The organism is Actinomyces oris (assembly GCF_001937445.1).
GTDB lineage: Bacteria > Actinomycetota > Actinomycetes > Actinomycetales > Actinomycetaceae > Actinomyces > Actinomyces acetigenes.
This window is the reverse complement of record NZ_MSKS01000038.1, coordinates 1-56,437: the sequence shown is the minus strand read 5'-3', so window position 1 is coordinate 56,437 and position 56,437 is coordinate 1. Positions and strand designations below refer to the sequence as shown.

The 56,437-nt window shown below is 68.0% G+C and carries 38 protein-coding genes, 2 tRNA genes, 1 other RNA gene and 2 pseudogenes; 15 read left to right on the top strand and 28 right to left on the bottom strand.

Annotated features, from left to right (window positions below):
* Positions 1–194: 194 nt before the first annotated feature.
* From ssrA to ftsE, 5 genes are all read right to left on the bottom strand, one after another.
* Positions 195–565, bottom strand: a transfer-messenger RNA (tmRNA) gene (gene ssrA, locus BKH20_RS10585).
* Between the two features lie 149 nt (positions 566–714).
* Entirely contained in the window at positions 715–1,266 is a 552-nt protein-coding gene (gene smpB, locus BKH20_RS10580; protein WP_075391029.1) for an SsrA-binding protein SmpB, read from the bottom strand.
* A 155-nt stretch (positions 1,267–1,421) separates the two neighbouring features.
* A complete protein-coding gene (locus BKH20_RS10575) occupies positions 1,422–2,738 on the bottom strand; it encodes a peptidoglycan DD-metalloendopeptidase family protein (protein WP_075391028.1) in 1,317 nt (438 codons plus the stop codon).
* Positions 2,739–2,744: 6 nt separating this feature from the next.
* On the bottom strand, positions 2,745–3,662 hold the full coding sequence (ftsX, locus tag BKH20_RS10570; protein ID WP_075391027.1) for a permease-like cell division protein FtsX: 918 nt from the start codon (positions 3,660–3,662) through the stop codon (positions 2,745–2,747).
* A 12-nt stretch (positions 3,663–3,674) separates the two neighbouring features.
* Positions 3,675–4,364: a cell division ATP-binding protein FtsE gene (gene ftsE, locus BKH20_RS10565; protein WP_004565300.1), complete on the bottom strand. Its 690-nt coding sequence runs from the start codon at positions 4,362–4,364 to the stop codon at positions 3,675–3,677.
* A gap of 215 nt (positions 4,365–4,579) precedes the next feature.
* Here ftsE and BKH20_RS10560 point away from each other — a divergent pair, with 215 nt between their 5' ends.
* A complete protein-coding gene (locus BKH20_RS10560; RefSeq protein ID WP_070661712.1) occupies positions 4,580–5,140 on the top strand; it encodes a TY-Chap domain-containing protein in 561 nt (186 codons plus the stop codon).
* On the opposite strand, the gene BKH20_RS10555 is transcribed toward BKH20_RS10560, so the two are convergent.
* The 4 genes from BKH20_RS10555 to BKH20_RS10540 form a co-directional block, all read right to left on the bottom strand.
* On the bottom strand, positions 5,133–5,828 hold the full coding sequence (locus BKH20_RS10555; protein ID WP_075391026.1) for a single-stranded DNA-binding protein: 696 nt from the start codon (positions 5,826–5,828) through the stop codon (positions 5,133–5,135). The two genes, BKH20_RS10560 and BKH20_RS10555, sit on opposite strands and share 8 nt — an antisense overlap.
* 168 nt (positions 5,829–5,996) lie before the next feature.
* A complete protein-coding gene (locus BKH20_RS10550) occupies positions 5,997–7,496 on the bottom strand; it encodes a GTPase (protein WP_070661718.1) in 1,500 nt (499 codons plus the stop codon).
* Positions 7,493–9,094, bottom strand: a complete 1,602-nt coding sequence (locus BKH20_RS10545; RefSeq protein ID WP_075391025.1) for a GTPase domain-containing protein — start codon at positions 9,092–9,094, stop codon at positions 7,493–7,495. Before BKH20_RS10545 ends, BKH20_RS10550 begins: the two co-directional genes overlap by 4 nt.
* A gap of 307 nt (positions 9,095–9,401) precedes the next feature.
* A tRNA-Arg gene (locus BKH20_RS10540) sits at positions 9,402–9,474 on the bottom strand.
* Positions 9,475–9,871: 397 nt separating this feature from the next.
* Here BKH20_RS10540 and BKH20_RS10535 point away from each other — a divergent pair.
* A complete protein-coding gene (locus tag BKH20_RS10535; protein WP_075391024.1) occupies positions 9,872–12,562 on the top strand; it encodes an ATP-binding cassette domain-containing protein in 2,691 nt (896 codons plus the stop codon).
* Between the two features lie 98 nt (positions 12,563–12,660).
* On the opposite strand, the gene BKH20_RS10530 is transcribed toward BKH20_RS10535, so the two are convergent.
* Positions 12,661–15,168: a serine/threonine-protein kinase gene (locus tag BKH20_RS10530; RefSeq protein WP_075391023.1), complete on the bottom strand. Its 2,508-nt coding sequence runs from the start codon at positions 15,166–15,168 to the stop codon at positions 12,661–12,663.
* A 183-nt stretch (positions 15,169–15,351) separates the two neighbouring features.
* Here BKH20_RS10530 and orn point away from each other — a divergent pair, with 183 nt between their 5' ends.
* From orn to BKH20_RS10515, 3 genes are all read left to right on the top strand, one after another.
* Entirely contained in the window at positions 15,352–15,963 is a 612-nt protein-coding gene (gene orn, locus BKH20_RS10525) for an oligoribonuclease (RefSeq protein WP_075391033.1), read from the top strand.
* Positions 15,964–16,081: 118 nt separating this feature from the next.
* A tRNA-His gene (locus BKH20_RS10520) sits at positions 16,082–16,157 on the top strand.
* Between the two features lie 209 nt (positions 16,158–16,366).
* Positions 16,367–17,227, top strand: a complete 861-nt coding sequence (locus tag BKH20_RS10515) for a polysaccharide deacetylase family protein (protein ID WP_075391022.1) — start codon at positions 16,367–16,369, stop codon at positions 17,225–17,227.
* Between the two features lie 7 nt (positions 17,228–17,234).
* Here BKH20_RS10515 and tagD (BKH20_RS10510) read toward each other — a convergent pair whose 3' ends face one another.
* Positions 17,235–17,654, bottom strand: coding sequence for a glycerol-3-phosphate cytidylyltransferase (tagD, locus tag BKH20_RS10510; RefSeq protein ID WP_070661734.1), 420 nt, complete (start codon positions 17,652–17,654; stop codon positions 17,235–17,237).
* 951 nt (positions 17,655–18,605) lie between these two features.
* Here tagD (BKH20_RS10510) and BKH20_RS10500 point away from each other — a divergent pair.
* Genes BKH20_RS10500 through BKH20_RS10475 form a run of 6 tightly spaced genes read left to right on the top strand, consistent with a single transcriptional unit; the run spans position 18,606 to position 25,350 of the window.
* On the top strand, positions 18,606–19,646 hold the full coding sequence (locus BKH20_RS10500; protein ID WP_075391020.1) for a glycosyl transferase family 4: 1,041 nt from the start codon (positions 18,606–18,608) through the stop codon (positions 19,644–19,646).
* 4 nt (positions 19,647–19,650) lie between these two features.
* Positions 19,651–20,925 carry a glycosyltransferase family 4 protein gene (locus tag BKH20_RS10495; RefSeq protein WP_075391019.1) on the top strand — a complete coding sequence of 425 codons (1,275 nt, stop codon included), beginning with the start codon at positions 19,651–19,653 and terminating at the stop codon, positions 20,923–20,925.
* Positions 20,918–22,636, top strand: a complete 1,719-nt coding sequence (locus BKH20_RS10490) for a glycosyltransferase family 4 protein (protein WP_075391018.1) — start codon at positions 20,918–20,920, stop codon at positions 22,634–22,636. Before BKH20_RS10495 ends, BKH20_RS10490 begins: the two co-directional genes overlap by 8 nt.
* Entirely contained in the window at positions 22,633–23,547 is a 915-nt protein-coding gene (locus BKH20_RS10485) for an ABC transporter permease (RefSeq protein WP_075391017.1), read from the top strand. The genes BKH20_RS10490 and BKH20_RS10485 overlap by 4 nt, the downstream gene beginning before the upstream one ends.
* A complete protein-coding gene (locus BKH20_RS10480; RefSeq protein ID WP_075391016.1) occupies positions 23,534–24,571 on the top strand; it encodes an ABC transporter ATP-binding protein in 1,038 nt (345 codons plus the stop codon). The genes BKH20_RS10485 and BKH20_RS10480 overlap by 14 nt, the downstream gene beginning before the upstream one ends.
* Positions 24,572–24,573: 2 nt before the next feature.
* Entirely contained in the window at positions 24,574–25,350 is a 777-nt protein-coding gene (locus BKH20_RS10475) for a DUF6270 domain-containing protein (RefSeq protein WP_075391015.1), read from the top strand.
* Positions 25,351–25,400: 50 nt separating this feature from the next.
* Here BKH20_RS10475 and BKH20_RS10470 read toward each other — a convergent pair whose 3' ends face one another.
* From BKH20_RS10470 to BKH20_RS10425, 11 genes and pseudogenes are all read right to left on the bottom strand, one after another.
* Positions 25,401–26,615, bottom strand: coding sequence for a glycosyltransferase family 2 protein (locus BKH20_RS10470; RefSeq protein ID WP_256693142.1), 1,215 nt, complete (start codon positions 26,613–26,615; stop codon positions 25,401–25,403).
* 29 nt (positions 26,616–26,644) lie between these two features.
* Positions 26,645–29,041, bottom strand: a complete 2,397-nt coding sequence (locus BKH20_RS10465; protein WP_075391013.1) for a hypothetical protein — start codon at positions 29,039–29,041, stop codon at positions 26,645–26,647.
* A complete protein-coding gene (locus BKH20_RS10460; RefSeq protein ID WP_075391032.1) occupies positions 29,038–30,963 on the bottom strand; it encodes a glycosyltransferase in 1,926 nt (641 codons plus the stop codon). Before BKH20_RS10460 ends, BKH20_RS10465 begins: the two co-directional genes overlap by 4 nt.
* Positions 30,960–32,804 (bottom strand): glycosyltransferase family 61 protein, encoded by a 1,845-nt coding sequence (locus BKH20_RS10455; protein ID WP_081381691.1) that lies wholly within the window; start codon positions 32,802–32,804, stop codon positions 30,960–30,962. Before BKH20_RS10455 ends, BKH20_RS10460 begins: the two co-directional genes overlap by 4 nt.
* Positions 32,804–36,082 (bottom strand): annotated as a pseudogene (locus tag BKH20_RS14965) (CDP-glycerol glycerophosphotransferase family protein); the annotation flags it as partial. The gene BKH20_RS10455 and the pseudogene BKH20_RS14965, both read right to left, overlap by 1 nt.
* A gap of 416 nt (positions 36,083–36,498) precedes the next feature.
* Positions 36,499–36,762, bottom strand: a pseudogene (locus BKH20_RS14960) (tetratricopeptide repeat protein); the annotation flags it as partial.
* A 167-nt stretch (positions 36,763–36,929) separates the two neighbouring features.
* Positions 36,930–37,322, bottom strand: coding sequence for a glycerol-3-phosphate cytidylyltransferase (tagD, locus tag BKH20_RS10445; protein WP_065363115.1), 393 nt, complete (start codon positions 37,320–37,322; stop codon positions 36,930–36,932).
* Positions 37,323–37,586: 264 nt separating this feature from the next.
* The gene (locus BKH20_RS10440) at positions 37,587–40,796 is read right to left on the bottom strand and encodes a CDP-glycerol glycerophosphotransferase family protein (protein WP_075391011.1); all 3,210 of its coding nucleotides are present in this window, start codon (positions 40,794–40,796) and stop codon (positions 37,587–37,589) included.
* The gene (gene wecC, locus BKH20_RS10435; RefSeq protein WP_075391010.1) at positions 40,778–42,085 is read right to left on the bottom strand and encodes a UDP-N-acetyl-D-mannosamine dehydrogenase; all 1,308 of its coding nucleotides are present in this window, start codon (positions 42,083–42,085) and stop codon (positions 40,778–40,780) included. The genes BKH20_RS10440 and wecC overlap by 19 nt, the downstream gene beginning before the upstream one ends.
* A 75-nt stretch (positions 42,086–42,160) precedes the next feature.
* Positions 42,161–43,297 carry an LCP family protein gene (locus BKH20_RS10430; RefSeq protein ID WP_075391009.1) on the bottom strand — a complete coding sequence of 379 codons (1,137 nt, stop codon included), beginning with the start codon at positions 43,295–43,297 and terminating at the stop codon, positions 42,161–42,163.
* Positions 43,298–43,476: 179 nt separating this feature from the next.
* Entirely contained in the window at positions 43,477–44,652 is a 1,176-nt protein-coding gene (locus BKH20_RS10425) for a branched-chain amino acid aminotransferase (protein ID WP_075391008.1), read from the bottom strand.
* Positions 44,653–44,777: 125 nt separating this feature from the next.
* Between BKH20_RS10425 and BKH20_RS10420 the strand changes: the two genes are divergently transcribed.
* Complete coding sequence (locus tag BKH20_RS10420; protein WP_256693141.1) at positions 44,778–45,566, top strand: gametogenetin; 789 nt, start codon at positions 44,778–44,780, stop codon at positions 45,564–45,566.
* Between the two features lie 34 nt (positions 45,567–45,600).
* Here BKH20_RS10420 and BKH20_RS10415 read toward each other — a convergent pair whose 3' ends face one another.
* Positions 45,601–46,260 carry a hypothetical protein gene (locus BKH20_RS10415; RefSeq protein ID WP_075391006.1) on the bottom strand — a complete coding sequence of 220 codons (660 nt, stop codon included), beginning with the start codon at positions 46,258–46,260 and terminating at the stop codon, positions 45,601–45,603.
* 67 nt (positions 46,261–46,327) lie between these two features.
* Positions 46,328–47,395, bottom strand: coding sequence for a 3-isopropylmalate dehydrogenase (locus BKH20_RS10410; protein WP_075391005.1), 1,068 nt, complete (start codon positions 47,393–47,395; stop codon positions 46,328–46,330).
* 116 nt (positions 47,396–47,511) lie between these two features.
* Between BKH20_RS10410 and BKH20_RS10405 the strand changes: the two genes are divergently transcribed.
* Complete coding sequence (locus tag BKH20_RS10405; protein ID WP_075391004.1) at positions 47,512–48,132, top strand: TetR/AcrR family transcriptional regulator; 621 nt, start codon at positions 47,512–47,514, stop codon at positions 48,130–48,132.
* On the top strand, positions 48,129–49,388 hold the full coding sequence (locus BKH20_RS10400; RefSeq protein ID WP_075391003.1) for an MFS transporter: 1,260 nt from the start codon (positions 48,129–48,131) through the stop codon (positions 49,386–49,388). The genes BKH20_RS10405 and BKH20_RS10400 overlap by 4 nt, the downstream gene beginning before the upstream one ends.
* A 79-nt stretch (positions 49,389–49,467) precedes the next feature.
* Here the strand turns inward: BKH20_RS10400 and ilvC are convergent, their stop codons facing one another.
* Genes ilvC through BKH20_RS10385 form a run of 3 tightly spaced genes read right to left on the bottom strand, consistent with a single transcriptional unit; the run spans position 49,468 to position 52,811 of the window.
* On the bottom strand, positions 49,468–50,499 hold the full coding sequence (gene ilvC / locus BKH20_RS10395) for a ketol-acid reductoisomerase (protein WP_004565332.1): 1,032 nt from the start codon (positions 50,497–50,499) through the stop codon (positions 49,468–49,470).
* Positions 50,500–50,508: 9 nt separating this feature from the next.
* The gene (gene ilvN / locus BKH20_RS10390) at positions 50,509–51,021 is read right to left on the bottom strand and encodes an acetolactate synthase small subunit (RefSeq protein WP_075391031.1); all 513 of its coding nucleotides are present in this window, start codon (positions 51,019–51,021) and stop codon (positions 50,509–50,511) included.
* A 5-nt stretch (positions 51,022–51,026) separates the two neighbouring features.
* Complete coding sequence (locus BKH20_RS10385; RefSeq protein ID WP_075391002.1) at positions 51,027–52,811, bottom strand: acetolactate synthase large subunit; 1,785 nt, start codon at positions 52,809–52,811, stop codon at positions 51,027–51,029.
* A gap of 292 nt (positions 52,812–53,103) precedes the next feature.
* Here BKH20_RS10385 and BKH20_RS10380 point away from each other — a divergent pair, with 292 nt between their 5' ends.
* The gene (locus tag BKH20_RS10380) at positions 53,104–54,876 is read left to right on the top strand and encodes an aspartate:alanine exchanger family transporter (RefSeq protein WP_256693140.1); all 1,773 of its coding nucleotides are present in this window, start codon (positions 53,104–53,106) and stop codon (positions 54,874–54,876) included.
* 104 nt (positions 54,877–54,980) lie between these two features.
* Here the strand turns inward: BKH20_RS10380 and BKH20_RS10375 are convergent, their stop codons facing one another.
* On the bottom strand, positions 54,981–56,294 hold the full coding sequence (locus BKH20_RS10375; protein WP_178388592.1) for a threonine/serine ThrE exporter family protein: 1,314 nt from the start codon (positions 56,292–56,294) through the stop codon (positions 54,981–54,983).
* Positions 56,295–56,437: the final 143 nt, after the last annotated feature.

Genomic DNA, 56,437 nt, shown 5'->3' with positions numbered 1-56,437 from the left:
CCCACTCCTCGCAGTCCTCACCTGAGACAAACAACGGAGGGCCCAGCGCCCGAAGCGCCGTCACAACCGGACAAAGCGTAGCCCCCACCACCCTTGATGGGTGGTGGGGGCTCCGTACTGCGTTCCCAAACGCGATACCCGTCCCGTACCCTCACCGGGCAACCACAGGCACTTTTCGTTGGAAACTCGGGAATTTGTGGAGATGGGGGGAATCGAACCCCCGTCCGACGGCCGCACAACAGGACTTCTCCGGGTGCAGCTCGCTAGCGTTTTTCTCAGCCCCGGCGTCTCACGCGAGCAAGGACGCCGACGGGCTCAGTCGATGAAAAGTCCCAAGAGCCCTACCGACACGGGCTCTCAGCAGTGGCTTCCTGGATGACGCCAGGAACCGGGGCGGAAGCGCTCCCCGGGCTGACGGACTTCGAGGCTCGCTCAGGCGGCGAGGGCGAAGTCGGTGCGAGTGTTATCGGCACCTATTGGTTCGCGCAGAGCGTTGACGAGATGACTGCGCATCCTCGACCCGCTTCTCCTGAACCTACGACCGTCGTCGAAACCGATCATCCCCTATGGAGGTGTCACCGGACTCCCGCAGGAGACCTGGAACGCGCTCTCAGCAGAGCCAGGCCACTTTAGCAGAATCAGGGACAAGAACACAGAAGGCCGCTGACCCGTGCCTCACACGGCCGGTCAGCAGGTAGAAACACTCAAGGAGCCTCACTCCCGCTTGTCTCGGCCCCGACGCCGGTTGGCGGCTGCCATGGCCCGGGCCGCCTCCCGCTTGTCCTGCGCCTCACGCAGCGCCTGGCGCTTGTCCCAGTCCTGCTTACCCCGAGCCAGGGCGATCTCCAGCTTGGCGCGCCCCCCGATGAAGTACAGCTCCAGCGGGACCACCGTGTAGCCCTTGGCCTGCACCCTGGTCTCGAGGCGCTCCAGCTCGCTGCGGTGCAGGAGCAGCTTGCGCTTGCGACGCGGGGAGTGGTTGTTCCACGTCCCCTGCAGGTACTCGGGTATGTGAGCCCCTTGGAGCCAGGCCTCGCCATGGCGGTCGATCTCGATCCAGGCCTCGGTCAGCGAGGCCCGCCCCATGCGCAGCGCCTTGACCTCGGTGCCGGTGAGGACCAGTCCCGCCTCGTAGCGGTCCTCGATGAAGTAGTCGTGAGTCGCCTTGCGGTTACGGGCCACCGTCTTGTGGGCGTCGGAGGCGGCCTTCGCCTTCTGTCCGGCCGTCGGCTTGGACGCCCGAGCAGACTTGGAGGCAGGGGTCATCGGCCTGTCCTTTCACGAGTACGGGATGGCTGGCGCTCCCCTGTCAGAACGACCCGGAGCTTCCTCCGAGCGGGCCGAGCCCGACCGGGGCATCGTGGCGTGACACGACGACGCGCAGGGACAGGAGTCTACGGGTCCAGTCAAGAAGGACTCGCCTAGAAGCCGGGCAGGGACATCGGGTCGATGTACACCCCGTCCTGTGCCACCTGGAAGTGGACGTGCGCCCCGGTCGCGTAGCCGGTTGAGCCCGTCGCGCCGACGACGTCGCCGCGCTTGACCTGCTGACCATCGGCAATGCTGCGCGAGGAGAGGTGGCACAGGGTGATGACGTAGGAGTGCCCTTCGATGATGCCACCGTTGATGTCGATGCCGATGCCGCAGGACTCGGAGTTCCAGTAGGTGGCCACTCCGGAGACCGCCGCGTACTGGGGCGTTCCCTCACTCGCGGCAAAGTCGACCCCTTGGTGCCCTGTTGCGACACCGGTGACCGGATGGACGCGGTACCCGAAGGGCGAGGTCACCTCGAGCGGGCCGGTGATCGGGTGACCGATGTACCCGCTTCCCAGGGAGTCGGCACCGATCGAGCTCGCGGGGACCGAGGGCATCGTTCCGGCACTGGCCGCAGCCTGGTTGGCGGCGTCGATCTGGGCGACTCGCGATGCCGCGGCCGCGGCATCGGCGTTGGCCTGGTCGAGCTGGGACTGCAGATCGCTCTTACGGCTCTCCAACGCCTCGGCGGCCGACTTCTTCTGCGCGGCCAGCCTGGCGACCTCGTCCCGCTTGGTCTTGGCCGCGTCCCGGGCCGCCTTGGCGTTCGCCTCGGCGGTGTCGGCCTCGGTCTTGAGCGTGCTGACTCGCGTGGTGGCAGCATTCTGCCTGGCCTCACGGTTGGCGTTCTGAGCGCGCTCGACCTCGGCGGCGGACAGTACCGCCTCCTGGACCCCTGAGCCGATCTCAACCGCTGAGGCTCGCTGGCTGAGCTCCTCGACGTCCTGGGAGGCGAGGACATAGCTCCAGGAGGTCACCGAGTTGTCCCCCTGATAGGTGGACACGACGATCTCAGCCACGGAGCCGGAGGTCTCCTCGGCCGTCTTCTTGGATGCCTCGGACTCCTTCTTGACCGTCTCAAGGCTGTTCTGCGCCGTGGTCAGGCGGTCACTGGCGATCTGCTGCTCCCTCTCCTTGGCGGCCAGAGTCGTCTCAGCGGTGGTCAGCTGTGTCTCCGCGGTACTCAAGGAGGCCTGGGCGTTCTGAAGCGAGATGTAGGCCTGCCCCAGATCGGCGCTGACCCCCTCCAGCGAGGAGATCACCTGCTGCTGCTTGCGCTGCGCCTCATCCTGCTTGGCGACGGCGTCGTCCCGCTCATCGGCCAGGGAGATGTCCCCGGAGTAGAAGAAGACGAGGCTGGCGGCGGCCAGGGCGCAGACTGCGGCACGCCGGCGTGAGCGGCGCAGGAACAGACGAGACAGCATGTGAGATCAGATCCTCGTGTACTTGGACAGGGACAAGGCGGAGGAGACCGCGGCCAGGGCGACGGCCGCCAGAATCAGCCAGGGCGACAGGAGGAGGACATCCCTGGTGCTGATGAAGGCGCTCGTGAAGGAGATGGATGAGGCGAGCCACCCCTCCACGACGTAGCGCACTCCCAGCCACAGCGTGGCCACGGCGAGAATCGCCCCGGTGAGGGCGGCGATGACTCCTTCGAGGATGAAGGGCAGCTGGATGAAGAGGTTCGAGGCCCCCACCAGGCGCATGATCCCGGTCTGTCGGGAACGGGACATGGCCGACAGCCTGATGGTCGTCGAGATGAGCAGCACCGCGGCCACCGCCATGATGGTCGCCAGCCCTCCCGTGATCCAGGAGGCCCGGTTCATCACGAGGAAGAGGGGCTCCAAGGTGGAGCGCTGGTCGACCACCCGCTCCACGCCGCTGTGCCCCTCGAACTGCTCGGCCACCAGCTTGTAGTTCTCGGCGTCCTTGAGCTTGATGCGGAAGGACACGGGCATCATGTCCTCCGTCGCGTTCCTCCCGACGGCGGACTTGGCGTAGGCCTTCATGAAGTTCTGGTAGGCCTGGGCCTTGGTCTCCATCTGGTAGGACTTGACGTAGCCGGAGGGGGCGCCGCTGGTGATGAGGTTCTCGACCTCGCTGATCTGGGCGGCGGTGGCCTCGCCGTTGGCGCAGTTGGAGGAGGCCGACGACTTGGGGCACATGTAGACCGAGACCTCGACCTTGTCGTACCAGTCGCCCTTCATGGTCGAGATCTGGCTCTGCAGCAGCGACGAGGCCCCGACGAAGAGCAGCGACACGAAGGCGACGAGAATCACCGACACCGTCATCGCCAGGTTCCGGTACATGCCCTTGGCGGTCTCCGACAGGACGAAACGCAGTCTCACAGTTCTTCTCCTTCAGCGGTCCGAGCCGTAGACGCCGCGGTCCTGGTCGCGCACGACCTCGCCGCCCTTGAGCTCGATGACGCGTTTACGCATCTGGTCGACGATCTCGTCGTCGTGAGTCGCCATGACGACCGTGGTCCCCTGCCGGTTGATGCGGTCGAGCAGACGCATGATGCCGACCGACGTCGAGGGGTCCAGGTTCCCGGTGGGCTCATCGGCCAGGAGGAGCTTGGGCCGGTTGACCATGGCGCGGGCGATCGCCACGCGCTGCTGCTCACCCCCGGAGAGCTCGTGCGGCAGACGCCTCTCCTTGCCCGCCAGCCCCACCAGGTCAAGGGCCTCGGGCACAGCGGAGAGAATGTAGTGGCGCGGCTTACCGATCACCTGGGAGGCCAGCGCCACGTTCTCCAGGACGGTCTTGTTCTCCAGGAGCCGGAAGTCCTGGAAGACGAAGCCGATCTCCTGCCGCAGCTGAGGCACCTTCCACGAGGAGATCTTTGACAGGTCACGACCCAGCACGTGGATGCGTCCCTTGGTGGGACGTTCCTCCCGGATGACCAGCCGCAGGAAGGTCGACTTGCCCGATCCCGAGGCGCCGACAAGGAACACGAACTCGTCACGATTGATCTTGATGTCGACGTCGTCGAGCGCCGGACGCATCCCCCGGTCATAGACCTTCGAGACGTGGTTGAAGCGGATCATCTGCTCGTTGCTCCCCTGCTGCGCCCCGAGCACGGCACTCGGGTTCATGGCGTTGTGGCCACCGTATGCGTCGACACGCCATTTTTCCGCCGTGACACGCCCAGCGTCGATGTGGCTTGTGATGGCCGGGACGCGGTGTGATCCTCCTGTGATCACAGAACTCGAGAGCACCAAGCTCCATCCACTGACCGGCAACGCGCCCTAGGCTTGGGAGCATGAGTGAGACCCCCCTATCGCCCGCGCTGTCACGTGCCTTCGAGGATCGCGTCGACCTGGGTTCCTGGGCGGGCTTCACCTCGTCGCTGGCCCGGTTCCTCGACGAGGTGTGCAGGCCGTCCGCGCAGCGGGGAGAATCCGTCGAGGCCACCATTGACCCGTCCGGCGGGACCCTGCTGCTGACTGCCCCGGTCCCCATGGTCAAGCCCGAGGAGCTGGCTCCCCAGGGGCGCTGGTCGCAGCTGCTGGCAAGACTGTCCCTGATCACTCCCCCCGTTCCCTCCCCGGACCTGCCGGGTGTGGTCCTCGTCGGACGCTCCGACGGCATCGAGGTCTCGCTGCCTGAGCTCGATGCGCAGGGACGGGTGCTGCTCGGCCCCACCGAGCGCAGGATCCTGGGGGCGATCGGCTGGCAGGAGAGCCATCATGTCTTCGCCAGGCTGCTGTCCGACGCGGACGAGACCGCCGACCTGGTGACCCGCATCCTCATCGAGGTGCTCGAGGTCGCCCATCCCGCAGACCTCGACTACCTCCTGCGCGCGCACTCCGACATCAGCTGACCCCTACGGCCTGCTCGACGAGATCATCGGTGAGCTCGTAGGCGGGCCACGGCTCCCCGGTCTGGCCCTCGGTGCGCACGCTGGCCGGATCGACGACGAAGGACTCGGAGCTCTCTGCGTGCGTCGCGCCGGACCCGCCGAACCCGGTGGGCTCAGTGGACTCTGAGGACTCCTGGGGGGCTGCGGGCCCCGGGACCGGTGAAGCCGGGGCACCTGAGGCCGCCGCCTCAACCTCCCAGTGATCCGATGAGACGTGCTCGTCGCCACCGGGCTCGGGCTCGACATCACCGGTTCCACCGCCCGAGGAGGCCGAAGGCGCCGACTCCACGGCTTTCACGCGCGCGAAGCGGGACTCCCCTCTGGTCAGGTCGTGACCGGCGGCCTGAAGCGTGATGACGTTGGTCTCGTGCTTCCTGCCGTTGCTCTCCCAGGACTCCTGGGAGAAACGTCCGGTGAGCAGGACCGCGTCCCCTTTACGCAGGGAGTGACTCAGATTGGCGGCGAGCTGCCCCCATGCCTTGGCGGTGAACCAGATCGTCTCGGCATTGTTCCAGCCCTGCTCAGTGCGGTAGGTCGGGGTGACGGCGACGCGGAAACGACAGTAGGGACGGGCACTGTCCCCGACACGGGACAGGACCGGACTGGTTCCGACGACGCCCTGAACGGTGAGGTCGAGCTGACGAGTCATGAGGGGGCTCCTTGGTTGTGGGCGGGCGGCCCTCTGCCGCCCCTGCACCACAACGGTGCTCGGCCCGCCCCTCAGGTGCCCAGCCGGACCCAGGCTCACTCCCCACATGACTCTGCCCGGAGGGCAGGCTGAGGGCTGTGGCCACGCGGTGGCCTTGCACAGACGGGGTTAGAGCCCCAGAGCCGATTGCAGCACCCGGTGCTTGTCCAGAACCTTGGCGGCCGGCCGGCTCAGTCCCCGCTCAACCACGGACTCCAGGCGGGCACGCACCCGTTGCCCATAGCGCTGCGCCTCGCGGCGCGCTCTGCTACGCCGGCGCACCGTGGCGATCAGGACCGCTATGAGTCCGACGGCGATGAAGCAGACCGGGACGATCTCGATACTGCGGTGCAGGACCTCGAGCCCCTCTCGCACCACGGAGGCGGACAGCCACGACACCCCACCGAGCACCATGAGCAGGCCTCCCCACCACAGCAGGTCGATCAGCGGCTGGCGGTGCCCCGGCAGCGCCACGGAACCGACCGCCTCGGCGGTCTGCCCCGCCAAGGTCTCCGGGGAGACGACGGCGGCCTCCAGACTCCGGGCCCACGTGGGCGGCAGCCCCTGTGAAGTGCGGTGGACCCATGTGGAGTGGGCCGAGGACACTGCGGTGCGCGAGGGCGGTTCGGGACGGGCCAGGGCCCTGGGCAGCACCCTGGACAGCCCGGCTCTCACCGAGTCCTCCACTGCCTGGGCGCCAGAAGCCTGCAGCAGCACCTTGGTGGTCTCCTCGGTGAGCTCGGCATTGAGCTCCACCTTGTTGCGGGCCACCGTGGGACGCAGACGACGCGTGATCGCGTCAAGCTCGGCCGAGGCCGTGCGTGCCGCGTTGGACTCCCGTGCGACGCGCTGGCGCAACATGCTGCGCACGACGTCGAGGTTGTCTCCGCGCACGGCCGAGACCGGGAGCACCTGAACCCGACTGAGCCCGTCGTCCTTGAGAAGAGACCCGACGTCGTCCAGCAGACTCGCCAAGCCGCTCTCCGGAAGGGTGTCCACCTGGTTGACCAGGACGAGCATGTCCTCCTGACGGGCACCCAGTCCGCGCAGGTAACCGTCGTGCAGGGCCGCGTCGGCGTACTTCTGAGGATCAACCACCCACACGAGGATGTCGGCCAACGGGACGAGGCGATCCACTTGCAGGGAATGCTCGGTCGTCACTGAGTCGTAGTCGGGAACGTCGAGCAGGACCAGGCCGGACATGGAGCCCTGGTCCTCGGCGTCGAGAATCGAGTCCCTCCGGATGCGCCGTTCCGAGGAGACCCCGAGGAAGTCCAGGAGCGGGCCGGCGTCGTCACCCCAGGAGCAGGCGGCGGCCCGCGACGTCGTGGGACGACGCGCGCCGACATCTGCGAAGTTCAGCTGGGTCAAGGCGTTGAACAGCGACGACTTGCCCGAACCGGTGCCCCCGAAGAGCGCCACGACGGTGTGATCCACTCCCAGCGCCAGACGCTGGGCCACGGCATCGAGCGCCTTGTGGGCAGGGATCGACAGGGAGGCCGGAACCTCCGTGGGGCACAGGCGCAGGGCTTCTCGAACCGCATTCAGACGGGCATCGAGGTGCTCGGCGTCGAGCACCTCGAAACCTCTGTGCGCCGAGGTGGAGGGGACGGATTCGGAATGGCTCATGCTGTGGCTCCGGGACGGGTGAAGGGCTTGAGCTCGCCCGAGCGCAGACGCAGCGCAGCGGCGAACCCGGGGGCGGGGGCGAGCGAGGTGGCCGCCCCCTTGGGGACTGTGGCAGTCAGCGCCTCCGTGACCGCTTCCACCAGGAGGGCGCTGGCCTGAGCGGTCTGCTCCTCCAGTCCCAGGCGTCTGGCGGCTGAAACAGCCCCGTCAACGCCGGCTGCGGCGGAGATGAGGAGGTCGATGACACTGCCGGGGCTCAGTCTACGGATGTCCTGCGGGCTCTCGATATTGGCCTCCAGGTAGCCGACCCAGGCCTCAATGGTCGCGGCCGCGTCATCACCCTGCCCCAGGATCCTGTGCGCACGTTCCTCTGCCCCCGCCTCGGCCCAGGCCCTTCGAGCCTCGGCGTTCAAGGCGACGATAGCGGCCTGAAGCTGGTTGGCCAGGGCCTGGCGGGCGTCGTTGGCCAGCTGGGAGAGCCCCTCGGCGCGGGCCTTGTCCGCCCGTCCCAGGAACCCTCTGCGCAACTTGCCCCCCTGGGCCAGCGAGGCCAGCGGACCTCCGGAGGAGGCCAGGGTGATCCACCGGGTGGCGGTGGCGCCCTGGCCTGCAACGCCGGCCCTGATGTCGGCGCTCATGGTCTCGATGGCGGTCTCCCTCAGCTCCTGGCACGTCCTCTCCAGCTCCTGGGCCACCGCGTCCTGGGCGTCGACGTCGTCGGCCAGGCGCTCCAGGTCGGCGCGCAGTGTGCTCCACACCCCTCTGCCGGTACGACGCACGAGACCGGCTGCGCGGTGACGCCCGGCAAGGAGCTGCAGCCAGTCGCGCAGCTCGCTGACGCCGTCACCCGACAGGAGCCCCTCGTGCGGCCCGGCGTCCGGGACGACGAAGAAGGGCGCCTCCGACAGTCCCAGCCCCTGCAGGCGGGTGATGAGATCCCGACGCACCTCGGGCAGAATCCTCGCCGGCACCCGGTTGAGAACCACGCCGATGGGGGTCTCACGGCGTGCGGCCTCCTCCAGCGTCGTCCACGGTGTCTGATCGCCGTAACGCGCCGCGGTGGTGACGAAGAGCCACAGATCGGCCGCCTCCAGCAGCCTGCCGGCCAGGGCGCGGTTGGCCTCGTGCACGGAGTCCAGGTCCGAGGCATCGATCAGGGCCAGGCCGGCCGGAATGGCAGCGGAGACCTCCTGCCGGCACACCTGGGTCAGAGGGTGCTCGGACAGTGAGCCCATATCCTCAGGATTGGCCACCAGCACCGGAGTTCGAGTGGTGGGCCTGAGCACGCCGGCAACTGAGACCTCCTGACCGAGCACGGAGTTGACGAGCGTGGACTTCCCGGCACCCGTCGATCCGCCGATCACCACGATGGATGGGATGTCGGCATCCTGGAGGCGAGGAATGACCTGGTCACGGACCTGCCCGATGAGACCGTCGCGCAACGTGCGGGCAGCCTCGATGCCGTCGGCACTCAGAGCCAGGTCGAGGCGCTCGAGATCCCGGACCAGGTCGGACAGGACATCGAGGAGCTGAGCGCGACTCAGGGCGGAGACGGGGGCGTCGTCCTGGGAGTGGCGCGAGGGGACAGGAGCGGGCATGTGCCAACACTATGAGCACAGCGCAGCGGAGTCGACGATTGATCTCGACAGTTCACACCACATGTGTCGCAAGCCCAGTGAGAGTCTCCTGTCACCCCGCTGTGACCGCTGAGAGCGCGCACCGAATCTCGCACGAGAAGAGAATCCGCCCCTCAGGCGTGCCCGGAACTCAGCCTCCGACTGCGGCGTCCAAGCCGGATAAAGCCGGTGGCGATGAGTGCGACATCGTCGCCTCAGTCCCTGCGATCCGGCGACCCGAACGGTCGATAGTCCGCGGAATATCAACCTTCTCGGTCTCGACAGCCAGTGCCCCCGGCCGGACTCGAACCGGCAACCTGCGGATTAGAAGGCCGATGCTCTATCCATTGAGCTACGGAGGCGTGCGCGAAGCGCCTCACCAGCCTACGCCATCAACCCGGCGGCCCCGCCCCCGATGAGAGGGGCGCCCCAGCGCTGCTGTCAGCACCAGAAGACGATCTCGAGAAGATCACGCCGCCATGACGAGCGTGCATCGATCCGAACGGCCGATCGGTTCTGCAAAGCCACAACGGTCATCCCTCACGCCACTCAGCGCCCGCGCCGCAATACGACCGTGATCGCACTGCAACGACCCTGTGACCGGTTCGATCGACACCTCGGAGGTCCCCGTACCCGCCCCGACGACGCCATCGGCATGTATCCAACCTCACGCCGGGGAGTCCTCACTCTTAGCGACGACGCCGAAACACCAGTATCGTGGCCGGAAGCCCCATCCCACTCCTCCGGAAGGACCGCCCCTTGCCCACTCCCGCACTCATCGTGCGCTCCCTCTCTGCCCAGGCATCACTGGAGCCCCACACCTTCACCGCGCCTTTCACCGTGGGACGCTCACCGGACAGCGATGTTCAGATCGTCCACCCCCTGGTCTCCCGCACCCACCTCCAGGTGACCCCCACCCCGGCCGGGTGGGCGGTGAGGTGCCAGGGACGTAACGGCATGCTCGTCAACGGGGCCGTGACGCGCGAGGCACTCGTGACTCAAGGCACTCGTATCCAGCTGGGCGACGCCTCCGGGCCTGCGCTGGGGCTCACTCCGGTCGTCTCCGGCAGCGTGCCTCAGACCGGCGCCCCCATCCAGTCCCAGCCGATGGGCCGGCCCGTGCCATCCGCGCCGAGCGCCCCCTTCATCCCATCGCAGCCGAGTGCGGCCTCCGCCCCGCAAGCCGCTCCCCTCCTCCAGCGCCCTGCCGGCCAGTCCTCGGCCGCAGCCCTCTCGGCGCAGGCCGCGCCCGTTCCCCAGGCCATGGCATCAGCGTCCTCAGCAGCCACCTACGTGGCACCCCCGGGCCGCCCGGCGCCGCCCTCATCGAGCTCAGCGAGCTCGGGCGCCTTCCCCACCTCGCGGCACACGCTCAAGTCCTTCCGCGTCACCTCCTCGGGCACCATCGGGCGCGCGCCCGACAACACCCTGGTTCTGGATGACCCGCTCATCTCCAAGCACCATGCCCGTATCGACGTCTCCCCCAACGGAATGGTCGTCACCGATCTGGGCTCCACCAACGGCCTGTATGTCGCTGGGCAGCGCGTGTCACAGGTCCAGGTCACCCAGCCCGTGCTTCTGGGGCTGGGCTCCACATTCATCGCCCTGAGCCCGGACGGTCTGTGCGAGGTCCAGGTTGCGGGCGGAGCCGGCGGCGAGCTGGTGGGTAAGGACCTGACCTTCCGCGTCAACAACGGCAGCATGACGCTGCTTGACGGCATCTCCTTCTCCCTGCCGGGCAATGAGCTGCTGGCCGTCGTCGGCCCGTCGGGAGCCGGGAAGTCGACACTGCTCAAGGCCCTCACCGGTGAGCAGAAGGCCCAGGAGGGCCAGGTGCTCTTCAACGGGCTGGACGTGTACGAGCACTACCCGGTCATGCGCAACAAGATCGGCGTGGTCCCCCAGAGCGACGTCATTCACTCAGCCCTCACTGTCCGCAAGACCCTCGAGTACGCCGCTGAGCTGCGCTTCGCCAAGGACGTGTCCAAGGCCGAGCGGCGCCAGCGCATCGCCGAGGTCCTGGAGGATCTCGACCTGACCGCGCATGTGGACAAGCGGGTCAAGAAGCTCTCCGGAGGACAGCGCAAGCGGGTCTCCACCGCCATCGAGCTGCTGACACGCCCCAGCCTCCTGTTCCTCGACGAGCCCACCTCCGGTCTGGACCCCCAGCTGGACCGTGACGTCATGGACCTGCTGGCATCCCTGGCTCACGGGACACGTCCTGGTGACAGCGGCCGCACGGTCGTCGTCGTCACCCACAATGAGAACCACATCGACCGCGCGGACAAGGTCCTCATCCTGGCTGCGGGCGGCAAGCCCGTCTACTACGGCGCCCCCCGCGAGGTGCTCCCCTACTTCCGCCAGAGGCTCAACGAGATCGCCTCCCAGGGCCGTCTGCTGCTCAACACGCCGAAGGGCACTCTGCCCGACCCGCCCGCCGTGGACGGCTACGCCGACGTCTACGCCCTCATCCGCAACCACACCGCGGAGCTGCGTCAGTACATGGAGGCCACGGTGCCCTCGACGCGGCGCGGAGGGGCTCCCGCAGCGGCCGCCGGGCCGGCGACGCAGGAGAAGCCGCCCAAGCAGCAGTCCGTGCTCAGGCAGGTCTCGACCCTCGTGCGGCGCCAGCTGCGGATCGTGGCGGCCGACCCGTCCTACCTCGCCTTCATGCTGTTACTGCCCATCATCATGGGACTGCTGACCAAGGCGATCGAGGGCAGCGACGGTTTCGCGGTCCCCCACTACCCGGAGCCCACTCCCCCGACGCCGGAGAACCCCACTCCCCCGATCATCAAGTACTCCAGCCAGGCCCTGCAGCTGTTGGTCATTCTCATCACCGGGGCGGCGTTCTCCGGGATGTCGGCGACCATCCGTGACCTCATTGGGGAGCGGGACGTCTTCCTGCGGGAGAAGGCCGTCGGTCTGAGATCCGGCGCCTACCTGTTCTCCAAGGCGACCATCCTGGCGCTCATCACCACCATTCAGACCGCACTGATGGTGGGCATCGCCCTGGCCCTCAACAAGGGCCCCTCAGATGCCGTCATCCTGGAGGGGTGGCCGGGGCTGGAGCTGGCCTTCTGCTGCTGGGCCGTCGCCTTCGTCTCCGGGCTCCTGGGGCTGGCCGTCTCCGCGATGGTCTCCTCCTCCGAGCAGGTCATGCCGGTCCTGGTGGTCTCCATCATGGCCCAGCTGGTCCTGTCCGGCGGCATCATCCCGATCGCGGGACGGGCGGTCTTCGAGCAGCTCGCCTGGTTCATGCCATCGCGATGGGGTTACGCCATGGCCTCCTCCACGTTGGAGATGCTCGCCATCCTGCCCAACCGTGACGACGCGCTGTGGAAGCACGAGACCGCGCAGTGGCTGACGGACTACGGCATGCTCTCAGCCATCGGCCTGGCCTGCATGGTGGTGTGCTACGTCGCCCTGGCCCGCCGCGGGCGTCGCTGATCCCCTTCTCAAGCCCTCCCGACATGAGCGCCGGGGTGCCGACCACAGAGCTGGTCGGCACCCCGGCGCCACGTATCGGCCGTGTATCGCAGGTGCTCCTACTTGCTGGTGATGCGGGAGACCACCAGGTCAAAGTTGAAAGAGGAGCCCTGTACGACCAGGAGGCGGGCGTCGCTCTGGCCCTTGGCGGGAACAACGGTGCCACCGTAGGCGCCGGGGGTCTTCCAGCCGACCTTGCCCGTATCCGGGGACACGGCGACGACCAGGTTCCCCGGATCACTACCCAAGAAGCTGTACTTCCCGACCTCCATCAGCACCTGTCCGTCACGGAGCAGCCCAATGGATCTGATGTGACAACCATCGGAACGCGAGAACTCGGGCAGCGCGAGCTGCTTGTTGCCGACCTTGGCCGTGCAGGCACTGGCGTCGACGACGACGTTGACCGTGCCGTCGGAACCGATGACCGGGGTGGTCGAGGACGATGCCTTCGCCAAGGAGGAGTAGGCGTCTTTCAGTGACGAGGCATCCAGTGGTGCTGACGCGGCCCACCAGTGCTTCTCCGAGAACTTCCCCGAGACGGTTGCCGCCTCGCTGCCGTTGGCCTTGTAGATGGTGGCACCCGAGGACGTCACTCTCGAGAAGGCCTCCGGCCCGGACTCGATGTTGAATCCACCGGGGAACCGAGTGTCCTCATCGAAGTCCGAGCCCTGCTGCTTGCCGGGCTCGGAGACGAGCACCTCGCCGTTCTTGGCGGACAGCACCTGGAACTGCCGCGACTTGTTCTCGTAGGCGAGGATGAAACCGTGAGCGACCCGGCCTGCCTCGTACTGACCTGAAGCGGTCCACTTCTCCTTGCCGGATGCGTCGTAGGCCTTCATGGAGCCTCCGTCGGAGGACTCCCCCTTGTCGGACACGATGCCGAGGTCGGGTGTCGCACCGATGTAGAAGGAGCCCTTGGAGAAAGGCGCCTTGGAGGTCTTGCCCGCAGCCCCGATCACCGTGGACTCGTCACTGTTCTGGGTGCAGAGCATCGAGCCACCGACCCAGGGGCGGGTCTTGTCGCACTCACCGCTCCACACCGGTGTCGTCGTGCTCTTCGTGAGATCCACCAGGTGCGTCTTGCTGTCGTGCCTGAAGGCCATCGTGGTCCCGTCTGCGGACATGACGGGGTCGGAGACATCCGAGTAGCGCAGCTCCTCCCGGACACCATTGCCGGCAGGCAGGTCCACCGCCCACCTTTTGCCGGTCTCCGCTCCGGAGAAGAAGTACCACCAGGTCGCGCTCGCCCCCACTACTGCCAGGACGGTGATCACGGCAGCCGCAGCCACCCACCGGCGCCGCCACCACCGCCGACGCGCGTCGGTCTGCGGTCCGCCCGTCGCAGCCTCCGGGTACTGCGGGCCCTGTTGCCTGTAGAAGGCGGGCGCGGAGGGGCTGGAGACACCGGGGTTGGTCGACATCTCAGGAACCGCGAAGCCGGCGGTCCCCACCGTTCCCGGGCTGAGGGGAGCCTGTCCGGGGCCGGGGACGTACTGCTGCCCGCCCACCAGGGTCGGCGCATCCGGGGCGAAGGGCATCGTGGCCGAGATCGCCGAGGGACTCGGCAGCGTCGCCGGCGGAGCCGCGGGAGCCGCAGGAGGCAGGGCATCCCAGTCATAGGGAACGAGCGAGGCCGTTGACTGCGGGGGCGAGGCGAGTCGCGGTGCGGCCGGCAGACCGGCCAGAGCGGACTGCATGACGTCCAGACGCTGGGCGACGTCCTCAATGGAAGGACGCGTGCCGGGCTGCTTGGAGATCATCGAGGCGATGAGCTCCCACAACGGGTCGGGCACTCCCTGGGGCCGGCCCGCATCACGTCGGGCGTGCTGGCTGAGCAGCTGAGCGGGTTCCCCCACGAACGGCGTCGTCCCGCACACCATCTCGTAGAGCATGATGCCCAGTGAGTAGATGTCGGCGGCGGAGGTCGGGGCCTGCAGCGACAGGATCTCCGGCGCCATGTACAGCGGTGTACCGATGGCCCCCGTGATGTGGGAGGCGGAGAAGGTGTCGCAGATGCGCGCCACCCCGAAGTCCGCCAGTCGGGGCACAACAGTCTCGGGCACCTCCCCTCCCGGCGCGACACCAACGACGACCGTCTCAGCCGGGTCGCCGCCCCGGCTGGGACGGGAGCTGAGCAGGACGTTGGCGGGTTTGATGTCCCGGTGGATCACACCGACCTGATGGACCGAGGACAGTCCCTGAGCGATACGCGTCCCCAGGGACGCCACCTGCGCAGGCGGCAGGCAGCCGTGTACCCTCAGCAGATCTCGCAGGTCACCGCCGTTGACATAGTCCATGACGATCGCGAAGGTGGACCCCTCGATGACGACGTCACGAATGGCAACGACATAGGGGCTGCGCACCCGCAGCAGAGTGGAGCGCTCCTTGATGAAGCGCTCCACGACGTCGGGATTCTCCACCAGGTCCGCACGCAGAACCTTGAAGGCCAGGGTCTCACGGGAGTCGGTACGCCGACCGCGCCAGACCTCTCCCTGGGCACCCGCACCGATCCGGGTCTCCATGATGTAGGAGCTTCCGAGGTGACGGGGATCGGGGCTGTGGGACATGAGTGCTCCGTGTTGCTCAAGGGCGGCCAGACTTCATGGAGACCTTATCGCGATCTTCGCACCACCGGACCGCTCCGCCAGGACATGGGCGCCCATCGCGCCTCGAATCTCACCACTCCCATGGGAGGGTCCAGGGGCCTGAAGCTCGCCGAGATGACTACAGTGGCTCCCGTGAGCAAGCAGATGACAACCTCTGACCCGCTGGTGTGGATCGACTGTGAGATGACGGGCCTGGACCTGAGCGCCGACGCGCTCATCGAGGTCGCCGTCGTCGTCACCGACTATGAGCTCAAGCCCCTGGCGGAGGGAATCGATGTGCTCATCAAGCCTCCTGCCGCCGCGTTGGAGCAGATGGATGACTACGTGCGCACCATGCACACCTCCTCGGGCCTCCTTACCGCCCTGGAGGACGCAGTGACCATGGAGACCGCCCGCGCCACGGTCCTGGACTATGTGACCTCCCTGGTGCCCGAGCCGCGTACCGCCCAGCTCGCGGGCAACTCCGTGGGCACGGACAAGGCGTTCCTGGCCCGCGACATGCCCGAGCTCATCGAGCACCTCCACTACCGGATCGTGGACGTCTCCTCCCTCAAGGAGCTGGCCAAGCGCTGGTACCCCAGGACCTTCTTCCACGCGCCGAAGAAGGTCGGTGGGCACCGTGCGCTGGCAGACATCCTGGAGTCCATCGACGAGCTGCGCTACTACCGCGAGGTCCTGTTCCCCGACGGGGAGGGCCCGAGCTCCCAGGAGTGCAAGGACGCGGCTGAGCGGATCCTGCGCACACCCACCAGGTGAGCGGGGCGACGGCGCCCTCTGCGCACCTGCCGGACGTGACGTAGTGCACCGAGTCCAGTTTGGTGTGCGGGGAGAGGAGCGGATACAGTACCGATTCGTTGCGGTGATGCCGTACATGGTGGCTGTAGCTCAGTCGGCAGAGCGCCTGGTTGTGGTCCAGGAGGTCGCGGGTTCAAACCCCGTCAGCCACCCCACTGATGGCGGATCATCCCGTCCTCCCCTCTCCCTCCTCGGCAGCAAATGACGCTGCCACCTCGTGGCGCAGGCATGCTGCTGACAGCGAAGGCTCCAGCCTTTCCACTGCGCCCCGATCAACAGGCAGCTAGCTCCCTGACTGCACCGCCTCGGCCGGCGGAGCAGGTGCTCGGTGCCCTGACAACCCACCTTCGAGAAAGTCCCTCCCATGCAACGCCGCGACTTCCTGCTCGCCCTGGCCGCCGGAACCGCAGGCTGCCTCAGCGCCTGCAACACCGCACAGCAGGCAGCCCATTCCGCCTCACCGACCTCACCCCCGGCGCAGGGCTCACCCCTGGCCTCACCGTCCCCCTCACCCACGCCCTCACCGACCCCCTCCCTCAGCCCGCTCCACCTTCAGGACGGCCCTCCACCACTGCCCGCCCCCAGCCCGGCGGACTCACCCATCACCGGCCTGCCGGACAACGTCGGCAACGTCGTGGCCATCACCATCGACGACGGCGTCGACTCCTCAGTCGTGGACGCCTACCTGGACTTCGCCAAGGACTCAGGAGTCCGCCTGACCTTCTTCGTCACCGGCAGCTATCCGAGCTGGACCGACAACCGGGACAAGATGAGGCCCCTGGTGGAATCCGGGCAGGTTCAGCTGGCGAACCACACCTGGACGCACCCCGACCTGACGACGCTGTCGGAGGGCGGGATCATCGAAGAGCTCACCCAGTGCGAGAACCTGCTGCACAACACCTACGGCGTCACGGGCGCCCCCTTCATCCGGCCGCCCTACGGCGGCCGCAGCTCCTACACCGACTCGGTCTGCGCCAAGGTCGGCTACACGACCACGACCATGTGGTACGGCTCCTTCGGAGACTCCGGCCTGCTCACGCCGGAGGTCCTTCTCGGGGAGGCGCAGAAGTGGCTGCTCGCGCAGCACATCGTCATCGGTCACGCAAACTTCCCCACCGTCACTCAGGTCTACGGTCAGATCATCGATATCCTGCGTCAGCGCTCCCTGCAGACTGTCACGCTCGACGACGTCTACTTCAGCCCCGGACACAATCGTCACGTCTGAGGGGCGCTCACCGCACGAGAGCCTCCTGGGCGTCCTCCCGACTCTCGCGGCACGGCCGTCCCTGAACGGAGCCAATCTCCGGGGTCCGCGGGAGGTAGGCGATCTCGCAGCGACCTTCGAGCTGCTCGTCGAAGGTGCCGATCCAGTCGTCGCCGATGACGAAGACATCGATGCCGTACTCGTCGACGTCCTGGCTCTTCTGGCTCCAGGTCTGCTCGGGAACGACCATGTCGACATAGCGAATGGCCTCAAGCATCGCCTTGCGCTGCTCATAGGAGAAGTAGGAGCGCTTCCCCTTGGAGGCGCTGAACTCATCGGTCGATAGAGCGACGATGAGATAGTCACCCATAGCCTTGGCCCGGCGCAGCAGCTCGATGTGCCCGTAGTGGAGCAGATCGAAGGAGCCGTAGGTGATGATGCGTTTCATTAGGATTGTCCTCGCGGGTTGGTCCATCGTTTTGTATGAATCACACAAGAATCGATGGCATTGTCGTTGGTTGCGCGTATGGCGGTTGAACGCGCTCGCCACTAAGTCTAGGCACGAGGCACCCCCCAAAATTCCCTTGTTATCCCTCTGAAGCAGGCTTTCAACTATGTCGGTCGTCACCCACTATCACTTAACCCAATGAATGCGCGAAACCGCCGGCCCACTCCTCACACCGGGCCGCTACAAGCTGAGGCCATCATGTGACAGAACCCTGGTATTCCGCGATATCACAACGATTACGAGCGGTTTCGGCACCGTCACGATAAGCCTCGAACATCACAGTCTGATTGCAGACAAGCCAATCATGACGACTGTCGCTTTTCCAACTCTGCGACACAACTACCGTTATAAGAAAGCTAGTAAAGAAGGCCACCCCCAGGCCTTTCCCGCCCCAGAAGACCGGAGGTCACCAGTGGTCTCAGTAGCTCCTGCCCGGCCCCTTGCCACCCCCTCCCGTACCGCCTCAAGCGTCCCCTCCATGGCGGCTTCAGCGCCCGGCCTCCCGTCCGATTTCTCAGCGGTGAGTCGAGACATCGCCTCCTGGGCACTATGGCTCTTCCTAGCGACCCTTATCAGGACGCTCTTATCAACGCATCGAATTCTTTATCCGCGCCTGCTCCTGATAGGGGTCGTGGCCGCCGCGCTCATTCAGATGACCGCCTGGTGTGTGACCTGGCACTACTGGCCGTGGGCCTCCACGCGGGTCATGCCGTTCGTCATCGTCGCGGGGGCCGGGTTCGCACTGGGTTCCTGCTTCCTCGACCTCGCGACGAAGGTTCACCTCCTTCCGTGGACCGCCGGCCTGGCCGGGTCGGCCGTCGCGGTGACGGATCAGTGGCGGCTCCGACTCAGATGGCGGGCTCACGCACGGCGGCCCCTGGAGGCGGCCTCATGACCACCCTGCTCCTGAGCGGGCTCGCCGTGACGGCAGCTGTCAGCGCCTCCTTGACCGCGGCCGTGATCCCGCTTCTGAGGAGAGCCCGCGCCATTGACGTCCCCGGGGACAGATCCCTCCACCGGCTTCCTGTTCCCCGCGGTGGTGGACTCGCCATCGTCCTGTCCGCCTCGCTGGCCACCTGGACGGCCGTCCTCGCTGCGGCGCACCAGCGAGGCGCGGTCCACGCGATGACCGGAGTCGACGTCGCACTCATGGGGCTGGCGACCGTGCTCGCCTTCGCGCTGCTCGGACTGAGCGAGGACCTGTTGTCTGTGTCCGTCAGGACTCGCTTGGTTCTCCAGCTCGCCCTGGGCGCAGGGCTCGGGCTGGTAGCGCACAGCGCCTTCGAGGTCTCACTGTGGTGGACCCCGGCGATCTGCGTGGGCACAGCCGCACTGGTCAACGCCACGAACTTCATGGACGGCGCCAATGGCCTGGCCTGCAGCCACGCCCTGATGACCTCCCTGTGGTATGTCCAGGTGGCGATCGTCGCCCCGGTTCCCGGGCTGGGACTCGTCATGGTCTCGGTGGCCGGAGCCTGCCTCGGATTCCTGCCATTCAACACGCCTCGCGCCAAGGTGTTCCTGGGTGACTCCGGTTCCTACGCTCTGGGCGGCGCCTGGGCCTTCGCCGTCACGGCCTGCCTCGCCCGGGGTGTGGCCGTGGAGGCGGCGCTCGCCCCCGTCCTCGTGCTTCTGGCGGATACCGGCTACACCCTGTGGATGCGGCTGAGAGCAGGTCAGTGCTGGTACGAGTCGCACCGGCTTCATGTCTACCAGCGCCTGGTGTGCGCCGGATGGCCGCACTGGGCATCGGCTCTCCTGGTGACCCTGGCCGCGGCCTCGTGCTCCGCTCTGGCGGCGGGCAGCCTCCTGACCGGCAGCCGGCTCTGGATGTCCCAGGTCGCCATGGCAGCAGTCCTGATCCTCTACCTGCGGATGCCCTCCATCGTCGGAGCGCCCGACCCCTTCCCCACCCTTCGACGGGCGAGGTGAGGACATGCGCATCCTTCTGCTCACACACTACTGGGCTCCGGAGGTCGGTGCTCCTCAACACCGCTGGAACCGGCTGGCCAAGGCGCTGATCTCACGGGGCCACGAGCTGGCGGTGCTGGCTCCGGCTCCCCACTACCCGGGAGGTCATCTCCTGCAGGGCGGCCAGGCCCACATGCCCGGCTCGATCAGGCGGGACGTCACCGGAGCCATGGTGCATCGCACGATCTTCCGCCCCTACAGCAGCGGCGTGTGTGCACGAGGCGTCGATCAGATGGTCGCGGCAGCCGACTCCGTGCGCCTGGGGGTGGGGCGCTTCCGGGGAGTGAACCGCCCCGATGTCGTCCTCGGCTCGGTTCCCGGGCTCCCCACCCTCCCGGCTGCGCTCGCCGTCGGCAGGGTCCTGCACCGTCCGGTCGTGGTGGAGCTGCGCGACGCCTGGCCGGATCTGCTCCTATCGGCCGCGCAGTGGTCCCAGGCCCCCGACTGCCCAACGGCCGTGGCGCAGGCCCGCCGAGCCCGCCGGCTTCACGTCGTCGGTCGGGGTGCGCGTTGCCTCCTACCGCCGCTCATCACCCGTTTGGAGCGGGAGGCCGCGGCCGTGGTGACAACGACGGACTCCTTCGCCCAGGTCCTGCGCTCCCGCGGGGTAAGCCGCGTAGTGACGGTGCGCAACACCGGCGCCACGGTGCAGGCGGGCCGGACAGGTGCCGACCGACACCGCTCGGACGGCGTCCTGAAGGTGCTGTACCTGGGGACAGTGGGGCGCGCTCAGGGACTGGGCTTCGCGGTGAGGGCCGCGCACATCGCTCAGCGCAACGGCACCCCGGTGGTACTGCGGATCGTCGGCGACGGCGCTCAGCTCCAGGAGGTCGCGACCCTGGCCCGCAGGCTCGGGGCCCCCGTGGAGATCCACCCCGCTGTGCCCTGGACCGAGGTGGATCAGCACTACGCCTGGGCCGATACGGCCCTGGTGAGCCTGCAGAACTGGCCGGCCATGTCCGTGACGGTCCCGTCCAAGCTCTACGAGATCATGTCCGCCGGAGTGCACGTGTGCGCCTCGGTGGACGGTGAGGCCCGGCGCATCGTGGAGGACGCCGGCTGCGGCGACGTCACCGCCCCGCAGGACCCGCAGGCCCTGGCGTCCCTGTGGTGCGCCCTGGCCGCTGACCGCAGCCGTCTGGACGTTGCGGGTGGACGGCGCTGGCTGGCGGACCACGCCGACGCCGAGGCCATGACCGACCGCTACGAGTCCCTCCTGAGGCAGGTGGCCGGTGACTGACGTCCAGATCCTGAGGAACCTGGTGCTGCTGAGCACCTCCGCCACCCGGCAGCTGGTCGAGGATCCGATGCTCCTGGCCCTCAAGGGAGCACGTCGGCTGCCTGAGCCCTGGCGAGGCCGGAGCGCACGGGCACTCGGCATCGGGGCCGGCGAGCGCGAGGTGCGCCGAGCGCTGTCGGCATTCATCGCCGACCGACCGGACTGCGCCGGTGACGCGCTGAGTCGGGCGGTACCGCGATCGGCCCTGGGCCGGCGGCTCGCCGCCGAGATGGCGATCCACCTCGGTTCCGCCGAGCGCAGGCATCTTGACGCCGAGGGCCTGAGCCCCGCGGTGCGCGCGCGAGACCTGTGGTCCCGCGGACACCTGAGCGCCGCGCTCAGCACGTTGGAGGCAGCGCCCGGCTCCGGGGCACAGTGGGCCCGTCTGCGTTCCCAGCTCGCCATGATGAGCCAGGGCTTCCACCTGCCCCGCTTGTCCCCCTCACCGGGCTGGACCGCCCCAGACCCCGGTGAACCGCTGCGAGTCCTTCATCTGCTGACCAGCTCCCTGCCCCACACTCAGTCCGGCTACACCGTGCGCTCGCACGCGCTCCTGCAGGCCCAGTCCAGCGCCGGCATCGACGTGCGGGCGGTGACACGCATCGGTTACCCCGTCATCATCGGCAGGCCCGCGGCTCAGGCCACCGACGTCGTCGACGCAGTCACCTACCGGAGGCTTCTTCCTGCCCGCGCCCAGGCCGCACCGATAGCCCGGCTGACTCAGATGAGCCACCTGCTGGCACGGGAGGTGGAGGCGTTCCGCCCCCACGTGCTGCACACGACCACCAACTACGTCAACGCCCTGGTCACCCAGGCAGTGGCCCGCTCCTACGGCCTGCCCTGGGTCTACGAGATGCGCGGGGTACTGGAGTGCACCTGGGTGGCCTCCAGGCCGGTGAGTCAGCAGGCCGAGTCACTGAGCTCCGAGCGCTTCGCGCTGCTACGGGCCAAGGAGGCAGAGATGGCCAGGCGGGCCGACGCCGTCGTCGTCCTCTCACGGGTCCAGGCCGAGGACCTCGCGGTCCGGGGGGTCGAGCCCAGCCGGATCACGGTCGTTCCCAACGCCGTGGACCAGGAGGCCCTTAAGGCCACTAGGTACTCGCCGGCAGATGCCCGCCAACGGCTGGGACTGCCCCGCGACGGCCTGTGGGTGGGCAGCGTCTCCTCCCTGGTGGGCTATGAGGGATTCGACGTGCTCGTGCGGGCCGTGGCACTCTGCCGCGCCCGGGGGGTCGACGTGCGGTGCGCCGTCGTGGGTGACGGGGTCAGCCGTCCCGGGCTGGTGGCCCTGGCTGGAGAGCTGGGGCTGGAGACCTCGGCGTGTGTCCTTCCCGGACGGGTGGAGCGCGCCAAGGCCCTGGACTGGTACCAGGCCCTGGACGTCTTCTGCGTGCCGAGGCTGAATACACCGGTGTGCCGGCTGGTGACACCGCTCAAGCCGATGACGGCGATGGCGCTGAGTCGGCCGGTGGTGGCCTCCGACCTTCCCGCGCTCAACGAGATCACCGCCCTATCAGCAAATCGGTCCTTCCCGGCCGGCGACGTGGAGGCGCTCAGCCACGTGCTGACCCGACTGGCCGCTGGAGAGCTCCTGCCCCCAACACATCAGACGCTGCCCACCTGGAGCGGCAACGCAGTCCGTCAAGCCGAGATCTACAAGGAGCTGGTATGAGCAGGGCGTCCTGGACCCCGTGGCCCGATGGGCAGCCGTTCTGGGGGCAAAGCTCGCAGGTCAGTGTCAGCGTCGTCGAGCTCAGCGAGCTCTACCCGGTGGGACGGCGCCCGCCGCTGGTGGCCTACATCCGCCAGCTCTGGCAGCGCCGGCACTTCATCTGGGCCGACGCCCGGGCCAAGGCCCTGGGCTCTCAACGGGGCACCTTCCTGGGGAACGCCTGGCTCATCGCCAAGCCGATGCTCGACGCGATCGTCTACTTCCTCGTCTTCGGGCTGCTCCTGCAGACGAGCCGCGGCATTGACAACTTCATCGGCTACCTCGTCATCGGCGTCACGTTCTTCCCGCCGCTGCAGCGGGCGGTCACCGGCGGCAGCCAGGTGATCGTCGCCGGGAGGAACCTCATTCGGGGCTTCTCCTTCCCTCGGGCCGCCCTGCCCGCGTCGTACACGATTCGCTGCACGATCGACCTGGTCCCGCCGATGATCGCGCTCCTCGTTCTCGTGGTGGTCCTTCCCCCTCACACCTGGCCGAGCTGGCACTGGGTCCTCATCGTCCCAGTCCTGGCTCTTCAGGTGCTTCTGAATCTGGGGCTGACGCTGGCGGCCTCCCGTATCACGACGACGGTCCCGGACATGCGGAACATCTGGCCCTTCCTGACTCAGTTCTGGTTCTACGCCTCAGGTGTCTTCTTCTCCTACGAACGGTTCATCAATCACCCGCTGATGCTGCGGGCCATGGACCTCAACCCCGGATACCTCATCATCACGATGTATCGGGACGCGATCCTGTACCAGCGCGTCCCGCAGATGCGCATGTGGCTCATCCTCGGTGCCTGGTCACTGGGGCTGACCGCCGTCTCCTTCGTGTTCTTCTGGGAGAAGGAGGAGGCCTACGGTGTCGAACGCTGAGACCGGACTGAGGAACGAGTCTGCGACCCTTCAGGCCGGCGAGCCGGGGGATACGACGACGCCCTCCCCCATCGTCACGATGACATCCGATGGCGACTCGTCTGCCGCAGTCATGACCGCGGCCGACAGTCACGAGGCCGGCATCGGCACCGCCACCGTCGTCGTCGACGACATTCGGGTGAGCTACCGGGCGCCCTCCACGGACGTCGAGGATCTGCGCGCCGCCTCCGTGGCGCGGAAGATCGTCCTGGGGCTGACGGGACACAGGCCCAACGTGAGGGTCGAGGCCCTCAAGGGGATCTCCTTCGTGGCGCGCGCCGGGGAGTCGATCGGGATCCTGGGTCGCAACGGCGCGGGGAAGTCCACACTGCTTCGCGTCATGGGCGGCTTGGAGACGCCGACCTCGGGAACGGTGAGCGCCCGTTCCACCCCGGTGCTCCTGGGAGTCAATGCGGCCCTCGTCCCCGAGCTGTCCGGCGAGCGCAATGTGCGCCTGGGATGCCTGGCCATGGGGCTGACTCCCCAGCAGATCGAGACGATCATTCCGCAGGTCATCGAGCTGGCCGGGATCGGGAAGGCCATTTACCGCCCGATGAAGACCTATTCCTCGGGAATGTCCTCGCGTCTGCGGTTCGCGATCGCCGCCGCGGCGAACCCGGACATCCTCCTCATCGACGAGGCCCTGTCCACCGGTGACGCCGCGTTCAAGGAGCGCAGCGAGAACAAGATGACCGAGCTGCGGTGCGCCGCCGGGACGGTGTTCATCGTCAACCATGCCGCACAGGTCATCGAGGAGATGTGCACCCGGGCGCTGTGGCTCATGGATGGCGAGCTCATCGGTGATGGCCCGGGGCCCCAGATCGCCCACGACTACCGCTGGTGGTCCTGGAACATCGCCAAGAACAAGCCGGACAAGGCCGCCACGATCCTGGCCGAGTGCCGGGAGAAGTGGAAACCGGCGGAGGTGCGGATCCAACGCTCGGAGAGCCGCACGCTGCCCTACCGACACGCTCGAGGAGTATGACCATGCACAGTGAGGAAAACACGATGACAGCAGGACGAATCACGGTCTACGGCTCTTGCGTGGCCAGGGACGTGGCCAGCGAGATGGAGCAGCGGGGCTGGAGCGTGGAGCGTTACATCGCCCGTCAGTCCCTCATCAGCGCGGGGCGCCCGGCCGACGTGGGGGACCTCGATCTGTCCCTGCTCAGATCGTCCTTCGCCCGCCGGTCCTTCCTGTCCGACATGGTGGGCAACCTGGAGGCGCAGCTGACGGCCGTCGCCTCATACACCGACCTCCTGCTGTGGGACCTGACCGACGAGCGGCTCGGAGTCCTGGAGACCTCCCCCGGGGCCTTCCTGACGCGTTCGACCGAGGCGCTGACGGCCGGCCTCTACGAGGGGCTTCCCGCCAGGTTCCTCGAGCTGGGGACGGCCGAGCACCTGCACCTGTGGCGCCCCGCCCTGCTGCGTTTCCACGCCCTCCTGGAGCGGCTCGACCTGGCGAGGCGGACGATCCTCATCAACGTTCCCTGGGCGACGCGGACCACCTCGGGGATGTCAACCGTCCCGAGCTGGGGGCAGACGGCCATGGAGGCCAACTGGGTCATGACCCGCTACATCGACCTCGTCTACCAGGAGACCGACCTGCGGATCCTGCAGGTGCCCGATGAGCTCGTGGTGGCCGACGACGCGCACCGCTGGGGGGCCGCCCCCTTCCACTACGCCGCCTCCCTGTACTCATGGGTCGCCGACGAGCTGGAGATCGCCCTGGCATCGCGCAGCCTCGCCCCGGCGCTCTGAGCCGCGCCGCGTGCAGCAGGCGGCGTCGGGCCGGTTGGGACCGGCCCGCTTCAGCGAGGCCGCCGCAGCAGCCTGCGAAGGCGCACCGTCCTGGCCGGGCCAGGCTCAGCCAGCCGTGGCCGGCGGGGCCACAGGGGGATGCGGGGGACGTCTGTGCCGGAGTAGCACTGCGCCGCCTCGACCCCGGTGAGGACCCAGCCGACGTTGGTCCCGGCGTAACCCAGGGGCTCCGCCTGCCGGCCGGCAGGCTCGGCGGTGCACAGCTCGGTGACCTCGCCGTCGCGCACGACCGCCACCTCGGGCCGGCCTTTCCACAGCAGGAGGCGGGCCCGGTCCCGGGCTCCGAGGTTCCCCCACGGGCTGCGGAGGATCTGCTCGGAGTCGAGGCGCTGCGCCAGCCTGCGCATCTCGGCTGCGTGCTCCTGCCCCAGCCCCGGTGGCTCGGAGGGCATCCGGCCGGCGTCGACGACCCCGAAGTACCAGCCCAGGTCGTACAGGATCGTCTGCTGGGCCCAGGGGGCGTCACCGGCGGTATCGAGAAGGGCGTGATAGCGCGTGCGCATCTGAGCGACGTAGCGGCCCGGCCTCGACCAGGCGGTCTGGACCGCGGAGTCCCCTGAGCCCCGTTTGTCATAGTGGTAGACGGCCTCGGGCACGTAGACGATCCGGCCCCAGCGGCTTCGGATGCGTCCCAGGTAGAGCGCGTCCTCGAAGGTGGGTGCCTCGCGGTCCTCGGGGAACCGGGCCGCGAGCGCCCGGTCGGCCCGGATGAGGCACTCGTGGACGGAGAGCTGGATGGCCTGCGGCTGCTGGGCGGCGTCGACCCGGGTTGTCCCGCCCTGGAGGCGGAAGTCGAGGGGGTGGGGGATCTCAGCGCCGCCCTGGTGGATGAGGGTGCGCCCGGCCAGGAGGACGTCGCCGCGGCGCCTGGCGGCCAGGAGCCGGGTGAGGAAGTCGGGGGCGAGCCAGTCATCGGGATCGGGGAAGCCGATCCACTGCCCTTGGGCCCGTCCCATCCCGAGGTTTCGAGCACGGCCCTGTCCACCGTTGTCCGTCTCGACGACCTCGACGTCGAGGTCGGTTCGCCTCGCCCAGCTCCGGCAGACCCGCGGTGAGTCGTCGCAGGCCCCGTCCAGGACGAGCACGACCTGGAGACGGTCGTGCGGGTGGTCCTGGGCGTCGAGCGAGCTCAGGAAGCGGGGCAGGTAAGGGGCCACCCCGTAGACGGGAACGATGAGGCTGACCAGGGGCGTGCGGCGGCGCATCGGCGGGGTCCCCGGCACCGGGGCCCGCATCAGATCACGTCGCGTCGGAGCAGCGCGGTCAGGCGGGCGCAGGCTCCGGCGTCGAGCAGGATGAGGTCCTCGGGGGCGGTGAGCCGGCCGGCGACGACGTCCTCCACCGCCTGATGCACCTGTGCGGAGGTGTCGACGCCGATGGCTCCGATGGCCTCGTGACGGATGCGATAGCGATCTGTGTCCGGCCGTGCTCGGGGGTCCCAGACGATGCCGACGCAGCCTGCGACCATGCCCTCGTCGAGGACGGATGAGCGGTCAGAGACGACCGCCCAGGAGCGGACCAGGGTCTCGGGCAGGTCGCGGCCGGTGACAGCGGGCACGCCCAGGGCCCTGAACCACTCGGGTGCGTGCAGCACCAGCTTGGGATGGGCGAACAGGACGGTGCGGTGACCGTCCTGGGTCAGGCCCGCGGCCAGCTCGAGCCAGGGCCGGTAGAGCGTGCTGAGGAGCCCGACGGCGTCGGGGTCGCTCTCCAGGGCGCGTGAGACCTCCGGATCCCAGGTGGGGGCCAGCAGAATGCTGTCGCGTTCGCGTCCCAGAAGGCTGTGGAGGTGGTCGTGGCGGGGGAAGCCGGTGCGCCAGACCTCTCGGTCGGTGAGGGTGTAGGAGGTGTGGTCGGCCGTCAGCCCGGCCTGCTCGGCTGCGGTGGCGCACACGACGACGTCCATGCGGACGCCGTTGAACCAGCGCCACATGTCGCGCATGGTCACGCCGTGCTGGAGGAAGATGAGGCGCTGGTCGGGGCCGACGCCCGCACCGGTGAGGCGGCCTGCGATGAGCGGGTCGCCGATGTCGGACAGCAGGATGGTCTCGGCACCGCTCCAGGCGGCGTCGAATCCGGGGCCGGTCGGGTCCAGCAGGACGAAGCCGTCCTGCGCGAGGCGTTCCCAGTCCGGGCAGCTGCGTTCGATGACGAAGATGTGCCGGACGCTGGGAGCGTGGGTGCGGGCATGGCGGTACAGCGGCTCGGCGTTGTCGCCGGCGCTGTCGTGACGGTCCATGTAGAGCCAGGTGCGGGGCCAGTCGGAGGGGGATGAGGCGGTGTACGGGGTGGGCGCCGAAGAGGTCGCGGAGGCGGCTGCGGAAGAAGCCTGCGGGACCGGTGAGGTGCCGCCGGCCCGCTGGTTCTCCTGCGCCTGGCTGTGACGCAGGAGCCGGGCCAGGCGCCGGCGCAGCCCGGATGAGGCTGCTCGCGGGCGGCCTCGACCCGGAGGCGTCTGAGGCGGCCTGGGGCTGCCCCGGTAGGGGGCCACGGGAAGCTCCCGGGCGTTGATGACGGCGGTGATCTGGCCCTTGGGCAGCCAGACGATGCGCTCGTGGAGGACCACGTCGTCGAAGTAGCGGTGATCGACCGTCTTGGCACTGGTCGGCTGGGCCCAGGCGCCATCCACCTTCCACTGCTCCTGGGGCATGTCACCGGTGTAGAAGTAGGTGGCTTTCTGGTCGCTGCGGAACCTGCGCCCCGAGGGCAGGATCGGGGCCGGCATGGGGCCGGCGGCCATGGCGACCAGGGCGGTACGACGGCCCACGGCCAGCGGCGTGGAACAGTACGCATCGATCTGGGAAGCGGGGACGCGTCGGGTGACGGCGCGCAGAAGCTGGGCCACCTCAGCGCGCTCGGCGGCCGTGAGCCCCGCCGAGGGGTAGCGCAGTCCACGATCGGCGTCGGTGACCTGGATGAGGCGGTGGATGATGAGCTGGTGGACCCAGGCGGGTGGGGGGCTTCCGACCTGCAGCCACGTCGGCAGCACCGTGCCCAGCAGGTGGCGGTAGTGGTCGATCCTTCCCCAGGGTCCGGGAGGCTTGGGAGCGCGGCGGATGACGGCCGGGCCGTCGTGGAGACCCAGCCGGTTACCGGTGGCCACGATGTGGGCGATGAGCCCGCTCAGGGCGGTGTTCTCGTCATCAGCGGCGGTGGCCTCAGCGCCGACGGCGTCGTCCACGCCGTGGAGGACTCCCGATCCGTCCCAGTCCTGCAGGCCGTGGCGGGGGATGGTGAGCACCGCTCCGCTGACGGTGTCCGGAAAGATGTGGGGCTCGACGGTCAGGTCAGCGGTGCGGCTGCCGTGATTGAAGCGCCACTGCAGCCGCTCGTCGCGGGTGCCGTCGGGGCGGATGGTCACGGTCGGTGTGAGGACGACGGCGTTGCCAGTGCCGGGCTGGGCCAATGAGGTGACATAGCCCGGCTCGACCCTGTCTCCCGCCTTGAGGAGCAGGACTCGGGTCCCTGCGGCCAGGGGGCGCAGAACCTGGCCCAGGCCCGCCGGATCGGGGCAGCCGATGGGGACGATCCCGCCTTCAGGCGAGTCCTGGTCAAGAGAGTCGAGTGTGTCCTGACCACCTGCGGAACCGATGATGATGACGTGCAAGGTCTCGGTACTGCGGGCGTTCATGAGGTGGGCATCTCCATTTCGTGGGGTGGTCCCCAATGACTAATGGTGGACGTAGCCAGCACCTCCGCGTTGGAGATGTCCCAGGTGTGTCCGAAAGTCGTCCCTCGCCGCTGGACGAACCCGAATCGGGAGGCCGAATAGATACGGGCCCCGGCACGTGTGCAGTCATTAAGGAAACCGGTGTCCTCCCCGGTAGTTGTCTCGGGAAAAGTGACCTCGCGCGCCAGGTCCGCCCGAGCCACCAGGGTCGGCCCGGAGACGAAAGTCGTATAGCGGTGCTCCCAGTCGGCGAAGCGCAGCACCGTCAGGTCCGGGCCCGTCAGGTGCAGGTAGTGGGCGTGCTTGCCCACGACCTCGGCACGGGCGTAGTCGGCCGCAGCGAGGGACTCGAAGAGATAGTGATCGCCGTAGAGGTCGTCATCGTCCATCTTGGCGATGTAGTCGGCCTCGACTCGCGAGAGCATGAGGTTGTAGCAGCCTCCTAACGGAGTGCTGGTCTCAGCGGTGACCCAGTCGACCTCGAGGCCCAGCTCACGGGCGCGGGCCCTGCTGGCGGCCGGGGCGGTGAAGCCGTGGGTGAGGATGACCGGGGCCATCGTCACCTGCTGCTGGCGGGCCAGGGTCTCAATGACGTGGTCGACCTGCTCGGGCCGGATGGTGGACACCAGTGGTGCGATGGTGGGCCTGCACCTGGCCCGCTCCCCCATGCCGATGGATCGCAGCACGGTCTCTACGCGGTGGCTGTAGGTGTGCCGGCTCCAGATCTCCCGTTGCGCCAGGTAGGTCATGTACTCCCCAAGGACCGGGTTGGTCACGAGCGCGCGCACGGTGTGCCCGGCCTGAGCCCGGTCAGTGACCTTGGCCAGGGCTCCTGCGGGCAGAAGGCGGTCGGTGGCCGGCGTCGGGGTACTCACCACGGGAGTGCCGCAGGCCAGGACCTCGATGACGCGGCGCGGAAGCATGGAGGGGCTGTCCACCACGGAGCTGACGTTGAGGAAGACGGCGTAAGCGCGGTAGGCGCTGAGCATCTGGGTGTAGGTGAGGCTGCCGCGCACGTGGGAGTCCCAGGGAGGCGGGAACTGGTAGGTGTCGTCACCGTCGAGGTACCGGGAGAAGATGTCCAGCCCGTGGGGCAGGCGTGCCGAGACGTCGTGGGCGCCGCCCAGGACGATCTCCATCTGCGCGCGCCGCTCGGGGTACTTGTGAGCGAAGTAGGTGCCGGCGAAGGCGACATCCCTCAGGGGTACGGGGCGCCCCGTCTCGTCCAGCAGGCGGATCGGGTTGTGGATCGCGGGCTGGGCGGCGAAGGGCAGGATCCCGATGCGGTCATGCCCCAGGTCTCGCCGGTAGTGCTCCACCATCGCCTCATCGGTGGTGAAGACCCAGTCGAAGAGGCGGGCGGTCTCGATGGCCTCGTCGTAGTGGGCGGGATCCTCCTTGTTCCAGAAGACCGTCGGCACTCCTTGGCCTCGCAGCGCGGTGACCATGTCCCTGAGGTGGCCCGAGGGACCCTGGGAGCCGATGACCTGGAAGCGCCAGGCGTCGTCGTTGCCGTGCCAGGCGGACTCTACGAAGAGCAGGTCGATGGGGGTCTGCTCGACCTGCTCGCGCCAGCCGGCGGGGGTCAGGGGCACCGAGCGCCACTCGTAGTCCAGGGCGAGCGCCGTGAACTCATCGGCGATCACCCCGACGGTCACGTCGTGACGCGGCCCGGTCTCCTGCGGCAAGGGCAGGGGCCAGTCCGGCAGGAGCATCCGGCCCCGTCTCCTCAAGGCCCGCCTGCGGGGGCGGGCCCAGGCGGTGGCCCGACGACGGCGCAGGTGCTCACGCAGCCCCGTCACCCCGGAGTGGCGCAGGTGCCACAGGGCGCGGCGCAGCTCGGGGGCTGTCCGAGGCGAGGTGCGGTTCTCCGGCGAGCTCATGACTCCCCCCATGTCTCGTCCAGGGAGTCGAGCAGATCGTCGAGTTGGTCGCCGTCGCGCTCGACGTTGAAGACGTAGTCCCGGTTGGTGACTCCCAGGTCCCGGCCCTCACAGTCCTTCTCCCTGCCGTCGGTGATCTCGTCACCGTAGAACAGGTGCAGGCGGTGGCCGAGCGCCGAGCAGATGAGGTACTCGTTGGTGGCCAGGTAGGACTGGTTGATGAAACCAATGACGTCGATCGGGCGGCGCGCGAACATGATGTTGTACAGGGCGGAGCCGATGTACCCGGCCACGACGTCGGCCTCGTAGAACATGCGGGCCTGCTCGACGATGGAGTGGCCCTCGGGCCGGATGATGGTGAAGCCCCTGCGGGTGAAGCGCTCCTCGAGCTCGTCACGATTGAGGCACTCGCGCCACATATCGGGCTTGCGGGAGATGAAGAGCCTGCGGTGGGGCTTCGCGTTGGGCTCGGATCGCTCCAGCAGGCCGTCGCGCAGCCGGTGGCAGGTGCGGGCCAGGCGCGGGTCGGCGAATCGCCCGTTCTGCATGAGGGACATGGCGCAGACGAGGGCGTCGACCGTCACCGGGGAGGTGATGACCTCGACCTGGTCGTCGTCGATGCCGTAGGCCTCCAGGAGGATGCGCTGGTAGGCAGGGGGACGGCCGCGGTCAGCCCTGCTGTTGGTGAGGATCCGGATGTCGGGGTGCGTCGCCTGCGCCAGCTCCCAGGCGTAGAGCCGTGGGACCGCTTCGGTCATGAAGTGGCCGAAGTGCCGGTTGTACTCAAGGTCCAGGTGGAAGAAGGTTCCTCCGAGCCTTGGGGCCGACTCCGTGTTAACCGTGGGCGCGGCGTAGTAGTGGTTGAGCTCCTTCAGCGCCGTGTTGACCAGTCGCTTGGTCGTGGCCAGGCGGAAGGTGTTGGGCAGCAGGAGATGATCCTTGACAAGCACCTGGCGGGGGGCGATGCACACGTCCCGGTACTCCAGGACCGAGGTCTCGGGGATCCGGTTCTCGCGCGGCAGTCGCTTGGCGCACAGCCCCCGGTTGTTAGTGACGCCGATGACCTCCAGCGGGGTGACCCGGGCGGGGAGGATCTCCAGCGGACGTCCCCAGGACTCGCCGTAGCGGGCGGACAGGATCGGCGGGGTCTCGGCGTATCGGAGCTTGACGAAGCCGTCTCCTCGTTTGCGCAGCACGACGCCGCCATCGAGGACGGTCAGTGCGGCCACCTGCTCGCCGTAGGCCCGTTCGTCCCCGCTCAGCGCCCCCTTGGCGCCGTGCAGGACGGCGAGACTGCGCGAGGCTCGGGTGACGAGCTCAGCGGTGTTGGAGCTCTCGCCCAGCGCTGCGCCGTCGATGGCGACGTAGTACCCGCCGTCGCGGACAATACCGATGAACAGCTGGGCGGCCAAGGCGCGCATGCCGGGGCTGTGGGTGAGGGCGTCCACGAGGACGTCGAACCGACCATGAGTGGCCAGGGCCTGGTGCAGGTCGATCTGGTTCGTGAAGGGAACCACCCGGGCGAGGCCGATGAGACCGGAGCTCGCCGTCGGTTCAGCCCCGGGGCTCCCGTCCTGCTCGTCCTGCTTCTCCTGCATCGTGTAGACGATCAGCTCGCGCGCTCCCAGCGCCAGCGCGATGCAGTTGCTCAGGTGGGGCTGAGGGCGGTCCACGAGTACGGCGACACGCGGCGCCGCTTTGGTGTCCTCCCCACCGCCCAGCCCCTGCAGAACGTGCTGCAGGACCTCCTCCAGCTCCACTGAGGGCTTGCCGGCCGGCATCGAGGAGGAGGCCATTGCCCGGGGAGCCGCTGCGGGCCGTGACCCGTGGGGGCACGTCATGCGGACGTCCCTCGCGAGGCCGCACGCTTGCGCCGCCGCCTCTTGGAAGCCGACTTCCCCTTGGGTTGCTGGTGAAGCGCCTCGGGGCCGAGCACCGCCTCCAGGGTGTCCCGCAGTGAATGCGCGTTGTGCTCCTGAACGTCGAAGTCTCCGTGGGCAAGACGGGGATCGGCCAGAGCCTTGCGGATCGCCTGAGCGATGTCCTGAGGCGAGGTTCCGCACAGAACCCCGTATCCGAGGGCGATCAGCTCCCGGTTGCCCGGAAGGTCGGAGGCCACGACCCCGGTTCCCAGCGTCATCGCCTCCAGCAGGGTGACCGGCTGCCCCTCGTGAAGGGAGGGCAGGACGAACAGATCGGCTCCGCCCAGGACCGGGAACGGGTTGTCCATCTGTCCCAGCAGCGTGACGTGCCCGGACAGGCCCAGGGAGTCGATCCTGGCCCGCAAGGTCCCCTCGAGCACCCCGGAACCGACGATCGCCAGGCCGATGCTCAGCCCCTGAGCGGTGCCGCCCTCGGTGCCGTCCTGCTCGCGCAGCAGGGCGAGCGCCTCGATGAGAGCCGCCTGGTTCTTCTCCATCGACATCCGCCCCATGGTGGCAAGGACGATGTCGTGCTCGTTCTTCAGCGCGGTGAAGGCCTCGGGGGCGGGTGCCTGCGCCCCGAGGCGGACCCGCTCGACGTCAAGGAGGTTGCGGGCCGAGACCTGGCGCTGGGAGAGGTCGATGCCCAGCCCGGCCAGCCCGCTGCGGTTGTGTCGGGCCAGTCCCGGGCTGACGGCGACGACGGCGTCGACATCTCCGTAGAGGGCGAAGACGCGCCTGAGGCCCGGGTACTTGTCCCGATACTCGTTGTCCATCTGGTTGTGCTGGTAGCAGGAGGTACGCGATCCGCGACGCCCCCAGGCCGCGATGAGCGAGACCCAGGTCTCGGCGTAGCCGTCGTACTCGATGGCGGCGTCGGGCACGAAGTCGCCCAGGATGCGGCGCGTCTCGCGCTCGTAGTAGGCCCAGTAGCAGTCCCAGAAGCTCTGCGAGGTGAAGGCGTCGGGGTGGCGGGCGAAGTCGTTGACGCAGGCCCGTTCGTGGATCCGCCAGGGCGCGGCCCCGGGTTTGCAGATGACGTGGACGTGGCTGGGCAGGCGTCGGAAGATCTCCTGACGGTCCTCGTTGTCGCGTAGGACGGAGGGCTCAACGATGAGGTTCACCGAGTAGAGCGCCGGATCGAGCGCCTCCAGGAGGGCCAGGAGGGCGGAGGCGATCCCGTTGGGGATCATGGAGGCGTGGAACAGGAGGGTGCGGCGCTTACGGGCGCCGTCGCCGAGCGGCGAGTCAAGGGCATGGTCCCTGATGATCGCCCGCTGCCCGTGGTCGAGGTCGTCGTCGAAGAAGGCTCGAGCCAGGCGCGACGAGGCCCGCCCGTCCTCGTAGGGGCAGTAGCGGGCGAGGGCCTCCTGGGGGGCGACCCCCTCCCCGTCCAGGGCTCGCCCGATGGCTGAGGCCAGCTCGCCGCGGTCGTAGCAGGCCAGCCCGGGGACCTCCGCGGGATCAAGGTACAGGCCCCGCTCGGCCCGGTACTCCTCGATGTCGTGCATGTAGAGCACGATGGGGCGCTTCTGGGGCAGGAAGTCGAACAGGATCGAGGAGTAGTCGGTCACCAGGACGTCGACGGCGGCCAGCAGCTCATTGGTGTCGATGTCCTTGGGCACGACGTTCACCGGCAGATCGACGCCGGCCAGCAGCTTCTCGGACAGGCGGTGGGCGCGGTAGACCACGAGCACGTCGTCGCGGGAGGCCATGGCGGTCAGGTCGGCGACCAGGGCCTCGCGGTCCAGCTCCCGCTTGCTGACGCCGCCGCGCCAGGTGGGGGCGAACAGGACCAGACGGCGCTCATCGTCCTCAGCCAGTCCCAGGCGCCCCCGCAGCGCCTTGCGGTCCTGAGCGCTCGTCGTCAGCGAGGTGTCCAGACGGGGGAACCGGTGATGATGGTGCGGCCCCGGTAGACGTCGAGCAGATCGTGGTCCTCGACCAGCGCCCATCGGGTGAGCTCATTGGGCGCCATGAGCGTGGTGCTCAGCTGGAAGTTGCGCTGCAGGTTCTCGTAGTCGAGCAGGCCTCCCCGCATGGACCGTCCCAGGGTCTTGAAGGGGGTGCCGTGCCAGGTGTTGAGGTAGCGCTGCTCGCGGCGGCGCACGAAGTAGGGGGCGAAGGAGACGTTGTTGACGAGGTACCCGGCGGTGGCGAGGTACTGCATGTACTCGGTGCTGTGCAGGGGGACGAAGACGACGTTGCGACGCCCCAGCAGATCCGCGGGGATGGCACCGAGGTCATTGACGGCCCACACGTGCAATAGGTGGGAGTACTCCGGCCGGTTCACCATCCACCGGAAGATGGCCAGGGGGTGACAGCCGATCGAGGCGCCGTGGTTGGACTCCCACAGCACCAGGTGGGGGCTGACGGGAAGGACCTCCAGGGCCTCGGCGTAGCGGATGTTGCGAGCGGCTGTCGCGGTGCGTCCATAGGCCCGTGGGTCCAGCCCGTCCTTGCAGCCGAACTCCTCGGCCTGCTCGAGGATCTCGCAGGCGAGCTCCACCTGCCCGGCGTCCTGGGCCAGCTGGGCCAGGACCAGGCGGTGATTCCGGTCCCCCTTGAGAACCAGCGGGAGGACATGCCGGATGGACTGAGCGGCCTGACCCGCTGCGGCGGACGGGATCGCCTTACCGGCACCGGGATCATCCGTAGCGTCGCGGGAGCCGAGAGCCTGGTGAAGGCCGAGCATGACGTCGCCGATGGTGGACTCGACCAGGTCCTCCGGCCGCTGCCGAGGCGGAGGTGTGCTCTTCGCGCGGACCAGGTCGAGGAAGCCCGTGCTGGCCAGCTGCTTGGACACCGATGCCAGCCTGCGCGGGGCCGGCCCCAGGTAGGCCCAGAAGGAGGCCAGCGCCTCGTCGTGGCGTCCCAGCCTCGCCAGGCAGACCCCACGGCGATAGTTCCACCAACTGCGTGCGGGCTTCTTGAGCGTCCGCAAGGCCTCCTGGTACGAGCGCTCCGCGGTGGCGAGGTCGCCGACACGTTCCGAGGCGAGTCCCAGCTTGTAAAGAGTGTTCCCGTTGCCGGTGTCCAGTGAGGCGGCCAGGGCGTACTGTCCTTGTGCCCGCTCGTGCTCGCGCAGACGGTCCAGGCAGTAGGCCAGCTCGTAGGCCCGCTCCACCCTCGTCATCCCCTCGCCCGGGTAGATCTCGAAGAGCTCGGCCGCCAGCCTCCAGTCTCCCCGGGAGCACGCGAACTGGGCCGGTCCCTTGCTGCAGGCCTTTCCTCCGGCGGCCTTGCAGGCGGCGGCGAAGCTGGTGGCGGCGGAGGCCCGATCACCCTCACGGTGGGCGATGACCCCCTGCTCGAAGAGCTCCTGCGCGCTGAGCTCATCGATGTCGGCCAGGACGTCCAGGGTGCACCTGGCCGGCCCGTTGAGCCCCAGGTGAAGCTGAGCCTGAAGAAGCTTGCGCAGCCAGGCGGCGTCGTTCTCGTGCTCCGGCAGTCCGGAGAGCAGAACCTCCAGGCGCTGCCACTGCGGGGTGCTCACGGGCAGGCAAGCGAGCAGATTCTCCGAGTAGCGCCGGTCCCGCACCCCCGAGGAGAGGGCCCGCGAGAAGAAGACGGAGGCCCCCTCCGGATCGTCCTGACGCTTGAGGAGGCAGCCGGCACGGTAGAAGGCCTCTCCGCAGGAGGGGTCGCGGTCGGCCACCTCGGTGTAGGTCCTCAAGGCCGCCTCGAACCGTTCCTGACGCTCAGCGATGACTCCCAACCGCAGCCGGCTGGCCGTGTCGTGGCCGCTCTCAGAGAGTTTTTCATACAGACGCTTTGCCTCAGCCAGGTTACCGTCCTCGTACTCCCTGGCGGCGGCATAGCGCACCAGCCGGGTGGTGGCCGGCAGCTGCAGGCGGCCGGAAACGGCACGCCCCATTTTTCTGAGAACAGCATCCTTACTCATGATAGTCGCCCTTATTTCAGTATGAACATTACGCGTATTTAATCCTACGCCTGTTGACGCAACGTGCAGCGAGCCTCGATCCAGGTCTCCGCTCACCCCTCGATACAGCCCGCACAGCGAGCCGCCGCTCAGCGCACCACTCAGCCCAGGCGCATATCACTCTTGATCCGAGTCGTTGAGACCTCGGGAGTCCGCGGGAGGTAGACGACCTCACACAGACCCTTGAGCTGGTCGTCGAACTCGCCGTTCCAGTCGTCCCCCATGACGAAGACATCAATACCGTATTTGGCGATATCCTCGGTCTTCTGCCCCCAGGTCATCTCGGGCACCACGAGATCGACATACCGGATGGCTTCGAGCATCACCTTGCGCTCCTCGTAGGAGAAGTAGGCCTGCTTGCCCTTTCCGGCATTGAACTCGTCACTGGACAGGGCCACCATCAGGAAGTCCCCCAGCGCTCGCGCACGCTTCAGCAACGCAATATGACCATAGTGGAGCAGGTCATATGTGCCATAGGTAATCACGCGCTTCATGGGGTCACTTCCTGTTTGGACGTTCGAGGTTCGTCCTCAACAACACTCCAGACAAACCACCGTGAGTATTCCCCACCCCGAGAACCACAATCGAAGATGTCATAGAATCGATGCGATACCGATATGCCGCCGAAACACCCGACATTCGCCGTCGAATATCACAGAGAGTTCCACCTCACCTTTCCCTCACTCTCACACTCTCGTCACAATTTTTCTTTCCAGTTTTTTTGAGAGGCGATGTTCATCCGCCCTTCCGGTCGCTTATCAGCTCAGGAAACGAGCGATCCATCCCCGGATCCACGTGAGGTTGTCCAGGATCGGCGCGGGATCCACCTCCAGTGGGGAGTAGCGCCCCTCAGCGACGTCGATGTCGCCGAGGAGCCGCTGCAGGTGGGATGCGAGCTCATCGTGGTCGGCGGCGACCGGCAGCCCCGAGCCCAGGGGCCAGTCACCGTACAGGCCCCTTTCGACATCTCGGTAGGAGGCCAGGTCGGGTGCATAGACCACTGCCGGTTTCCCGGTCAAAGCGAAGTCGAAGAAGATGCTCGAGTAGTCCGAGACCAGGATGTCGGCCGCCAGCATGAGTTCCTCGACACTCGGGTACCCACTGACATCGATCATCCCTGGGACACATCCGGCCCGGTTCATGTGGTGGCTGCGCATCAAGACCACCGCATCGAGGAGCTCAGCCAGACGCGGCCCGTCCAGCGCCCCCACAGGTCCCGGCCCGTGCGCGGCGGCGCAGCCGGCAGCACCCGTCGAGGGCCGCAGGCTCTCGCGCCAGGTCGGGGCGTAGAGAATGACGGGCTGTCCCGGAGCGATACCGAGCTCGTGGCGCACCCGTCGCCGTACTTCAGCTCCTCCGAGCAGCCTCACGTTGCGGGGGTACTCCCCCACCCGAACCGGCCCGCGGTATCCCAGTGCCTGTTGAAGGCGCCGACCAGCCTGCGGGCTCTGGGCCAGCAGCAGGTCCCACTGGGGAACCTGGCGGTCCATGAGTCGCCGGTATCTCAGGGTGACGGCTCTCGGCGCGTCGTGCAACAGCTTCTTGATCGGAGTGCCGTGCCAGGTCTGGAGCAGGTACTGGCCCTCACGCTTGGAGAACCAGGAGGGGAGGTGGTCGTTGGTGACGATGACACGTGAGGTGCGCAGCGCCTCCACCCACTGCGGGGATCCGACGACGACGGGGCGCGCGCCCGCCGGCACGCGAACCGTCCCGTCGACAACCGACCACCACAGGGGTGCTCCCACGCCGTGGGCCGCCAGGTCCTCGCAGATGGCGGCCGGGTTGTCTCCCGCGCTGCGTCCACCGAAGGACTCCAGGAACACTCCCGGTCTCAGGGGGCCCGCCTCGCGCTCGATGAGGAGCCGGTGGCCCCGTCGTGAGCGCACGCCAGGAGTCAGCGGAGGGATGACAGCAACGGCCACGGAGCCGTCCGTGCGGGTGAGGAGCCGCGCGCGGCGCGCCGGGCGCCCGGCATCCGCCCCGGTGACGTCGCTATCGGGTTCCGCCGCGCAGCTAGTGGGCGCCGCGGCGATGGGAACCTCGGTGGCCGGACCGTCGATCCCTTCTCCGACCAGGCAGGCTCCCTTGATCCGGTTGCCGGGCTCGTCCTGCGATACGGTGCTCCAGCTCAGCGGGTAGGTCGCCAGCTCGATGTCGGGATCAGCCAGATCGATGCTTGCCGACCAGCCGCCGCCAGGGGCCAGGACGGCCGGCACCGTCATCGCCCGAGCCTCGGCGGCCCTGCCGCCCAGGACGATATCCAGCCCATCCGGGGCCGGCGCCACCGTTCCGCTCAGCTCCAGCGTTGCGTCAGTGTCCAGACGCGCGCAGAGGAGCACGACGTCGATCTCCCCGCCGGGCCGCGCCTTGCTCCCCCGGATCCCGCTCGGCGCCGGGGCGACCTGGAGCAGCCCCCGCTGACCGCGCGCCTCCAGATGCTGCCCGGTCTCCGGCGGCGCCAGGTGCCTCCTGCTGGAGCCAGCCGGTTGCGGCATCCATGCCCGCACCTCTCGCCCGGCAACGCGGGTCACCACCCGGAACCAGGAGGGGCGGCCCGCTTCGACCTGCAGACGCACCACGATCCCCGAGGTGAGGTAGGAGCGGCACGGGTCGCCGGCCTCCAGGTCGGCTCGGGGGGCCTCACAGCGATCAGCCTGGGCGCGGCCTCGAACTCGTCCGGTCTCATCGACCACCTCGACGGTCGGGCGGTCGATCAGGCCTGGGTCGAGCCCCCAGACCCAGGCGCATCCGCGTACCTCCAGGGTCCTGGGGCCCAGCCAGCGCACCGCGTCGACACCGACGTGCAGTCTTAAGTCGGCGTCCCGGATCTCGGTGAGTCGGCGGGGCACCGGGGCCCCTTCCAGGAGAGCAGGCTCGGGGCGCACGGTGCCCGCCTCGATGGTCAGGGGAAGGTGGCCTAGGTCCTCGCAGCGTCTGCCGATCAGCTCCTCGAGCTCCACGGCGCCGGCCGGCTCGTCCTGGATGAGGAGCCACAGCACGAGTCGGTCGAGCAGCCCGACCGCCTCCCACACGAGGTCGTCGGCGTCGGCGAGCGCCCTTCTCGCAATGCGGCGCAGCCTGCTGGAGAAGTCGGGCCCCTCCCGGTGAGCGGCCTCGGCCAGACGAACCAGGTCCCGACTCAGGCGTCCGGCGACCAGGCTCCGACGCACCGCCTCCGGGGCGTCGGCGGCCAGCTGCGCCAAGGCGTCCACCTCCGCCAGGAGGCCGACGGGATCCGTGTCCGCACTGAGGCCACGGGCCGCAGAGCCTGCGCGCCAGGTGTAGGCCTCCTCATCCAGGACGTCCATCCGGGTCGCGGCCAGAAGCACCGCGAGGGCCCTGACGGGCAGTGACACGGCGGGGGCGCGGAGCACTCGAGGCCGTCTCGGCGGTGCCCACAGCCTTCGGCGCGCCATGACCGCGCCGGCCACCAGCTCCTCAACCGCCTCGGGCACCCGAGCCGGCGGCTGCGCGAGACGAGGCGCGCGGGGAGGTCCCGCCCCCGGCCCGGCCCCGGTTGCCGGTGTCAAGGACCGCGAGCGCGCGACGACGACGTCGGAGCCCGACCGCTCCAGGCACTCAATCATCGACTGGCAGGCACCGCCGACAAGTCCGTCCCCACCGTCAACAACGGTGACCAGGCCTCCCCTGGCTCGTTTCAGGGCGGTATCCAGCCAGCCATCCGGGCCAGCGCCCCGGATATCGTCCCGGTCGCAGGACACGACCCGGACGCGCCGGTCCCTGGCGGACAGGCCGGTGGCCACCTGCTCACCGGAGCTGAGCGCATCGGCCCCCGGACCGACGACGACCAGGACCTCCAGGTCCCTGAAGGTCTGGTTGAGTACGGAGCGGATGGCCCCTTCCAGGTGAGGACCGGCCCCCGCTGCTCGGACGATGACGCTGAGTCGGGGCCGGTGCACGCCGCGCACAGCCGCACCGATGAGACGTCTCAGACGCCTGCCGCCCATGTCCTTCTACCCGTCAGCTGGGGCTCTCGGGCGCGCCAGAACCCCGTGGCGTCGATGACGCTGCGCCCCTCGAGCAGGTGCGGATCAAGGTCGGCGAACTCCTGGTGGCCAACCAGCATCGCCACGACATCAGCCTGTTCGACGGCCTGCCGCCACCCGGTCAGCCGCACGTTGTCCCACCGCGCCAAAGACGCCGGGAGCTCCTTGGCGTGCGGCTCGGCCACCAGGACCTGGGCATGGGGCGCAGCGGCGGCCACCTGCTCAGTGATCGCAAGCGCCGGCGACTGGCGCAGGTCATCGACATCGGCCTTGAAGGTCAGGCCGAGTACCGCCACGATCGGCGAGGAGAAGGGCTCCATCGCCTCAAGGATGCGCCCGACGTAGTGGGCCGGCCGGGAGTCATTGACCTGGCGGGCCGTGCGGATGAGCCGGGTCTCCTCCGGAGCGCTGGACACCAGGAACCAGGGGTCCACGGCGATGCAGTGGCCGCCCACGCCGGGGCCCGGCTGCAGAATGCTCACCCGCGGATGGCGGTTGGCCAGGTCGACGAGCTCCCAGACATCCACCCCGACCCGCTCGCAGACAAGGGCCAGCTCGTTGGCGAAGGCGATGTTGAGGTCACGGAAGGAGTTCTCCGTCAGTTTGGTCATCTCGGCGGTGGTGGCGTCGGTCAGGACCAGCTCGCCGGCGCAGAATGTGGCGTACAGGTCTCTGGCCAGGCGTGACGCCTCGGGGGTCAGGCCGCCGATGACCCGGGAGTTGGTCACCATCTCCGTCATGATGCGCCCGGGCAGCACGCGTTCGGGGCAGTAGGACAGATGCACCTGGGGCCGTGCGCCACTGCCGTCCGTGGACAGGTCCGGGCGCATCGAGCCGATCGCCTCAGCCAGGGCGCGAGTGGTACCGGGCGGGCAGGTCGACTCCAGGACGATGAGCTCTCCCCCTGTGAGACGAGGGGCGATCTGCCTGGTAGCGGCCTCCACCAGGGACAGATCGGCCGCGTGGTCCGAGCCCATCGACGGGGTCGGCACCGCGATGATGTAGGTCCGTGCCGAGGGCGTCTCCATCTGGGCGCGCAGGCGGCCGGCCTCGACCTGTTCGGCCAGCACGGTGGCCAGCCCCTCCTCGAGGAAGGGAAGCTCTCCACGGTTGACGGCCTCGACACGTTCCCGGATCCGGTCCACCCCGACGACGTCGAGCCCGGCGCGGGCCAGGACCGCTGCCGTGGGCAGGCCGATGTACCCCAGCCCGATGACCGCGACGTCGGCTACTTCAGTCGTGTCAGTCATGAGTCTCCATGCATTCGTTCGCGTCCCCGGGGAGCTCCCCGGGGACGCTGCTCCGTGAGCCACGTGTCCGTACCTCTAGTTCACCGTGGCGGGGAGCAGCTCAACGGCGTCGGGGTGCTCGGTGAGGTAGGCGCTCACCCGGTCCTCGGCGAAGGCCTTGAACAAGGGGGTGTCCGCGTCGGCGTCGAGCGTGACAATGGACTGCCCGTCCGTGGAGGTTCCCGTACCGGCGGTCGGCACGGTCATGAACCTGATGTCGTTGCTGTGGAGGTGGCGCGTCTCCAGGGCCAGGGACTGCATCTGGTTGAGCGTGAAGGACTCGTCCACGGCGACTGTCCGCGAGGCGGTCTTGAGGAAGGAGTACAGAGCCGTGGGACTGCTCAGGGTGCCGTTGGTCAGGACCCTGCTCACGATGGAGCGCATCCAGGTCTGCTGGCGCTTGACGCGGTCGAAGTCCCCGTTGGGCAGGGAGGAGCGCTCGCGGGTGTAGGCCAGGGCCTGCTGCCCGTCGAGTACCTGGGCCCCTGCGCCGAGTTCCTTGCCGGCGAGTGTCTGAGGCGTCTTGAGGTTGATGCGCACCCCACCGATCTCGTCGGTCAGGGCGACGAAGGACTCGAAGTTCGCCACCGCGAAGTGGTCGATGTGGATGCCGGTGAGGTTCTCCACGGTGTGGATCGTCAGCGAGGGCCCCCCGTAGGAGTAGGCGGCGTTGATCTTCCCCTGGCCGTGACCGGGGATCTCCACCCATGAGTCACGAGGGATCGACATGACTGAGACCGTCTTCCGGTCTCCGCTGACCTGAACGATCATGATCGCGTCCGTGCGCTGGGCCCCCTCCTTCCACTGGGAGGGGTCGGAGGCGGAGGTGCGCGAGTCGGTCCCCAGGACCAGGATGTTGACAGCCGGTTCCTCGCCCGCGGCCACCTTCTGCTGCGGGGCCCGTGCGGGAATGCCCGCGAAGGGATCGGCGATGAACTCGATGCCGGAGGCGATGGAGTGTCGCACCCACAGGGCCAGGCCTCCTGTGGCCAGGGTCAGAACCAGGAAGATCGCCAGGACACTGAGAAGGGCGATCCTCCATCCTCGTCCGGGACGGCGCAGGACGCTGCCTGCACCGCACGCCGAGGTCGTGTCGGCCCCTGACGAGGCGGCTTCAGCATCGCCCTTTTCAATAGGACTGCTTTCGGGTTCTGGTAGGAGGGACTGAGTCATGAGCCAATGGCACCACATATTTCTCGAGCGTTTTGCCCGGAATCCCCTTGTTTTAGGAATTCCGGGCAAAACGCTCATGAAATGAGATGCAACTGAGACCGCCGCAATCTCATTGTCACCATTTCATGTCACACAAACAATATCTTTCTGGACGTTCAGAAGGAATATCGTCGGTGGTTTTATGAACGAGGAGGCACGAGCTGATACATCCACCCGTAGGGATCCTCGGCGCGGCCGGTCTGAATGGCGGTGAGCCGGTCGTGAATCTGCCGGGTAACCTCGCTGCCCTCGATGCGGGCGTCGAAGCCCTCGCCCTTGAGATGCCCCAGAGGCACGACGACGGCGGCGGTTCCACAGGCGAAGACCTCACTGACCCGGCCCGACTCGATGTCTGCGAGCAGTCCCTGAAGGCTGATGGTCTCCTCCAGGACATTCCGCCCGGAGTCGCGCAGCAGGCGGATGATGGCGCTGCGGGTGCAGCCCTCGAGGATCGTCCCGGTCAGGCGCGGTGTGCGCACGGTCCCGTCGGCGTCGACGACCATGAGGTTCATGCCGCCGAGCTCCTCGATGTTCTTCTGCGAGACGTCGTCGAGGAAGCAGACCTGGTCGCAGCCCTGCGCGTAGGCCTCCTGCTGGGGAAGCAGGGAGGAGGCGTAGTTGCCTCCGGTCTTGGCCGCCCCGGTCCCTCCGCGTCCGGCGCGGTGGTACTCGGTGGTCACCCAGATGGAGACGGGCTCCAGGCCGTGAGGGAAGTAGGAGCCGGCGGGAGAGGCGATGACGTAGTAGTCCACCACAGCGGCGGGGCGCACGCCCAGGAAGGCCTCGGAGGCGAAGGCGAAGGGGCGCAGGTAGAGGGACTCGCCCTCACCTGAGGGCACCCAGGCGGCGTCGGCGCGCACCAGATCCACCAGGGAGGCCACGAAGTCCTCCTCCGCCAGCTCGGGCAGAGCCATGCGCCGGGCGGAGGCGTTGAGGCGCGCCGCGTTGTAGCGGGGGCGGAAGGTCCACACCGATCCGTCCTCGTGCCGGTAGGCCTTGATGCCCTCGAAGACCTCCTGGCCGTAGTGGAGCACAGCGGCGGCCGGGGACAGGCTGAGGCTGCCGTAGGGAATGACGCCGTAGTCGCCCCACCCCTCGCCCTGCCTCCAGCGGGCGTGAGCCATGTGGTCGGTGAAGGCGTTACCGAAGTGGAGACTCCTCAGGACCGCTGCCCGTTCATCCTCGGCGAGGGGTGAGGGGTTGGCGGTCAGGGGGAATCGACCGGCGAGCGCATCGGCCTGCGGGACGGGGACCTCGGCGGCGCGGGCCAAGGAGGTGGATGCGAAGTCGGTTGAGGTGGCGTCTGTCTCGGGCATAGGTCCACCCTACCGCCGAGGCTACAACTCGGACACGACCTTCCCATATGCTGGCAGGCGGGCGGGCTCAGAGCTAGGTTCCGGCCATGACTTCTGTTCGTCGTCCCTCGGTCAGTACTCGCCGAATGGGTGCACGAGCCCGGTTCGCCCGGGCGGCGGTGGCCGGCACAGTCCTCCTGACCGGGGTGAGCGGATGCGCACAGGTGGACCTGGATCAGCTCGCCGGGTCGGTGTCGGGGCCCGACTCCCCTTCTACGGCTTCGCAGTCCTCGACGGCTCCGTCCCGGATGGTGATGCCCACCGCGCTGCCGACCGCCCAGGCCACGGCGGCAGCCGCACTCACGGTCAGCTTCCCGGACCTTCCCGGCTACACCGCCTCCACCGCGTCCCCGACCGCCACGAGCGCCCTGCACGGGAGCACCACCCCTACCGGGCCCGCGACGGCGTCAACCCCGGAGGCATCCTGGTCGCGCTCCTACGCCTCGACCTCCTCCGGATGCCAGGTGAGCGCCGAGGTGACCAGCGCAGCGGCGCTGCTCGTCACCGGCGGCGATGACCGCGCCCTGTCCGAGCACTGGTCCAACTCCTTGGCGGGGACCTACCCGGACTACCGGCAAACCGGTCGAGAGGAGCTCACGGCGACGAACCACTCCGCACCCTATGCCGGTATCGCCACCGCCTTCAGCGCCAGCCTCCGTGGTTCCCGGGTCGCGGGGAGGGCCTTCGTGCGGGTGTGGTCGGCCGACGGCGCAGCCGTGTCAGTGACCCAGGTCTGTCAGCAGGGGGTCTTCGACGAGGCGGCGTGGGACGCCGTCCTTCACGGCATCGCCGTGGACGGCCTGTCGGGTCAGTCCCGCTGGCCCACGAAGGCGGCACCCGGGTCTGAGACGCCGGCTGCCTCCACCACCGGATGACCCCGTCTCATCACGGCCCCTGAGACTGCTCCCCTCAAGAAGGCGGCCCCTGGGCCGGTTCGGCGGAGTCCTGAGGCCCCGATGGCTCGCTATCGGACGGGGCGCCGACCTGGGCGGAGGACTCGGGCTCCCCCTCCCCCGGCCGGTCCGCCCCTGCGGACTCGCCGTCCCCTCCCCTGCCAGGACCTCCTGGCGGACTCTCCTCCCCGGGCACAGCCACCTGGTCCTGCCCGGCTGAGGAGCGCCGGGCCGAGACCGCGGACTCGGCCGCAGCCACGGCGTGACGGAGGTTCGTGAGCGCCGTCGTCATCGCCTCGACGTCCTCGCCCTGCAGCGCCTGGTCGAGCGCCGACCTCGCGACCTCAAGGCCGGTGGACTCGGCCTGGCTCAGGTCGCTCGCCACAGCTCCGACCCTGGTGGCCAGCGTCGCGGCCTCCGCGGCGGCATCGCTCCGGACCCGGGAGAGCGACAGGGCCTCCGTAATGGCGGAGCGTTGATCCGCTGCCGCCACCGCGGTCGCTTGGAAGGCCCGTCCCCGCGATCGGGTGGCGTGCGAGTCCGCCTCAGCCAGGAAGGCGGACATCTCGGAGTCGGTCAGTGGGGCGTCGGTCAGGACGTCGCAGCCGCACAGGCCGGTGAGGCCGGCGAGCAGGAGGCAAACGGCTGTCCGACGTCGGGGACCGAGTAGCGACATACTCGGAATGTAACGGCCCGCTCGCGCACTGCGATCACGCTGCGGACACGAAGAGGGCCATAGGGTCTCAAAGCGATGACGTATCGGCCCCGGCCGTCACCGCCTCGGCGATGGCGTCACCGATCTGGCTGGTGGAGCGCTGGGCGCCGCCGCGCCGAGTGGCCATGTCCGCAGTGACTCCGGCCTCGACCTTCGCCGCGACCTCGGGCAGCCCGAGGTGGTCGAGCATGAGGGCCACCGCACTGATCGTGGCGGTCGGGTCCGCCTTGCCCTGACCGGCGATGTCCGGGGCCGAGCCGTGGACGGGCTCGAACATGGAGGGGAAGGCCCTCTCGGGATTGATGTTGCCCGAGGCCGACAGTCCGATGCCGCCGGTCACGGCGCCGGCCTCGTCGGTGAGGATGTCGCCGAAGAGGTTGTCGGTGACGATGACGTCGAAGCGGCCGGGGTCGGTCACCATGTAGATGGTGGCGGCGTCCACGTGGCAGTAGTCGACGGTGACCTCGGGGTACTCGGTGCCGACGGCCTCCACGGTGCGCCGCCACAGGTCGCCGGCGTGGACGAGCACATTGTGCTTGTGGACGAGGGTGAGGTGCTTGGCCGCCCTGGCCTGGGCCTTGGCGAAGGCGTAGCGGACCAGGCGCTCCACCCCGTAGGCCGTGTTGACGCTGACCTCGGTGGCGATCTCGTGCGCCGTGCCCTGGCGCACGACGCCGCCGTTACCGCAGTAGAGGCCCTCGGTGCCCTCGCGCACCACGATGAAGTCGATGTCGCCGGGATCGGCCAACGGCGTCGGCACGCCCGGGTAGTACACCGAGGGACGCAGGTTGACGTAGTGGTCCAGGGCGAAGCGCAGACGCAGGAGCAAGCCGCGCTCGAGCACACCGGAGGGGACGGAGGGATCGCCGACAGCTCCCAGCAGAATGGCGTCATGGGTCTTGATGGCCTCGAGATCCTCGTCGGTGAGGGTCTGGCCGGTGCGGTGCCAGCGCTCGGCCCCCAGGTCGAAGGTGGTGGGACGGACCGTGACCCCGGTTCCCTCCAGCGCTCGCTCGAGGACCTTGAGCCCTTCGGGGACGACCTCCTTACCGATGCCGTCACCCGGGATTACTGCCAGCTTGATGGTCTGCGTCATGGGGCCACCTTAGGGCAGGATCAGGATGCGAGACAAAGAGTCCGCATGACGGATGTGCGCACTCGCGTCTCGACCGTCGGTCGGTTAGTCTGTTTCCGACACACCAAGGAGGAGCCATGCCGCGCATCCACCGCCCCACCGCGCAACGTCGCGAGGAGATTCTCGACGCCGCCCACACCCTGTTCACCACCAAGGGCTTTCAACCCACGACCATGGAGGACATCCTGAGGATCGTGGGCATCGCCAAGGGGACGCTCTACTACCACTTCCCCAGCAAGGAGCAGATCCTCAAGGCCCTGGTCCTGCGCATCGTCCACCAGGTCGAGCAGCAGGCCCGCGAGATCGCCGCCTCATCGGCCCCGGCGGCCGACAAGCTCGCAGCGATCATGAGCGCGATGAGGCTGGTGGACACCGAGACCGACCTCGTCGACCAGTTCCACGCGCCGGGCAACGCGGAGTTCCACCTGCTGTCCATCACGGCGATGATCGAGCACCTCACCCCGGTCCTGGCCGAGGTCATCACCCAGGGGGTGGCCGAGGGGACCTTCACCACCGAGCGTCCCCATGACGTCATCGAGCTGCTGCTGAGCGCCTCGGGCATCCTCCTGGACCAGGACATCATGAAGCCCAGCCCTGCTGAGCTCGCCCGCCGCCAAGAGACCCTCATCTGGGCCAGTGAGACCCTCCTGGGTGCCGCGCCCGGCAGCCTCGGCTTCCTGACGAAGGCGGAGCCATGAAGCACGTCGGACTGCTGGTCCTGGGTTCCTTCATCAACTCGCTGGGAACGGGCCTAAGCACCTTCGGCCTGGCCGTCGTCATTCTGCGCACCTACGGGACGGCATCCTCAGTGGCAGCCGTCCAGATGAGCGCCTTCGCCCCCATTGTTCTTCTGGCACCCCTGGCCGGGGTCCTCGCAGACCGCTACGACCGCCGCCTGATGATGATGATCGGTGACGCCGGCTCGATTCTCGGGCTTGGCGTCATCCTGACGGCCCTGTCCTCGCCCCGGCCCTCCTTGGGCTGGATCTGCGCAGGAGCCGTCACCTCCTCCTGCCTGGCGGCCCTGACCGAGCCGGCGCTGCGGGCCAGCGTCACCGACCTGGTGACCGAGGAGGACTACGTGCGCTCCTCCGGTCTGCTCCAGCTCGCCTCCGCTGCCAAGTACCTGCTGGCGCCGGCCGCGGCGGGGTTCCTCATGCCTTTTGTCGGCCCCCGGGGTCTCGTGCTGCTGGACGCCAGCACCTGCCTGGTCACCGTGGCGTGCACCATGACAGTGCGCCAGGCTCTGGCAGCAGGTGCCTCGCAACGCGCAGCGTCCCAGCCCGGTGACGACCGCGACGTCATGGCGGGTTGGAGGACCATCACCGCCTCCTCCGGTCTGCGCGCTCTCGTGGTCCTCATGACGCTGGCGACCCTCGCCATCGGAGTCATCCAGGTTCTCATCAAGCCGATTCTCCTGCCCACCGTGAGCACCGCCGAGATGGGGGTGGTCGAGACGGTGGCCGCCACCGGCATGCTCGTGGGCGCGGCCCTGGTCACGGCCTGGAAGAGCGCCCAGCCCACGACGCTGCTCGCCGCAGGGCTGGCCGGGACCGGCGCCGCCATGGCGCTGGTCCCCCTGGGGCCGGGCGCCTGGTGGGTGGCCGCCTGCGGGTTCCTCACCTTCGCCTGCCTGCCCCTGTCCCAGGCGGGTGCGGAGGTCCTGGTGCGCACGCAGGTCGACAACACTCGGCAGGCACGCACCTGGGGCACGATCAGCCTGGTCACCCAGACGGGTTACCTGGTGGCCTACCTGTGCTCCGGAGTCCTGGTGGACCATGTGCTCCAACCCCTGCTGGAGCCCGGACAGCCGCTGTCCACTGGTCTGGGGGCTGTCGTCGGCATCGGCCCGGGACGCGGCGCCGCCCTGCTCGTGGGCCTCATGGGCGCGGTCATGGCCCTGGTGGCTCTCACCGTTCGCCTCCAGCGACGCCGGCTCGCCTCACCCCAGTAGTGGCGTCGCACGACGTGGGCGGTGCCCCGATGACGTCAGGCCATCGGGGCACCGCCCGTTGTCAACGGATCACAAGTCCTCAGCGGGCCACGGAGCCCTCGGTGTAGTCCTTGTCGACGTCGGCGCGCCAGGCGAACATGGAACGCACCTCGCGGCCGGTGGCCTCGATGGGGTGCGCCTCACCCTCGGCCCGGAGCTTCTTGAACTCCGGAGCGCCGGCGGCCTGGTCGTCCATGAAGCGCTTAGCGAAGGTGCCGTCCTGGATGTCGGACAGGACCTCCTTCATGTGCTCCTTGACCTCGGGGGTGATGACGCGCGGGCCGGAGACGTAGTCGCCGTACTCAGCGGTGTCGGAGCAGGACCAGCGCTGCTTGGAGATGCCGCCCTCGTTGATGAGGTCCACGATGAGCTTCATCTCGTGGCAGACCTCGAAGTAGGCCATCTCGGGTTGGTAGCCGGCCTCGACCAGGGTCTCGAAGCCGTACTGGATGAGCTTGGAGACGCCGCCGCACAGGACCGACTGCTCGCCGAAGAGGTCGGTCTCGGTCTCCTCGCGGAAGGTGGTCTTGATGGCGCCGGCGCGGGTACCGCCGATGGCCTTGGCGTAGGACAGGACGAGGTCCCAGGCGGTGCCGGAGGCGTCCTGCTCCACGCAGACGAGCACGGGCACGCCTCGGCCGGACTCGAACTCGCGGCGCACGGTGTGGCCGGGCCCCTTGGGGGCCACCATGACGACGTCAATGTCCGCGGACGGCTTGATGTAGCCGAAGTGGATGTTGAAGCCGTGGGAGAACAGGAGGGCGGAGCCGGCCTTGATGTTCGGCTCGATCTCCTCGCGGTAGAGGGTGGCCTGCACCTGGTCGGGGGCCAGGACGGTGACGACGTCGGCCCAGGCCACGGCCTCGGCGATCGGCTTGACGGGCAGGCCCGCCTCCTCGGCCTTAGCCACAGAGGCCGAGCCCTCGCGCAGGCCGACAACGACCTCCACGCCGGAGTCGCGCAGGTTCAGAGCGTGAGCGTGCCCCTGGGAACCGTAGCCGATGACGGCGACCTTCTTGGACTGGATGACGGACAGGTCGGCGTCGTCGTCGTAGAACTTCTCAGCTGCCATGATTGCTTCTCACTTCTCCTTGAGTTGATCGGTGATGGATCGTGGGCCGCGCGTGATCGCCACGGCACCGGACTGGACAATCTCTTTGACACCGTACGGCTGGAGAGCCGTCAGTAGAGCCTTGACCTTGGATTCTGAGCCGATGGTCTCAATGACCACCGACGTGGGGGCGACGTCCACGACGTGGGCGCGGAACAGGTCGACGACCTGGAGCACCGCCGTGCGATTGGTGTCATCGGCGTGCACCTTGATGAGGTAGAGCTCGCGCTCGACCGAGGTGTCGGGGTCGAGCTCGACGATCTTGAGGACGTTGACCAGCTTGTTGAGCTGCTTGGTGACCTGCTCCATGGCCAGTCCCTCGGCGTCGGCAATCACCGTGATGCGCGAGATGTCCTCGTGCTCGGTGGGCCCCACGGCCAGGGAGTGGATGTTGAAGCCCCGGCGCGTGAACAGCGCCGAGACCCGGGTCAGGACGCCGGGCTTGTTCTCCACCAGGACGGACAGCGTGTGCTTCTCGCTCACGGCGCTCACTCCTCTTCCCACACCGGGCTCATGCCGCGGGCGTGCTGGATCTCGTCGTTGGACACCCCGGCCGCGACCATGGGCCACACCTGGGCGTCCGCGGAGACGATGAAGTCGACGACGACGGGGCGGTCGTTGATGGCATTGGCCTGGGCGATGACGTCGTCCAGGTCCTCCAGGCGCTCACACCGCAGCCCAACGGCCCCGTAGGCCTCGGCCATCTTGACGAAGTCGGGAATCCGCTTCGTTCCGGCCCCGGTATGCAGGTCGGTGTTGGAGTAGCGCTGCCCGTAGAACAGCGTCTGCCACTGCCGCACCATCCCCAGCGAGGAGTTGTTGATGATGGCGACCTTGATGGGGATGTTGTTGAGGGTGCAGGTGGCCAGCTCCTGGTTGGTCATCTGGAAGCATCCGTCCCCGTCGATCAGCCACACTGGCCGGTCGGGGCAGGCCTCCTTGGCACCCATGGCGGCGGGCAGGCCGTAGCCCATGGTGCCGGCGCCGGCCGAGTTGAGCCAGGTGTGAGGGTGGCGGAAAGTGAGATAGTGGGCTGCCCACATCTGGTGCTGGCCCACGCCCGTGACCCAGATGGTGTCCTCGGAGGCGGCCCGGTCGAGGTGGGTGATGACCTCCTGAGGCTGGAGCAGCCCGTCGTCGGTATCGGTCCAGTCCGTGGGGTAAGTGGACTGGATGCGCTCGACCTCACTGCGCCACGGGGCGATGTTCGCCCGCCCCTCGGCGGCGACGTGCTCGCGGAACTCAGCGCTCAGTGCGGGAACGACGTCGGCCAGATCCCCGACGATCGGGACGTCGGCGGTGCGGATCTTGGAGATCTCGGCGGGGTCGACGTCGACGTGGATCACCGAGGCCTTGGTGGCGAAGGTGCCCGGTCTACCGGTGACCCGGTCGTCGAAGCGGGCTCCCAGGCAGACGACGAGGTCGGCCCGCTGCAGCGCCCCGACAGCGGCCACAGTGCCGTGCATGCCCGGCATCCCCAGGTTGAGCGGGTGCTCACTGGGCATAACGTCCAGGGCGGTCAGAGTGGTGACGAAGGGTGCTCCGATGAGCTCGATGAGCTTGGCGAGCTCCTCGGTGGGAACCTGCGCCCGGCTCAAGCCACCGCCGAGGTAGAGGACGGGTCGCTCGGCCGCGGAGATCACCTCGGCGGCCTGAGCCAGGCGCCGCTGGTTGGGCTTGCCCGGTAGGCGGTAGCCGGGAAGGTCTCGGGCCGGGGGCCACACGAACTCGGTGGCCCCCTCCTGGGCATCCTTGGAGATGTCGATGAGGACCGGGCCGGGGCGCCCGGTTGAGGCGATGTGGAAGGCCTCAGCCACGCGCGGGACGATGTCCTCGGCACGGGTGATGAGGAAGGAGTGCTTGACGAAGGGCATCGTGGCACCGACGATATCGGCCTCCTGGAAGGCGTCCGTCCCGATTCCACGGCTTCCGACCTGCCCGGTGATGGCCAGCATGGGCACCGAGTCCATGTGGGCGTCACCGATGGGGGTGATGAGGTTGGTGGCTCCGGGACCGGACGTGACGACACACACCCCGGGGCGACCGGTGACCATGGCATAGCCCTCGGCGGCATGACCAGCGCCCTGTTCGTGACGCACCAGGACGTGGCGGATCTTCGTCGAGGCGAGCAGGGGGTCATAGAAGGGCAGGATGGCACCGCCCGGCATCCCGAAGATGTCTGTGACGCCTAGCTCCTCCAGCGCGCGCACCAGAGCCTGGGCGCCTGTCATGACCTGTTGGCCCTGACGTGCGGGAGCGTCATCGCATGTCATCACTCGCTCTCCTTCTCCGTGCCTACTGCCCGGCGACCTGCCGGGTAATGAACGTTAGATCAGTCTCCGCACAGAGTCATAATGAGACGGCCACAATCTCACATCGTGGAATCACGAACCCGGTGGCATGACCGTTCTCCACGCGAGGGGCTTCTCCACTCCCTCGCGGATCACGGACCTTGGTACGCCATCAGTGCAGGTGGAGATGACACAATGCTCCTATTACTCCTGACAAAACGTCCGCTGCGTCACTTTCAGCGGCGACACGGAAGGCGGCACTAGCGACGTGGCTATGGTCCTGGACTATCTGTTGGACAACCCGGTTGTCATCGTCCTCCTCATGACTGGCTCCGGGCTGCTGCTCTGGCGCGCCAGGCGCAGGAGCATACGCGTCCCGGCGACGGCCCTCCTGATCGGCAGTACCGCCCTGCTGATCTGGAAGGTGGCGCATGCCAACGTCCTGCACCACTTGTCCGAGAACGTGGTTCTCGTCCTGTTCCTCCTGGTCGGCGCCGGGATGCTGCTGGGACACGTCAAGATCAAGGGTGTGAGCCTGGGCGCAGCGGCCGTCCTGTTCTGCGGCATCGCCTTGGCGGCCTGGGGAACGTCTGCCGCAACGCCGATCGAGGTTCCCCGAGAGCTGGGAACACTGGGGCTGGCGATCTTCACCTTCGCCATCGGCATCCAGTCCGGGCCGAACTTCTTCCACGTCATCCGAACCGCCGGCGGACCGTTGACCATTCTCCTGGGCGTTCTGGGTGTGGCGGCCCTGGCGGCCGTGGGCGTGGGGCGTCTCCTCGGGCTCAAGGCGGCGATGATCGCGGGGGCCTTCGCCGGTGCCGTGACGAACACGCCCGCCCTGGCCGCAGCCGGTAACGCCGCTGCCATGGCCGGCGACAAGGCAGGACCAGGTGACGCCACCGTGGCCTATGCCGTCACCTACCTCTACGGTGTCATCGGCATGCTGTTCTTCTGTCTGCTGGCGCTGCGCTACCGGCGCAGTGACAAGGACACTCCCTCCCCGCTCATCAACCGCACCATCCGAGTGGAGCGCGAGGACGGCCCGCTCCTGGGCAACATCGTTGAGACCATCTCGATCTCGGGGCAGCTGCGATTCTCTCGTCTGCGTCGGGGCGAGAAGGGCCCGATCACCCGACCGAAGAATGACGACCGGCTGTACAAAGACGATCTTATCACCGTCGTCGGCACCCAGGATGCCGTCAATCAGGCGATCAAGGCGGTGGGCCACGGCTCGTCGCACTCACTCATCGAGGACCGCAAGTACCTCGACTTCCGCCGTATCACGGTCTCGGACCCGAAGCTGGCCGGCCGCACCATCGGTGACCTGGATATCGACAGCCGTTTCGGGGCGACGATCTCGCGGGTGCGCCGCGGCGACGTGGACATGGTGGGCACTCCGGATCTGGTGCTGCAGCAGGGAGACCGGGTGCGCGTCGTCGGCCCGACCGGACGCATGAAGGAGATTTCGGCATACTTCGGCGACTCCTCGCGAGGGCTGTCCTCCATCAACCCGGTGGCACTGGGGCTGGGGATGGCACTGGGCATCTTCATCGGTGAGTGGAAGTTCCTCACGCCCACCGGCGCCACCTTCTCCATCGGGTCGGCAGCCGGAACACTCCTGGTCGGGCTCATTTTCGGGCGCATCGGCCGCATCGGGAAGTTCGTGACCGCCATGCCGTTCACCGCGACGGCGGTGCTCTCGGAGTTCGGGCTCCTGGTCTTCCTCGCTCAGGCGGGTACCAAGGCCGGTGGGGAGATCGCGCACGCGTTCACCGGAGGCGACTGGTGGAGGATCTTCGTCACCGGCTTCGTCGTCACCACCGTTGTGGGGCTGGGGATTTACGCCTCCATGCGCTGGATCGTCAAGATGGGTGGCACTCGCCTGTCCGGCCTCATCGGTGGCGCCCAGACCCAGCCTGCGATTCTAGCCTTCGCCAACGAGCGCACCGGCGCCGACCCCCGAGTGGCGCTGGGGTACGCGATGGTCTATCCCGTGGCCATGATCGCCAAGATCTTCATCGCGCAGGTCCTCGGCGGGCTGTGACCCGCTCACCGCAGGCTCACCGGTCTCGCATCATCGATGGTGGCCCGTCGCTGAATGTCAGCGGCGGGCCACCATTGTTCAGCTGGGAGCCTGCAGACCGAACGTCAGTCCTCCAGAGGCTGCTCCGCCGCCTCAACGTGTGTGCGAGGCAGCGTGATGTGCTCCGAGGTGGCCACGTCGTGGCGCCAGTTGTGGTCGGTGATGATGCGCGCCAAGGCGAGACCGACGCCGATAGCCGTAATGACGAAGAAGACCTCAGCCAGGTTCGTAGCCGCGTCACCGACGTCGACGCCCCCTTTGTCCACAGAGAGCGTGTTGAGCGCAGAGATAGCCCTGTAGAAGGGAACCCCGGGGATCATGATGACCACAGCGGGAACGGAAAGAGCTACCCGGGACAGGGACGCGCGGGAGACGAAGAGCTGGGCGAGCAGCCCAATCGTGACCGCAGCCAGTCCCACCGCGAGCTGCCATGGCACGTGGAAGACGTCAATGAGAAGCAGTCTGCCGGTATTGGCCAGGGCCCCGACCACCGCAGCCAGCATGCTGGCCTTCACACCCGCATTGAACAGCATGGCGAATCCGTAGGCGGCGATAAAGGAGCAGAAGCACCGCAGAACGTAGAGAAGAGGTCCATTAAGAGTGGCGTCGCTGGCCGCTGCAACATCCCAACGGAAGACGAAGGTCACAGTCCAGACGGCGACGCCCGCCGCAGCCATGACCATGAGGACGTAGGCGCTGCGCGAGAGGGACGAGGAGAAGTCTTGTCGGAACAGGTCGAGCATAGCGGTGACCATCGGGAAACCCGGGATGAGGAAGAGGATCGCAGAGATAATGCCGCCCTGGTGGTTTCCTGACACCACACCAGAAGCGTTCAGCGCGGTGACGACGCCCATGTAGGTGCCCGACGCCGCGACGCCGCACACGAGCCAGGTGAAGAAGTGCTGGTAGTGGCGCTCAAGCATCTGTCTGCGAATGAGCTGTCCCAGGAATGCCGCGACGAGCACCGTGAGGCACTCGACCCAACCGCCCTTGTTGAGGAAGCAGAATCCGGCACAGGCCACACCCGATGCTGCGGCGTTGGCGAAGACGTTATAGCGGCCGTGCATCTTCTCGACCTGTTCAAGCTTGGCCTCGAGATGCTCAACGGTCTCGTGTGCACGCAGATCGTGGACGATCCTGCGCAGTGCCTCCAAACGGTCGACATTGACGCCGACCCAACGCACCTCACAGGCCTCGGTGCGGAAACGGTTGCCGACGTAGGAAGAGGTGACGATCTCGGTCATCGTCACAGTCGCCTCGTGACGGTCAAGACCGACCGCCGAGGCGGCTCTGGCCATGGAGGACTTGATGCGGTAGGAGCCGGCACCGGCAGCGAGCATGAGCCGCCCCAGGTGCAGTACGACGCCGGACTGTTGCATGAGCCGATCGGCATCAAGACTCGGTTCATGGCTGCTGCCCGATGGAGTGGAAGGGAGGTCGCTATGAGTCACAGAGACAATGGTGCACCGTTTTGTGCCTCGATGTCAGTTCGGGCCTGGACACGGGCGGCCGTACCGTTTCT

Bases quoted from the DNA above. Each gene is read 5' to 3' on its own strand.
- BKH20_RS10550 (WP_070661718.1), bottom strand. From the start codon at position 7,496: ATGAGCCATTCCGAATCCGTCCCCTCCACCTCGGCGCACAGAGGTTTC.
- BKH20_RS10385 (WP_075391002.1), bottom strand. From the start codon at position 52,811: ATGACATGCGATGACGCTCCCGCACGTCAGGGCCAACAGGTCATGACA.
- tagD (WP_070661734.1), bottom strand. From the start codon at position 17,654: ATGAAACGCATCATCACCTACGGCTCCTTCGATCTGCTCCACTACGGG.
- BKH20_RS10455 (WP_081381691.1), bottom strand. From the start codon at position 32,804: ATGACGTGCCCCCACGGGTCACGGCCCGCAGCGGCTCCCCGGGCAATG.
- BKH20_RS10560 (WP_070661712.1), top strand. From the start codon at position 4,580: ATGAGTGAGACCCCCCTATCGCCCGCGCTGTCACGTGCCTTCGAGGAT.
- BKH20_RS10465 (WP_075391013.1), bottom strand. From the start codon at position 29,041: ATGAACGCCCGCAGTACCGAGACCTTGCACGTCATCATCATCGGTTCC.
- BKH20_RS10530 (WP_075391023.1), bottom strand. From the start codon at position 15,168: ATGTCCCACAGCCCCGATCCCCGTCACCTCGGAAGCTCCTACATCATG.
- BKH20_RS10485 (WP_075391017.1), top strand. From the start codon at position 22,633: ATGAGCAGGGCGTCCTGGACCCCGTGGCCCGATGGGCAGCCGTTCTGG.
- BKH20_RS10430 (WP_075391009.1), bottom strand. From the start codon at position 43,297: ATGACTCAGTCCCTCCTACCAGAACCCGAAAGCAGTCCTATTGAAAAG.
- BKH20_RS10545 (WP_075391025.1), bottom strand. From the start codon at position 9,094: ATGCCCGCTCCTGTCCCCTCGCGCCACTCCCAGGACGACGCCCCCGTC.
- BKH20_RS10515 (WP_075391022.1), top strand. From the start codon at position 16,367: ATGCAACGCCGCGACTTCCTGCTCGCCCTGGCCGCCGGAACCGCAGGC.
- BKH20_RS10380 (WP_256693140.1), top strand. From the start codon at position 53,104: ATGGTCCTGGACTATCTGTTGGACAACCCGGTTGTCATCGTCCTCCTC.
- BKH20_RS10375 (WP_178388592.1), bottom strand. From the start codon at position 56,294: ATGCAACAGTCCGGCGTCGTACTGCACCTGGGGCGGCTCATGCTCGCT.
- BKH20_RS10555 (WP_075391026.1), bottom strand. From the start codon at position 5,828: ATGACTCGTCAGCTCGACCTCACCGTTCAGGGCGTCGTCGGAACCAGT.
- BKH20_RS10475 (WP_075391015.1), top strand. From the start codon at position 24,574: ATGCACAGTGAGGAAAACACGATGACAGCAGGACGAATCACGGTCTAC.
- BKH20_RS10500 (WP_075391020.1), top strand. From the start codon at position 18,606: ATGACCACCCTGCTCCTGAGCGGGCTCGCCGTGACGGCAGCTGTCAGC.
- BKH20_RS10415 (WP_075391006.1), bottom strand. From the start codon at position 46,260: ATGTCGCTACTCGGTCCCCGACGTCGGACAGCCGTTTGCCTCCTGCTC.
- BKH20_RS10405 (WP_075391004.1), top strand. From the start codon at position 47,512: ATGCCGCGCATCCACCGCCCCACCGCGCAACGTCGCGAGGAGATTCTC.
- BKH20_RS10400 (WP_075391003.1), top strand. From the start codon at position 48,129: ATGAAGCACGTCGGACTGCTGGTCCTGGGTTCCTTCATCAACTCGCTG.
- BKH20_RS10420 (WP_256693141.1), top strand. From the start codon at position 44,778: ATGGGTGCACGAGCCCGGTTCGCCCGGGCGGCGGTGGCCGGCACAGTC.
- ilvC (WP_004565332.1), bottom strand. From the start codon at position 50,499: ATGGCAGCTGAGAAGTTCTACGACGACGACGCCGACCTGTCCGTCATC.
- wecC (WP_075391010.1), bottom strand. From the start codon at position 42,085: ATGACTGACACGACTGAAGTAGCCGACGTCGCGGTCATCGGGCTGGGG.
- BKH20_RS10425 (WP_075391008.1), bottom strand. From the start codon at position 44,652: ATGCCCGAGACAGACGCCACCTCAACCGACTTCGCATCCACCTCCTTG.
- smpB (WP_075391029.1), bottom strand. From the start codon at position 1,266: ATGACCCCTGCCTCCAAGTCTGCTCGGGCGTCCAAGCCGACGGCCGGA.
- BKH20_RS10470 (WP_256693142.1), bottom strand. From the start codon at position 26,615: ATGCGCCGCCGCACGCCCCTGGTCAGCCTCATCGTTCCCGTCTACGGG.
- tagD (WP_065363115.1), bottom strand. From the start codon at position 37,322: ATGAAGCGCGTGATTACCTATGGCACATATGACCTGCTCCACTATGGT.
- ftsE (WP_004565300.1), bottom strand. From the start codon at position 4,364: ATGATCCGCTTCAACCACGTCTCGAAGGTCTATGACCGGGGGATGCGT.
- BKH20_RS10575 (WP_075391028.1), bottom strand. From the start codon at position 2,738: ATGCTGTCTCGTCTGTTCCTGCGCCGCTCACGCCGGCGTGCCGCAGTC.
- BKH20_RS10410 (WP_075391005.1), bottom strand. From the start codon at position 47,395: ATGACGCAGACCATCAAGCTGGCAGTAATCCCGGGTGACGGCATCGGT.
- BKH20_RS10460 (WP_075391032.1), bottom strand. From the start codon at position 30,963: ATGAGCTCGCCGGAGAACCGCACCTCGCCTCGGACAGCCCCCGAGCTG.
- BKH20_RS10440 (WP_075391011.1), bottom strand. From the start codon at position 40,796: ATGGGCGGCAGGCGTCTGAGACGTCTCATCGGTGCGGCTGTGCGCGGC.
- BKH20_RS10495 (WP_075391019.1), top strand. From the start codon at position 19,651: ATGCGCATCCTTCTGCTCACACACTACTGGGCTCCGGAGGTCGGTGCT.
- orn (WP_075391033.1), top strand. From the start codon at position 15,352: ATGACAACCTCTGACCCGCTGGTGTGGATCGACTGTGAGATGACGGGC.